Raw genomic sequence first — 45,358 nt, 5'->3', positions numbered from 1 at the left:
AGGAGTTCGAGGGTGTGCCGACGACGGCGTTCGGCTGGCCGATCGTGCCCGGCGGGTTCGCCCGCTCACTCGCCGAGGTGCAGGAACGTTATGGCGATTCGCTGCCGCCGGTCTACATCACGGAGAACGGCGCGAGCTTCGACGACGTGATCGCTGCCGATGGCTCGGTCCCCGATCCCGAACGAGTGGCATTCCTCAGCGATCACCTCGAGGCTGCGCTGGATGCGGTCGCCCCGGGCGGCGTCGCAGACGGACTCGAGCTGCGTGGCTACTTCGTGTGGTCGCTCATGGACAACTGGGAGTGGGCCGCAGGGTTCACGCAACGGTTCGGTCTCGTGCACGTCGACTTCGCCACCGGAACACGCACGCCCAAGACCTCGTACCACTGGCTCCGCAGCATCCTCGCCGCGCGCGTAACGAACGGCCCGGGATCGCCGGGCCGTTCGCATCTCACGCGAGGAAGAAGCGCGTAAGTCAGGGACAGGTCATCGCACCGCGCCGACCACTGAGGCATAGGCCTGGTAGCCCGCGGCATTCGGGTGCAGGAACGTCTCGGGGTTCGCCGGGTCCTGACCCACCCACGGGTCGGGGCCGAACGCGCCGTGGCCGAGGAAGGCCGCGGTCACGTCGGCGAACACCACGTTCACACCCTGCGCCGCCGCGGCGGTCACGGTCGTGGAGAGGATCGTGTTCATGATCGCGACGCCCGTGTTGACGCCATCCGCGATGCCGGGCGCCAGCGGAAGCGGGTACCCGGTGACGACGATGCGCGCGTTCGGGGAAAGGCTGCTGATCGCGGCGAGCGTCTCACCGAGTTCGGGCCCGAGTTCGGACGTGAGGTAGGTGTTCGCCGCGAGGATCGCTGCGGTGCATTGCGGCGTATTCGGATCGGGAACGCACGCCGCGAGCAGGCCGGGCAGGTCGAGCCCGTTCGCGCCGACCGTCATCGTGACGAGCGTCGTTCCACGGTTGATCTCGGAGAGTTGCAGGTCGACGTCGGTGAAGTCGGCGCCGGTGCACGAGGCGTTGCGCAGCAGGTTGGTGCGGGGCTCGGCGTCGAGCAGGGCCGGATACCCGAGCGGGCTTCGCAAGCAGGCGTCGATGTAGACGCCCGTGCCCTGGCCCGCTGCGACGGAATCACCGAGGGCGACGTACTTCGCGACAGGTGGGGGTGGCGCGGCCGCGGCCGGACCGGCGACCCCGACGGGGATTGCGAACAACGCGATGAAGGCCGCGACGACGATCGCGCGACCCTTGCCGATTGAAGTCGTCATGGGCCCACGCTAGACCTGAACGTGAGTGATCCACAGCATCCCCGAACGGGGGTCACTGGGGTCACCGGGGGTCACTGGGGTCACCGGGGTCACATGGGCCACCGGGGGCGCCCGGCACCGCTGAGGCAGCCAATAGGCTGACGGCATGAGCGAATCTCTGCGCTGGGGCATCCTTGCGACCGGCGGCATCGCGCGCCTCTTCACCGACGACCTGAAGGCCAACGGCTTCGACGTGCGGGCCGCCGGCTCGCGATCGCAGGCGAGCGCCGACGCGTTCGCGGCCGAGTTCGACATTCCGACGGCGTACGGCAGTTACGAGGCCCTCGTCGCCGACCCCGATGTCGACGTCGTCTATGTGGCGTCGCCGCATCCGCACCATGCGGCCCACGCGACGCTGGCCCTCGAGGCCGGCAAGCACGTGCTCATCGAGAAGCCGTTCGCCCTGAACCAGGCCGAGGCCCGCCAGGTTGCCGACCTCGCCGCCGCCCGCGGGCTGCTCGCCCTCGAGGCGATGTGGACGCGGTATCTGCCGCACATGGTGCGCATCCGCGAGCTCATCGCGGCGGGCGCGCTCGGCGAGGTGCGCTCGGTGATCGCCGACCACACCCAGAAGCTGCCCGACGACCCCGCCCACCGCATCAACGCGCTCGAACTCGGCGGCGGCGCGCTGCTCGACCTCGGCATCTACCCGGTGTCGTTCGCGTGGGATGTGTTCGGCGCCCCCAAGACCGTGCAGGCCTCGGCCACATTCAAGGCCACCGGGGCCGATGCGCAAGTCGCTGTGATCTTCGGGTACGAGGGCAACCGCATCGCCTCGTCGATCTCGGCGAGCGACACGAAGGGGCCGAACGTCGCCGTCGTGCTCGGCAGCGAGGCCCGCATCGAGATCGACCCGGTCTGGTACACGGCGACGTCGTTCCGTCTCGTCTCGAACGACGGCGACGTGCTCGAGCAGTACGCGTCCGACGTGAACGGGCGTGGCATGCACTACCAGGCGGCCGCACTCGAACGGCTCGTCGCGGCAGGCCGGCTCGACGGCGGCGACGCGCTATCGACGGCCGAGAGCGTCGCCATCATGGGCACGCTCGACGAGATCCGCGCGCAGATCGGCTTGCGCTACCCCGGCGAGTAGGCGTCCGGGCTCCCAGAATCGGGTCAGCACGACCCCGTAAAATGCCCGGGTGCGCGACGAGACGGATGCCCCGGGCGACAGCCCTGCGCTCGCAGACCCCGGTGCCGGCGTGGCCGTGAGCGGCAAGCCCGGCCGCGGGTCATCCGTCGTCGCCTTCGTGCGCCGCCACCGCCTCGGCGTCACCATCACGGCCGCCGCGCTCGTGCTCGCACTCGCCGGCACCGGAGCCGTGCTCGCGGGGGCCGCGACGAACGGCGACGCGAACGCCGCCGTCGTGCCCAGCGAAACCGCAACACCCACGCCCGAGCCGGCGCGCGCGGTGCCCGCCGAGGCGGTCGCCGCCAGTCGCGTGCGCACCTGCTCGGTCGCCGAGGCTGCGGCCGACCCGCGCCTCGCGAACCTGCAGGCGCAGGTCGTCAAGGCGTCGACGGGCGAGGTGCTCTACGACCGGGGCGGCACCACACCGTCACGCACCGCGAGCGTCATGAAGGTGCTCACCTCGGCCGCGGCGCTCTCGGTGCTCGGCCCCGACTACCGGGCCACGACGACCGTCGTGAAGGGCGCCGAGCCCGGCTCGATCGTGCTCGTCGGCGGCGGCGACGTCACGCTGTCGCGCACGCCGAGCGGCGACGAGACCGCCTACCCCGGCGCCGCGCACCTCGACGAGCTCGCCCGCCAGGTGCGTGAGGCATGGGCGGCCGACCCCGCGAACCCGCCGATCACGAAACTCATACTCGACGCGAGCTACTTCGGCGGCGAGGAGTGGCACGCGAGCTGGCTGGCCTCCGAGCGCGAGCTGGGCTACATGTCGAACATCACCGCGCTCATGGTCGACGGCGACCGCGACGACCCCTACACGAACACGTCGTGGCGCAGCGAAGACCCCATCGGCCGTGCCGGCCAGGCGTTCGCCGACGAGCTCGGCGGGGTGGCCGCCATCGAACGCGGCGTGGCCCCAGCGGGAGCCGTGCAACTCGGCGCCGTGGCGTCGCCGACCGTCTCCGAGCTCATCGACAAGGCCCTCGTCGTCAGCGACAACACGGTCGCCGAGATGCTCGCGCGGCTCGTCGCCATCGCGACCGATGCGGGCAACACGTTCGCCTCGCTGAACGCCGGCATTCTCGAGGCACTCGCGGGCTACGGCGTCGACACCACGGGCATCACGATCATCGACGGGTCGGGGCTCTCGCCCGACAACGCCGTGCCGCCGTCGTACCTCACCCGGCTGTTCACGAAGATCAACGCCCGCGAGGCGAGTCTCGGCTACATCCTCGACTCGCTGCCGGTGTCGGGCGAACGCGGCTCGCTCGCGTACGACGACCGGTTCTGGGGCGACAACTCGGTCGCCGACGGCCGGGTCATCGCGAAGACGGGCTGGATCGACACCGGCTACACGCTGAGCGGGGTCATCCGCGCCGCCGACGACACCGAGCTCACGTTCGCCATCTACGCGCTCGGCGACGTCACCGACGAGGCGAAGACGGCGATCGACACGCTCGCGACCGCGTTCTACCGCTGCGGCGACAACCTCTCGAACCTGTGATCGGCGGCGCGGCGATGCGATCAGGCGAGCGGATGCCCCGCGCCGAGGTTGTGGCGCTCACGCGCAGCCTCGTCGCGATCGATGCCACGAACCCGTCGCTCGTTCCGGGCGCAGCGGGCGAACGTGAGCTCGCCGGGGCGATCGGCGCGTGGCTCGGTGAGCGCGGCCTCGATGTGCGCCTCATCGGTGCAGACCCTGCGCGACCGAGCGTGCTCGCGCGCCGACGGGGCACCGGCGGCGGGCGAACACTGCTGCTCGCGGGGCACCTCGACACGGTCGGGGGTGCGGGGTCGTGGCAGGCTTCGGGCTCGTGGCCGGCGTCGGAGGCCGCGGCTGTGGTGGGCGCGCCCCATGCCGATCGCATCGTCGGCCGCGGCGCCTACGACATGGCGGGCGGGCTCGCGGCCGCGATGGTCGCCGCCGCGGCGGCGCCGGCCGACCTGCATGGCGACATCGTGCTCGCGTTCGCCGCCGACGAGGAATTCGGCTCCGTCGGCATGGAGGAGCTGCTCGCCGCGATCGATGCCGAGGCCGAGGCGTCCCACTTCCCGTCGCCGCGCCCCGACGCCGCCGTCGTGCTCGAACCGACCGATCTCGAGGTGACGCTCGCCCACCGTGGTTTCGCCTGGTATCGCGTCGAGTACGAGGGCCGCGCCGCACACGGATCGCAGCCCGAGCTCGGCATCGACGCGATCGACCGGGCGGTCGACGGTCTCGTGGCGCTGCGCGGCCTCGCGGCCGAGCTCGACGCGCGCCCGCGACATCCGCTGCTCGGCTCCGGAAGCATGCGCGTGTCGACGATCGACGGCGGCACCGACGCCGCGACCGTCGCCGACCGGTGCGTGATCGTCGTCGAGCGGCGCAGCCTGCCGGGTGAACCCGACCCGGGCCCAGAACTCGAGCGAGTGCTCGCGCCGTCGCTGCCGGCACGCATCGTGCGGCTGGTGGCGCGGCCCGCGATGGAGGCCGACGCCGGCGCGCCGATCGCCCGAGCGGTGCTCGCTGCCGTCGAGCAGAAGACCGGTGCGCCGGCCGTGCGTCGCGGCGACCCGTGGTGGACCGATGCGGGGCTGGTCGCCGACGCAGGCATTCCGGTGGTGCTCGTCGGGCCGACGGGCGGCGGCGCGCACGCCGACGAGGAATGGGTCTCGATCGCGTCGCTCGAGACACTCGTCGACGTGCTCGAGGGCATCATCCACTCCATCTGCGACGAGAATGGATCATAGGACGGAAGGAGCACTCGTGACCCGAGCTTTGTTCATCATCGACGTGCAGAACGACTTCACCGAGGGCGGAGCGCTCGGCGTCGAAGGGGGAGCGGCCGTCGCCGCCGGCATCACCGAACTGCTGGCGACGCGGCGCGGCGAATACGAACTCGTGTTCGCCTCGCGCGACTGGCACGCAGGCGACCACGACAACGGCGGCCACTTCGCACTCGACTCCGAGCCGGACTTCGTCGACAGCTGGCCGCCGCACTGCGTCGCCGGAACCCCCGGGGCCGAGTACCACCCGGCACTGTCGACCGAAGAGGTCGACGTGCACATCCGCAAGGGCCAGGGGATTCCGGCCTACTCGATCTTCGAGGGCACCGACGACGCCGGTGACACGGTGAGCTCGGTGCTCACGCGCCACGGCATCACCGACATCGACGTCGTCGGCCTCGCCACCGACTACTGCGTGCGGGCGAGCGTGCTCGACGCCCTCGAGCACGGGCAGCACGTGCGTGTGTTCACCGACCTCGTCGCGGGTGTCGCAGACACGTCGTCCGCGGCGGCACTGGCCGAGCTGGGTCACGCGGGTGCGGTGATCGTGGAGTCGAGCTCGCTCGGCGAGGCCGAGGCCGGCGCGTGAGGCCCGCGGCCGCCGCACCGGTTCCCACGCTCTACGCCGAGAGCGCCGACGGCGTGCTCATCGGCTACCGACTGCGGGGTGAACGATCGACGGATGACCCGCTGCCGCCAGTGCTGCTCGTGCACGGATTCGCATCGAACGCGGCAGTCACGTGGGAGAACACCGGCTGGGTTCAGGCGCTCGCCGAGGCCGGTCGTGCGGTGATCACCGTCGACCTGCGCGGGCACGGCGACAGTGACAAGCCCATAGACGGAGGAGCCTACGCGCCCGAGCTGCTCGGTGCCGACCTGCTGGCCGTGCTCGACTCGGCCGGCGCCGGGCAGGTCGACGTCATCGGCTACTCCATGGGCAACCGCGTCACCTCGGCGCTCGCCGAACTCGCCCCCGAACGCATCCGGCGGGTCGTCATCGGCGGAGCAGGGCCCGACGAGCTGTTCGCCTCCTGGGACCTCGACGAGGTGCGGGCCGTGCTGGCGCGCGACGACTGGGCGGGACATCCGCTCATCGAGCAGGTACTGCGGCCCGCGATCGACGCCGGCGCCGACCGTGACGTGCTCTTCGCCGTGATCGAGGGCGTCGCGGGCGCGCCCCTCGCGATCCCCGGCGACATCCCGACCCTGTTCGTCGCCGGCGAGAACGACCCCGTTCCCGCCGGGGTGCAGCAGCTCGCGCTCGACTGGGGCGCCGACCTCGTGACGATCCCGGGCCGCGACCACGTCTCGACGCTGACCGCACGTGCCTTCAAGACCGCCGCGATCGAGTTCCTGGCCTGATCCTGCCCTGAACGGGCTGCGTGTGCGTTGCCCGTTCAGGGGATCTTTCCGACACGCGGTAGTCCGGACGCGACCGCCCGGAGTGTCGACGAAATCCCCTGAACGGGCAGCGCGCGAAGGGTGGGGAGTGGTCCTCAACAGGCGGGCGGCAGGTGCCCCTGCGCACAGAGGGACGGATGCCCCGTCCGCGCGCGCGCCGTCACGCGACGTTTGTCGCATGGAAGCAGCGATCGAGGTCGTGCGAAGGCACGGCGGCACATGTCGAACGAAGGATCTCCGTGCCGTCGGGCATCACCCGCGCAGCATCGCCTCCGCTGTGGCGGCGGGAAGCATCGAGCGGGCACGTATAGGGCACTTCATGTCGCCAGATCTCGCAGGAGACGCCAAGCGGGCGCTCCGCGTCGGGGGTCGTGTTGCGTGCGCGAGTGCTGCGGCGCTGCTCGGACTGCGTGTGCTGAACCCCTCGCTCGTGCTGCACGTCGAGGTCGGCGAGCACGGCTCACGGTTCCGCCGAGCGCGCGACGGCAAGGGACGCATCTTCCCGACGACATCGCGCGACCACCTCGAGTTCCACTGGTCACGTGCGGGATCGCCCCAGGGTGCGCTGCCCGACATCGTCGAAGTAGTCGCCCAGGCGATCGACTGCCTGCCGCCGCTGGATGCCCTGTGCATCCTTGATTCGGCACGAGAGGATCTGCCGTGGCTCGACGTTCCGCCGAAACTCGCTGATGCGGAGTTCGCCCGGTTGCTCGACCGGCTCAGCCAGCGGGGGCGTGACATCGCGAGCCGATCGAGCACCCTCAGCCAAGCGGTGGGCGAGACCGTGGCCCGTGAGCGATTTCGCGAGGCGGGCATTGTCGCCGAGCCGCAGGCCGCACTGCCTGGTGGTTACTTCGCGGACCTGCTGATCGGCGACCGGCTCATCTTCGAGTGCGAGGGCTACTCGGCGCACGGCGGCGACAAAGCATTCGAGAACGATCGGGCGCGCATGGCGTTTCTGCGCGCGTGCGGCTACATCGTGCTCAATTTCAGCCATAAGCAGGTCGTCGACGACTGGGATAGCGTGCTCAGCACCGTGCAACTCGTCATGCGACGTGGTTTGCACCTGAACCACGCCCTCTGACGGAGGGAGCCCGACCCCGAGGCATCCGTTCGCCTTGGGACTGATGCTGCCCGTTCAGGGGATTCTCGCGACACGCGGCCCGGTGAGGCCGCTGACACGGCGTGTCTCAAGAATCCCCTGAACGGGCAACCACCCGCGCGGCAGATCCGCGCCGAGCGCACCTATTCGACCGGCGGAATCCTCACAGCTGGTGGCCGAGCTTGTACTCGCCCTTCTTCCACTCGGGCATCGACTCCTCGCCCTCGTCGGCGCGGGTGTACGAGAAGCCGTCGGCGCCGATCGTCACCGCCATCTCGCTCGCGTCGGTGCGCGCCACGACCTCCTTCGGGTTGCCGTCGAGGTCGAGCACGAGCGACGCCTCGGTGTACCACGAGGGCACGACGGGGTTGCCCCACCAGTCGCGGCGCTGGTTGTCGTGCACGTCCCAGGTGACGACGGGGTTGTCGGGGTCGCCGGTGTAGTAGTCCTGCGTGTAGATCTCGACGCGGTGGCCGTCGGGGTCGCGCAGGTACAGGTAGAACGCGTTCGAGACGCCGTGCCGGCCGGGGCCGCGCTCGATGCGGTCGCTCATGCGCAGCGCTCCGAGCTTGTCGCAGATCGCGAGAATGTTGTGCTTCTCATGCGTCGAGAACGCGACGTGGTGCATGCGCGGGCCGTCGCCGCCCGTCATCGCGGTGTCGTGCACGGTGGGCTTTCGCCGCATCCACGCCGCGTAGACCGTGCCCTCATCGTCCTGGATGTCCTCGGTGACGCGGAACCCGAGCGACTGCATGAAGTTCACCGCGCGGGGCACATCGGGCGTGACCTGGTTGAAGTGGTCGAGGCGTACCAGGGCGCCCGGCGTGTAGAGGTCGTACCGCCACGCGAGACGCTCGACGTGCTCGACGTCGTGGAAGAACTCGTACGGGAAGCCGAGCGGGTCCTCGACGCGCACCGATTCACCGATGCCCTTCGTCCAACCCTCGGCGCGGCGTTCGACGCGGCATCCGAGTTCTTCATAGAACGCAACCGCCCTGTCGAGGTCTTCCGGCGTGCGCACGCGGTACGAGAACGCGGCGACCGCCGCGACGGGGCCCTTGCGCAGCACGAGGTTGTGGTGGATGAACTCCTCGAGGCTGCGCAGATAGACGACGTTCTCGTCTTCCTCGGTCACGGTCAGGCCGAGCACGTCGACGTAGAAGTTCCGCGAACGCTCGAGGTCGGTGACGACGAGCTCCATGTACGCGCAGCGCAGGATGTCGGGCGCCGGGGCCGAGGGCGTCGGGATGGGGTTGTCGGTGTGGATCGGCGCCTCCTGGCTCACGTAGAAGCCCGAGGAGGTGAGGGTCATGTCGTCGCGGTTGGTCATGTCAGCGTCCTTGCCTGAGATCGATGTGAAAGAAGCGGATGTCGCAGCTCAGCGCGGGTCGGGGTCGTCGAGGTCGGTCACGTTGTGGTGCTCGGCCTTGCCGAACGTGGGGTTGTGCACGGCGCCGAGGGTGATGTGCACGGCCTGCTGGTCGGTGTAGAAGTCGATCGAGCGGTAGCCGCCCTCGTGCCCGAGACCCGAGGCCTTGACCCCGCCGAACGGGGTGCGCAGGTCGCGCACGTTGTTCGAGTTGAGCCAGACCATGCCGGCCTCGACCGCTTGCGAGAAGTTGTGCGCGCGCTTGAGGTCGTTGGTCCAGATGTAGGCGGCGAGCCCGTACCTGACGCCGTTGGCGAGTTCGAGCGCCTCCTCGTCGGTGTCGAACGGGGTGATCGCCACGACCGGCCCGAAGATCTCCTCCTGGAAGATGCGGGCGTCGGGCGCGACGTCCGCGAACACCGTCGGGGCGACGTAGTTACCCGTCGGGAAGCCCTCTGGCCGCCCGCCGCCGGCGACCAGGCGACCCTCGGTCTTGCCGATCTCGACGTAGCTCATGACCTTGTCGTAGTGCTCGGGGTGCACGAGTGCGCCCACCTCGGTCTTCGGGTCGTGCGGGTCGCCCACGACGACGCGCTTCGCCTGCGCGGCATAGCGCTCGACGAACTCGTCGTACACCGGGCGCTCGACGAGGATGCGCGAACCGGCCGTGCACCGCTCGCCGTTCAGCGAGAACACCCCGAAGATCGTCGCGTCGATCGCGGCGTCGAGGTCGGCGTCGGCGAACACCACGGCCGGCGACTTGCCGCCGAGCTCCATCGAGAGGCCCTTGAGGTACGGCGCCGCGTTGCCGAAGATCAGCGATCCGGTCGAGCTCTCGCCGGTGAACGAGATGAGGGGCACGTCGGGATGCTTCACGAGCGCATCGCCCGCCTCTTCGCCGAGCCCGTTGACGAGGTTGAACACGCCCTTCGGCAGTCCGGCCTCCTCGAAGATCCCCGCCCACAGCGACGCCGACAGCGGCGTGAACTCGGCGGGCTTCAGCACGACCGTGTTGCCGGTGGCGAGGGCCGGGCCGAGCTTCCACGACTCCAGCATGAACGGTGTGTTCCACGGCGTGATGAGCCCGGCGACGCCGATCGGCTTGCGGTTGACGTAGTTGATCTGACGGCCCGGCACTTTGTAGGTGTCGTCGGCCTGCGCGACGATCAGGTCGGCGAAGAACCGGAAGTTCTCGGCGGCACGCCGCGCCTGGCCGAGCGCCTGCGTGATCGGCAGGCCCGAGTCGAACGACTCCAGCTCGGCCAGCCGCGCGTCGCGGGACTCGACGATGTTCGCGATGTTGTGCAGCACGCGCGAGCGCTCGCGCGGCAGCATGCGCGGCCACGGGCCCTCGGTGAACGCGCGACGGGCGGCGGCGACGGCGCGGTCGATGTCGGCCTTCTGGCCTGCGGCCGCCTGCACGTAGGTCTCGTTCGACACCGGGTCGAGCACGTCGAACGTCTCGCCGCCGACCGAGTCGACGAACTCGCCGTCGATGTAGTGGCGGATGCGGTCGGGCAGTCCCTCGGGGATGTGATGCGTCATGGCGGATGTTCTCCGATCGGTGGGTGGATTCAGGCTGAGATGGCGGATGACCCGGCGTCCGGGACATCCGTCGCGTGTGGCTTGTGCTCGCCCTGGTAGGCGAGCACCGCGTCGAGCGTGGCGGTGCGGTGCCGGCGCGCCGCGAGTTCGATGTCGAGCGGGTCGGCGCCCGTCTCGATGAGGTCGAGGATGCGGTCGTGCTCGTCGACCGACTCGCGCGCGCGGCCGGGCACGAAGCTGAACGACGAGTCGCGCAGCACCTTCATGCGGTTCCAGCCGCGGTGCACGAGGTCGAGGATGTGCGGGTTCGGGCACTCCTCGAACAGCACCGAGTGGAATTCGAGGTTGAGCTCGGTGAACCGGTGCGGCTCGAAGTCGTCGAGCGTGCGGCGCATGCGCTCGTTGACCTCGCGCGCCCGGCGCAGGTGGTCGGGGGTGAGGAGCGCCGCCGACAGCGCGGTGGCCGAACCCTCGACGAGCGCGAGCGTCTGCATCGTGTGCAGGTACTCGGTCTCTTTGATGAGGGCGACCTGGGCGCCGACGTTGCGCTCGAACGTCACGAGCCCCTCGGCCTCGAGCCGGCGGATCGCCTCGCGCACGGGCACGACGCTCACGTCGAGCTCGCGGGCGATCGACCCCAGCACGAGCCGGTAGCCCGGCACGTAGCGGCCGTCATCGATGCGCGCGCGGATGAAGCGGTAGGCCCGCTGCGACTTGCTCTCGGCACTCACCGCGACCCCTCCGTGGGCCGACGAGCGCCCGGCGAAGCCGGACGCGTTTCGCGACCGCTGCGACCGGCCTCGTAACGCGCGAGCCAGTCGGCGTTCATGGGGAACAATCCGTCGACGGATGCCCCTCCGGCGACCTGTTCGGCGACGTAGGCGTCTCGGCGCTCCTGCTCGGCCGCCTCGGCGGCCACCTCGGCGACGAGGTGCGGCGGGATCACGATGACGCCGTCGCCGTCGCCGACGATGACGTCACCCGGCTGCACGGCCGCGCCGCCGCACGCGATCGTGACGTCGACCTCCCACGGCACGTGCTTGCGTCCGAGCACGCTCGGATGCGGGCCCTGCGAGTACACCGGGATCTCGAAGCCGGCGACCGCGTCGAAGTCTCGCACGCCGCCGTCGGTGACGATGCCGGCCGCGCCGCGCACCTGCGCGCGCAACGCGAGCACGTCGCCCACGGTTCCGGTCCCGCGCTCGCCGCGGGCCTCGACCACGAGCACCTCGCCCGGTTCGACGGTGTCGAACGCGAGCTTCTGCGCGTTGAACCCGCCGCCGTGCTGCGTGAACAGGTCGGGACGGAACGGGATGAACCGCAGCGTCTTCGCCGTGCCCAGAATTCGGTCGCCCGGGTGGTTGGGCGTGACGCCCTCGATGAAGATGTCGTGGTAGCCGCGCTTGCGCAGCGCGACGCTGAGGGTCGCGACGGCGGTCGAGCTGATGAGCTCGCGCACCTCGTCGGTGAGCGCCGTCGGTCGAATAGCGCCCGACGAAGTCGGTTCCTCCGTCGGTCGAGTAGCGCCCGACGAAGGAGGACGCGTATCGAGACCAGGTGACGGGGTCTCGATACGCGTCGCATCCGGCGCCGCTACTCGACCGGCGCTCGCCCGCCCGGCGGCGACCGCCGCCGCGAGCTCGGCCTCGCTGCCCCACGCCTCGACCCGCTGCAGGTCGTCGACCGCCGGCTTGGTGCCGAAGTCGCCGAACTCGGCGCTGCCCTGGGTGACGGTGGTCACGAGCCGGCCCGTCGACGGCGCCCCGGGCGCCTCGGGGGCGTCGACCTCGACCTCGACGACATCGCCCGGCACGATGACCGACGATCCTGCCGGCGTGCCGGTGAGGATCACGTCGCCGGTGTCGAGCGTCATGAGCTGCGACAGGTCGGCCACGAGCCGGCCGAAGGGAAAGAGCAGCGTCGACGACGAGTCATCCTGCACCAGTTCGCCGTTGACCCAGGTGCGCACGCGCCATGCGTCTTCGCCGATGCCGTCGGTGGGGATCGTGGCCGGGCCGAGCGGGGTGAACCCGTCGCCGCCCTTCGAGCGCACGTTCGAGCCCTTGTCGGCGGCACGCAGGTCGTAGACGCCGAGATCGTTGGCGGCGGTGACGGATGCCACGTGGCTCCAGCCGCGCTCGGGCGTCACGCGCCGCGCGGGCTCGCCGATGATGAGTGCGATCTCGCCCTCGAAGGCGAGCAGTTCGGTGCCGGCCGGGCGTTCGAGCGTGCCGCCCGATGCCGCGATCGACGAGGAGGGCTTGATGAAGTAGCTCGGCTGGGCGGGGGTTCGACCGCGCTGGGCAGCCCGCGACGGGTAATTGAGGTGCACGGCGATGATCTTGCCCGGCGTCGGGATCGCGCCGGCGCCCGTGGCGGTGAAGTCGTTCGTCATAGACGTCCTCGTCTCTCGATATCTGAAATGATATACGATCTGGCCGACCCTGTCGAGTGGGCGATCTTAGCGCGGCTTCGGGCCGCCGAACCGCCGAGATCGCCCACTCGACTCACCGGCCGTCAGTAGCTTGTGCGGGGGGAGTCGGGGCCCGCGGGAGTGTCGGAGCCCGGGGCATCCGCTCGGATGAAGCGGTCGGCGAGCGCCTCGCTCGCGCGCGCCAGAATGGCCACGTCGGCGCCCACGGCGACGAACGATGCCCCGGCGGCGAGGTATCGCTCGGCGTCTTCGGGCACGAACGCGTTGACGCCGACGGGCTTGCCCGCGGCGCGTCCGGCCTCGATCGACGACAGCACGGCGGCGACGACATCGGGGTGGCTCTGCTGCCCGAGCACGCCCATGGAGGCCGCGAGGTCGGCCGGCCCCACGAAGAGCGCATCGACCCCGTCGACCGCGGCGATCTCGGCAGCCACCGCGACCGCCGTCGCCGACTCGATCTGCACGGTGAGGCTGATCGTGGTCGACGCGTTCTGCAGGTAGTCGTCGACCCGGTTCCACCGCGACGACCGGGCGAGCGATGCCCCCACGCCGCGAACACCGCCGCCCGGATACCGCACCGCCCGCACGAGCTCGGCGGCCTGCTCGGCCGAGTCGACCATGGGCACGAGCAGGTTCTGCACGCCGAGGTCGAGGTACTGCTTGATGACGACGACGTCGCCGATCGGCGGGCGCACGACGGGGGCGACGGGGTAGGCCGACATCGCATAGAGCTGCCCGAGGATCGACTCGAGGCCGTTGGGGGAGTGCTCGGCGTCGATGAGCACCCAGTCGAGCCCGCTACCGGCGGCGATCTCGGCCATGATCGGGCTGCCCGAGCACACCCACATGCCGACCTGCGGCCGGGAGGCTTCGGCGACGCGTGCGGCGAACGTCTCGGGAAGATTCACTCGAACCGGCATGTGACCGCCCCCAACTGTGCGTAATCGGCGTGCACGGTGTCGCCGCGCTCGACCCACATCGGCCGGGTGAACGACCCGGCCAGGATCATCTCGCCCTCGCCGAGCGACTGCCCGTGCTGTGCGAGCTTGTTCGCGAGCCAGGCGACGCCCATGGCGGGGTGGCCGAGCACGGCCGCGGCGACGCCCGACTCCTCGATGGTCTGGTTGCGGTAGAGCAACGCCGACACCCAGCGCAGGTCGACCTCGTCGACCTTCACGGGCCGGCCGCCGACGACCATGGCGCCCATGGCCGCGTTGTCGCTGATCGTGTCGACGATCGTGCGCCCCTGCAGCTCGATGTGCGAGTTCAGGATCTCGAGCGCCGGCACGACATAGGCCGTCGCATCGAGCACGTCGAAGACGGTGACGTGCGGGCCCTCGAGGGGCTTCGAGAGCACGAACGCGAGTTCGACCTCGATGCGCACGTTCGAGAAGCGGTCGAACTCGACGGATGCGCCGGACTCGAGCACCATGTCGTCGAAGATCACGCCGTAGTCGGGCTCGGTGATACCGGTGGCGACCTGCATCACCTTCGAGGTGAGGCCGATCTTGCGGCCGACGAGCCTCGCGCCCGCCTCGCGCCGCGAGTCGGCCCAGCGCTTCTGCACGGCGTACGCGTCGTCGACGGTCATGCCTGGATTGCGCGCCGTGAGCAGCGGCACCGTGGTGCGGTCGCGCTCGGCGGTGGCGAGCTCTTCGGCGATCGCCGAGATACGGGAGGGATCGAGCACGTGGAGCTCCACTTCGTCGTCGAGGTTGCTGGTGCGATCGTATACGATGCTGGCCCGGAAGGGGCATCCGTCTGCAGATCGGTTGCGCTGTATTCGAAATCGTATATCATTCTCGGAAACACGCCACGCTCGGAAAGCCATCCGAGACATTACGGCCAACCCCCGCCCGCGGACCCGACAGAGGAGTCGAACACCGCCATGACCGCGACATCCGGCACTGAGTTCCACCCCAAGACGAGACAGCACGAGCTTCGGCGCGTCGCATTCGCCACCGTCATCGGTACCACCATCGAGTGGTACGACTTCTTCCTGTACGCGAGCGCCGCCGGCCTCGTGTTCGGCTCGTTGTTCTTCGCGCCGGCCGGACCGCAGTTCGCAACGATCCTGGCGTTCGCGACCGTCGGCGTCAGCTTCCTGTTCCGACCGCTCGGCGCGTTCCTCGCCGGGCACTACGGCGACAAGATCGGCCGTAAGGCGATGCTCGTCATCACCCTCATCCTCATGGGTGCGGCGACGACGCTCATCGGCGTGCTGCCGACGTACGAGCAGATCGGCATCGCCGCGCCGATCCTGCTCGTGCTGCTGCGCATCCTGCAGGGTCTCTCGACCGGCGGCGAGTGGGGCGGCGCCGTGCTCATGGCCGTCGAGCACTCGCCCGACGGTCGGCGCGGCCGGTACGGCGCGTTCCCGCAGATCGGGGTGCCGATCGGCCTGCTGCTCGCCTCGGGCGTGCTCGCGATCATGACCGGCTGGATCTCACCCGGCGAGGCCTTCCTCGAGTGGGGCTGGCGCATCCCGTTCCTGCTGAGCTTCGTGCTCATCATCGTCGGCATCGTCGTGCGCCGAGCCGTCGACGAGAGCCCGGTCTTCCAGGAGATCGCCGCGAAGAAGGAGAAGGCGAAGACCCCGATCCTCACACTGTTCAGCAAGCACTGGCTGCTCGTGCTGCTCGCCGCGCTCACGTTCGCGGGCAACAACGCCGCGGGCTACATGACCACCGGCGGATACCTGCAGAACTACGCGACGATGCCCATCGAAGAGGGCGGTCTCGTCGGCATGGAGCGCACGCCCGTGCTGCTGGCCGTGGCCGGGGCATCCGTCGTCTGGCTCATCACGACCTTCGCGGCCGGAATCGTCTCAGACCGCATCGGCCGGCGCAACACCTACATCATCGGCTGGATCGCGTTCCTCGCGACCGTGTTCCTGCTGTTCCCGCTCGCGACGACGGGCAACCCCTGGCTGCTGTTCCTCGGCGTCTCGCTCTTCGCGATCGGCAACGGGTTCACCTACGGCCAGCAGGCGGCCTACTTCACCGAACTCTTCCCGGCGTCGATCCGCTATTCGGGCGTCTCGATCACCTACGCGATCGGTGCCATCATCGGCGGCGCGTTCGCCCCGACGATCGCGGCCTGGCTCGTTGCGACGACCGGCACGGCCAACTCGGTCGCGTTCTACATCGCCGGCGTCATGATCGTCGCATTCGCAGCCACTCTGCTGCTGCGCGACCGCACGGGCATCCCGCTCGGACCCGACGCCGAGGCGGAGCAGTCGCGCCGCCACTTCATCTGGGAGAAGTAGCGCCCCGCGCTCCCCGTTCCGGGGGTGGATTCCCGCCACAAATCGGTGCAAACCGACTCGCAACTGGCGGAAATGCACCCCCGGATGGCTGGAAGCGGGTGAGAAGCGGATGCCCAGTGCCGAATGCTCGGCCGGGGCATCCGCTCGTTCGAGAGACGAGAACGTCAGCTGTTCACGCGGATGATCTCCTGCTGGTACGGCGCGACCACCCGGCCCGAGATGCGGCAGTCGAGCATCAGGAACCGGCGCTCGTCGGCCGGGCGTTCGGCCCAGCGCGCGAGCGCGTCGAGGTCGGCGAGCTCTCGCACGACGACGCCCTCGGCGCCGACCGCCGCGGCGAGACCTGCGAAGTCGGTCTCGGGGATGAGCATGGGCGCCTCGGCGAGGCCCTTCAGGCCGTAGAGGTTCACCTCGGCGCCGTAGGCGGCGTCGTTCCAGACGACCGCAAGCCCCCGGCCGCCGGCGACGCGCACCGCGCTCTCGAGGTCGGCGAGCGCCATGAGCCCGCCGCCGTCGCCGGTCGTGAGCACGATCGTCGACTCGGGCCGGGCGAGCGCTGCGCCCGGAACGCTCGGAAAGCCGAGGCCGATCGACTGGAACGCCGTGCCGACCATGATCATGCGGTCGGGCGAGGCCACGGGCCAGTACATGTTCGCCCAGCCGATGAAGTGGCCGCCGTCGCTGACCACGATCCGATCTTCGGGCAGCAGCTCGCCGATGCGGGCGGCGACGCTGCGCGGGTCGAGCCGACTGTCGGATGCCACGGCGTCGCCCGGGTCGTACGCGCGTGCGGCTCCGACATCGACCGACTCGCGCCAGCCCGACGGCGACGCACCCGTCACGCGCAGCTCGTCGACCAGGGCGCGTGCGATCACCCCGGCGTCGGCGCGGAGGAACGACGACACGTTCGGGTGCGTCGCTGTCGCGGCGACGTCGACCTGCACCACGCGGGTGCCGGGCGCGAAGAGCTCGCCGAAGCGCATCGTGAACTGGTTGAGAGACGCGCCGAACACGATGGCCACGTCGGCCTCGCGCACGAGCTGCATCGCGCCCTCGGCACCGAAGCCGCCGGCCACGCCGAGGTCGTAGCGGTCGTCGGGGAACACGCCGCGCCCGAGCGCGGTCGTCAGGGTGAGGGCACCCGTGGCGTCGGCGAGTGCGCCGAGCGCATCGCCCGCGCCGGCGAGCCACGCCCCGCGCCCGGCGAGCAGCAGCGGGCGCCGCGCCGTGGCGATCGCGGCGACCGCGTCGACGAGCACCCGGGTGGCGAACTCGCCCTTCGGGGTCATCGGCGCGGGCAGGCGCAGCGAGGGCAGGGCGGGAGCGCTCGCGGATGTCGCGACCGCGGCCGATTCGTCGAGGGCCCGAGTCGCGGCATCCGCTCGCTCGTCGGCCTCGCCGACCTCGAGGCCCGCGACGTCATAGGGAATCGCGAGCACGGCCGCCGTGCGATTGGCCAGCGCGTGCTCGATGGCGAGCACGGTCGTGGCCGCGACATCCGTTCGCCCGACCGTGAACGTGCGTGCGCCGACGCCCGAGGCCATCGCGATCTGGTCGACGTCCCACGGCCGCGAGCCGGTGGTGGGCTCGTCGCCGACGACGAGCACGAGCGGGATGCGCGCCTGCGCGGCCTCGGCGAGCGGCGTGAGCGTGTTCGTGAAGCCGGCGCCGTAGGTGGCGGTCGCCGCCGCGAGTCGGCCCGAGGCGCGGAAGTGCGCGTCGGCGGCGACCACCCCGCCCGCCTCGTGGCGCATGGCGGTATAGCTCGTCGACGTGCGGTCGAGTGCGTCGAGGAACAGGGCGTTGCCGTTGCCCATCACGCCGAAGACGTGGTCGATGTGGGCCGAGAGGGTGTGTGCGACGAGCGCCGAGACGGTGGGCATGAGGGTCCTTCGAGACGATGACGGAGGTGAGAGATTCCGTATGTGTCTCGCGCAGGCGCAACCTCGTAGGCGGCTCGCTTCGTGCCCATTTTTCGAGCACCGGCGCGGTCGGATTCGGCGCCGGACACCAGCGACTCTACCCGAACAGGTGACGCGGGCCGCCGCGGCTACTCCGCGCGGGACGGGAGCCGGCCGGCCGCCTTCCATGCGAGCGGCAGGAGGATCGCTGCGATCGCCGTCTTGATCACCCCGCCGATGATGAACGGGGTGAACCCGGCGGCGAGCACCGACGCAAGGTCGTTCGGGGCGCCGACCGAGCCGAGGAATACCGCGAGCCACGGTAGGCCGATCGCGAACGTCGCGAGCGTGCCGGCACCGCAGCAGGCGAGCGCCTTCCACAGCGTGCGGTCCCAGGTGCGCTCGGCGAGCCATCCGGTCAGTGCGGCCGAGACGATGAACCCGATGATGTAACCGCCGGTCGGGCCCGCGAGCACACCCCAGCCGCTCGAAGCCTCGCTGAACCATGGGAGCCCGGCTGCACCGAGGGCGGCGTACGCGGTGAGCGCAAGACCCCCCCGAACGGCGCCGAGCGCAGACCCGACGAGCAGCACTGCGAGCGTCTGACCCGTCACCGGTACCGGCCAGAGCGGGACGTACAGCTGGGCGAAGACGCCGACGAGCGCGGCACCCGCGACGATGAGCACGACATCGACGGCGACGCTGCGCGGCAGCACCCGATCGGCGAGTACGAGTCGACGGGGAACAGGCGGTGCGAGAACGGTCATGTGTCGGCTTTCTGTCTTGCGGATCGATGGATTCGGACGAGGGTCCTTCAGGTCACGGTATGGCTCGGCGGCATGGCGATTCTCGCTCCCGGCTCAAAAGAATCGGCTCCGACTTTGTGCGCCGTCGTGTCGCGATCCACACGGCATGATTGTCGGGTGAAGACGATTCAGTTGCGCCGCTACACCCTTGTCGACGGAACCTACGACGAGTTCGTCGCGTGGTTCCGGTCGACCATGCCCTTCGTGCGCCCCGCCGCCGGGTTCGCGATCGAGTTCGCCCACGGCATCCGCGAGTCGAACGAGTTCGTGTGGGCCGTGAGCGCCGAGGGTGATCGTGAGGCGTTCCTCGCCCTCGAGTCCGCGTACATGGACTCCGACGCTCGCGCCGCCGCCTTCGAGGGCGTTCCGCAGCGGGTCGCCGCGTCCGACATTCGGTTCGTCGACGATGCGCCGCTCGCCTGACGGCCCGCCGAACGAGCGGATGCCCCGCGCCACGGTGGCGGGTCGGGGCATCCGCTCGCGCCAGCGTGTACAGGATTCGCGCAACGATGCGCCGATACAATACGGGCACACCCCAAACTGACTGACGTGGTCGATGCTGCCCACCCGCGCGCACTCGGCCGAGAGGATGAACGTGACTCACGAGTTCGACGCCCGACGTGCCGAGTGGATCGCCAAAGAAGAGCTGGCCGAGCGCATGATCCCGCTCATCGGCGGCCTCTACCGCGACCACGGGGTGGTGACCTCCATCCACGGCCGCCGGCTCATCAACCGTTCGGCCATCGAGCTGCTGAAGGCGCACCGCTTCGCCCGGCAGGCGGGTGATGTCGAACTCGACCTCGCCGACACCATGCGGGTGCTCGAGGCGTTGCGCGAGATCGTTCCGGGCCCCGCGTCGATCGACGTCGCGCGACTCGTCGCCCGCTATGCCGACGCCGTCGGCGAGGGCGACGCCCGCGACCTGGTCGACTTCGTGCGCGCCGAGCTCGAGTCCATCATCGCGGCGAGCGACCCGGCCGGCGAACGGGCCGGGGCCGAGGCATCCGGAACCGATGTCGTGCTCTACGGCTTCGGCCGCATCGGGCGGCTGCTCGCCCGCATCCTGATCGCGCACACGGGCGGCGGCCACGGCCTGCGCCTGCGCGCGATCGTCGTGCGCAAGGGCAGCGAGAACGACCTCGTCAAGCGCGCCAGCCTGCTGCGCCGCGACTCGGTGCACGGTCCGTTCCAGGGCACCATCGAGGTCGACGAGCAGGCGAACACGATCCTCGCGAACGGCACCCTCATCCAGGTCATCTACTCGAACGACCCGGCCACGATCGACTACACCGCCTACGGCATCGACGACGCGATCGTCGTCGACAACACCGGCCGCTGGCGCGACGAAGAGGGCCTGTCGCAGCACCTGCGGTCAGCGGGTGTCTCGCGCGTGCTGCTCACGGCACCGGGCAAGGGCGCGATCAAGAACATCGTGCACGGCATCAACGCCGACGACATCTCGCACGACGATCGCATCCTCTCGGCTGCATCGTGCACGACGAACGCGATCACGCCCGTGCTGAAGGCCGTCAACGACGCCTACGGGGTCGTGCGCGGGCACGTCGAGACGGTGCACTCGTTCACGAACGACCAGAACCTCATCGACAACTTCCACAAGGGCGACCGGCGCGGGCGCTCGGCCGCGCTCAACATGGTCATCACCGAGACCGGCGCCGCCAAGGCCGTCGCGAAGGCGCTGCCCGAACTTGCCGGCAAGCTCACCGGCAGCGCCATCCGCGTGCCGACGCCCGACGTGTCGCTCGCGATCCTGAACCTGCAGCTCGAGCGGCCGGCTTCGAAGGCTGAAATCAACCGGTACCTGCGCCAGGTGTCGCTCACGTCGCCGCTGCGCCAGCAGATCGACTACATCGAGTCGCCCGAGGTGGTCTCGACCGACTTCGTCGGCTCGAACCGTGCCGGCATCGTTGATGGGCTCGCGACCATCGCCGACGGCACCGACGTGGTGCTCTACGTCTGGTATGACAACGAATACGGCTACTCGTGCCAGGTCGTGCGCGTCATCGAGGCGATGGCCGGCACGCACCCGGTGGTGCTGCCCGAGCGGCAGCCTGTGCTGCTGGCGCGCGAGGCCGTAGCCGTCCCGGGCTGAAAGCCGCAACCCCCGCCGGTCTGAAAACAGGAAGACACGCCGCACGAGCAACGAGAACAGGAACCAGCGACCGGTGGCGTCGCGACGTTCCTGTTCCGGGGCGCCGACGGATGCCCCGGGCCGGTGCGCCCGGGCGCAGTGCGACCCCGGGCCATCCGCACCTCGCACCGTCGTAGGCTGAGGGAATGAGCACTGAAGCCGTCATCGTCGATGTCCTCCGCACACCTGTGGGGCGGGGCAAGCCCGGAGGCATCCTCTCGGGTGTGCACCCCGTCGACCTGCTGGCGGGGGTGCTGACGGCGCTCGTCGACCGCAACGACCTCGACCCCGCCCTCATCGACGACGTCATCGGCGGTTGCGTGAGCCAGATCGGCGAGCAGAGCTACAACATCACCCGCAACGCGGTGCTCGCCGCAGGTTTCCCCGAGCATGTTCCTGGCACCACGATCGACCGGCAATGCGGGTCGAGCCAGCAGGCCGCGACGTTCGCCGCGCAGGCGGTGCTCGCCGGCCACGCCGACATCGTGATCGCGTGCGGCGTCGAGTCGATGAGCCGCGTGCCGCTCGGCTCGAGCGCCGCGGGCGCCGACCCCTACGGCACTCGCATCCGTGCGCGCTACCCCGACGGGCTCGTCAACCAGGGCGTCTCGGCCGAGCTCATCGCCGCGAAGTGGGGCTTCAGCCGTGACGAGCTCGACGAGTTCGCCGCCCGCTCGCACCGGCTCGCGGCGGCCGCGGGTCAGACGGGTGCGTTCGCGACCGAGCTCGTTCCCATCGCGGGCGTCGACTCGCTCACCGACGAGACCGTGCGGCCCGCGACATCCGTCGAATCGCTCGCCGGGCTCAATCCGGCGTTCCGCACCGACGCGCTCGCCGAGCGGTTCCCCGAGCTCGAGTGGCGCATCACGCCGGGCAATTCGTCGCCGCTCACCGACGGGGCATCCGCAGCCCTCATCATGAGCGCCGAACGCGCGTCGCAGCTGGGACTCACCCCGAGGGCACGCTTCCGGTCGTTCTCGGTGGTCGGCAGCGACCCGCTGTACATGCTGACGGGGGTGATCCCGGCGACCGCGAAGGTGCTCGACCGTGCCGGCCTCACGCACGACGACATCGACGCGTACGAGGTCAACGAGGCGTTCGCGTCGGTTCCGCTCGCGTGGGCGCGCGAGACCGGGGCCGATGTGGCGAAGCTCAACCCGCGCGGCGGCGCGATCGCACTCGGCCACGCGCTCGGGTCTTCGGGCACGAGGCTGCTCACGACCCTCGTCAACCAGCTCGAGGCGACAGGCGGCCGCTACGGACTGCAGACGATGTGCGAGGGCGGCGGCATGGCGAACGCCACGATCATCGAGCGCCTCTGACCGCAGGCCGGCGGCGCAGCCTCCCACCCCGGCCGGCCGAGCCCCTTCCCACCCCGTCCGGTGATGTCGCGCAAATCGTTCTCATCCACCCGGCTTGCCGACGATTCGCGCGACTTCACTGGGTGAGCACCACGACGAAAGGACATCACATGGAAATCGACGGCGCCTCCGCGATCGTCACGGGCGGGGCCTCGGGCCTCGGGCGCGCCACGGCGCGTGCACTCATCGAAGGCGGGGCATCCGTCGTGCTCGTCGACCTGCCCGGCCCTCGCGGCGACGAGGCCGCCGCCGAGCTCGGCGACCGGGCCCGATTCGTCGCGGCCGACGTGGCGAACGAGGCGGAGGTGCAGGCTGCGGTCGAAGCGGCCTCGGCGCTCGGGCCCTTGCGCGTCGCCGTCAACTGCGCCGGCATCGTCACCGCGAACCGCACGGTCGGCCGCGACGGCCCCGCGCCGCTCGACGCGTTCGAGCGCACTATCAGGGTGAACCTCATCGGCACGTTCAACGTCACGCGCCTCGCCGCAGCGGCGATGGCCGCCACCGAGCCGGTCAGCGCCGCACTGCCCGGCGGGCCCGCGACGGCCGAACGCGGCGTCATCGTGAGCACCGCGTCGGTCGCCGCGTTCGAGGGCCAGATCGGGCAGGCCGCCTACTCGGCGTCGAAGGCAGCCGTCGCCGGGATGACCCTGCCGATCGCACGCGACCTGTCGAAGCTGCTCATCCGCGTCGTGACGATCGCCCCCGGCATCTTCGAGACCCCCATGATGGCAGGCATGACCGACGAGGTGCGCTCGTCGCTCGAGGCGCAGGTGCCGCACCCGTCGCGGCTGGGGCATCCGACCGAGTACGCGGCCCTCGTGCGCTCGATCATCGCGAACCCGATGCTGAACGGTGAGACGATCCGCCTCGACGGCGCGATCCGCATGCAGCCGAAGTGACATGACGGATGTCCCGGGGCCGGCCCCGGGACATCCGCCGTTCAATCCCCGCCAGTCACCTCATACGGTCGCTCGCGAGCGGGGTTCCCGGCCGATCGAGGTGACTCGATCGGAGGCTAGTACCCGCCCAGCGCCGATCCTCCGCGATTGCGTGCCGCCTTGATGAACCCGTCGATGATGTCCCACACGGTGACGCCGATGACGACGACCACGATGACCGCGATCGTCGCGCCGGATGCCTCGCCCCACGGCCAGCCGATCGCCTCGATGAACGCCGGGTCGAGCAACTGGCCGCTCAGGAACAACCACAGTGCGGGCACCGTGAAGGCGATGGTCAGCAGCACGTTGATGCCGGCGAGCACCCACGTCCAGCCGCGCAGGTAGATCACGATCGCGAAGACCACCTCGAGCGCGATCAGGCCGAGGAACCAGGGGATCCAGAACGACCATAGGGCGGGATCGAGCACCGGGATCGGCTGGCGCTCGCCGTCGATCCAGACGGCGCCCGACTGCTGCCAGACGATCGCGACGGCGAAGAGCACGAGGAACACGACCGACGCGACCAGGTCGCCGAGTCGCCCGGCGCGGGCGTCGTCGCGCGGTTGCGGCAGCTGCTCGGGGGTCCATGTCGTGAGGGGCACCGTGCCGGGCGAGCGCTCGAGCACCGCGAAGACGAGGGTGACCCAGAAGCAGAGGTGCACGCCGACCGAGATCGTCGTTCCGATCGTCGTGCCGATCATCTGGCCGACGTCGGCTCCCGCGATCACCTGGCCGAGCAGCACGCCCGCGGCGGCGATCGGAACCACGATGATGAGCAACAGCTTCAGCAGGTGCCACCAGGTCAGAAAGTACTTGGGGCCGATGAGCTGCAGCGGCCGGTCGACGTAGGACGCGGCCAGCCGCAGCGGATCGCCGAGCTCGACGAGAGCGGCGTGCTCGGCGTCAGCAGGGGCGGCGCCCCGCTCGACGCGCGCATCGATCACGTCGCCGATGCGCTCGCGCAGCTCGCGGTCGAACTCGGCGCGCTGCGTCTCGGGCAGGGTGCGGGCGGCGGCCCACACGTAGCGGTCGGTCAGGGTCGTCATCGTGCATCTCCCGTGTCGGAATCGGTCTCGAGTCGTGCGAGGGCGTCGTCGATGCGGCGCCAGTCGGTGGTGAGTGCGGCGGCGAGCTGCTCGCCGGTGGGGCTCGTGCGGTAGAACTTGCGCGGCCTCGCTTCTTCGGTGTTCCACTCGCTCGTGAGCAGCCCCTGCTTCTCGAGGCGGCGCAGCAGCGGGTAGAGCGTGTTCGCGTCGACGAGGATGCCGAGCCCGTTCAGCGATTCGAGCAGCGCGTACCCGTAGTCGGGCGTGCGCAGCCGAATGAGACAGGCGAGCACTACGGTGCCGCGGCGCAGTTCTTGGATGTGCCCGGTCGTGGTCTCATCAGTGCTCATGCCTCACACGATACTGTGCGACATACACTAATGCAACAGTCACTTCGTTGCGTCAGCGGATGCCCGTGCCCGTCTCGAACCCCGTCGGCTGCGATTGGGTGTGCGCAATTCAGGCGCGAAGGTGTGTCGCGAAGCGATCGAGCGGCGTGTCGCGGCGACACGCCGCGGGCTCACCTGAATTGCGCACGGGGGCGTACGCGACCTACGCGCCTGCCTACAGGTCGGCGTGCGACTCGAGGAACTCGTAGACCTCGGCGTCGTCGACGCCCGGGAACGTGCCCGAGGGCAGGGGCGACAGCACATGCGCGTGCAGGCGCGCGCTCGGCCACGCCCGGCCCGACCAGCGCTCGGCGAGGCCATCGTCGGCTCGGCGGCAGCAGTTCTCGTCGGGGCACGTCGACTCGGCTCGCACGGTCGTCTCGCGACCCCGGAACCACTTCGCCTGCGCGAAGGGCACGCCGACCGTGATCGAGAACTCGGCGGCATCGGTTCGCCCGGTCTGCGTCGCGCACCAGAACGTGCCCGCCGGTGTGTCGGTGTACTGGTAGTTCTCGGTCGTGCGGTTCGTGTGCTCGAACGCGGTGCGTGCGCTCCACTTCTTGCAGACCCACTGGCCCTCGATCGATCCGGTGACGTCGGTCGGCAGCGGCAGCCCGTCGTTCTCGTAGCCCTTCTGCAGCGCGCCGTCGCCGGCCACCCGCAGGAAGTGCAGGGTCATGTCGAGGTGCTTGGTCGCGAGGTTCGTGAAGCGCAGCGCCGCTGCTTCGTGCGTGACGCCGAACGCATCGCGGAAGTCCTCGATGGCGAGCCGCTTCTCTTTCTTCGCCTGCGAGAGGAAGGCCACCGACGCGTCTTGCGGCATGAGGCAGGCCGCCGCGAAGTAGTTGATCTCGAGTCGCTGCCAGAGGAACTCGACGTAGCTCGCCGGGGGTGTGTGCCCGAGCAGCCGGTGGGCCATCGCCTGCAGCGCCATCGACCGCAGGCCGTGGCCACCCGGGATCGACGCCGGCGGCAGGTAGATGCGGCCGTTCGCGAGGTCGGTGATCGACCGGGTCGAGTCGGGCAGGTCGTTGACGTAGATGAGCTGGAACCCGAGTCGCTCGGCCATGACACTCACCTCGCGGTGCGTGAGGGCACCCTGGCGGTGACCCGCCGCGGCGACCTGCTCTTCGGCGAGTTGCTCGATGTCGGGAAGGTAGTTGGCGCGGTCTCGCATGCGCTCGCGCAGCTCGGTGTTGGCGCGCCGCGCCTCTTCGGGGGTCGCGATCGCCTCGCTCGCGCGCCGCTGCAACTCATGGTGCAGGCCGACGATCGCGGCGAGCGTGTCGTCGGTGATGCCCCGGCCCGGCCTGATCGCGGGAAGCCCGAGGGTCGCATAGAGCGGGCTCGACTGCGCCCGTCCCAGCTCGAGCTCGAGTGCGGCGCGCCGGCTCGGCGCCTCGCGGGCCAGTAGGTCGGCCAATTCGACGTCGAGCGCGGCCGCGAGGGCGTCGAGCGTCGACAGCTTCGGCTCGCGCTTGCCGTTCTCGATGAGCGACAGCTGGCTGCCGGCCAGGCCGATCGCGTCGCCCAACTGGTCGAGGGTGAACCCGCGTTCGGCGCGGAAGTGACGGATGCGATGCCCCAGCGTCGCGAGGTCGGGTGATCCTGCCTTCATGGATTAAGAATATCGAAAGATCACCCGTTCTTAACAAGCGAATTGCAGTGTCGGATGTCCCGAACTGGCGCATTCTGGAAACACGAACTTCTCCGGCCACCGCTGGAACACACTGGAAAGGCACGAAGATGACCATCTCCGACGTCGCACCCGGCACCGAGGCATCCGACCGCGCTCACCGCCAGCGTGGAACCACCGACCCGGCCCTGCGCGCATGGGTCGACGAGATCGCGGGCCTCACCAAACCCGACGAGATCGTCTGGTGCGACGGCTCGCAGCACGAGGCCGACCTGCTGACGAGGCAGCTCGTCGCCGAGGGCAAGCTCATCAAGCTCAACCCCGAGTGGCGCCCCAACAGCTACCTCGCGCGCACCGACCCCGCCGATGTCGCCCGCGTCGAAGACCGCACGTTCATCTGCTCGACCTACGAAGAAGACGCCGGCCCGACGAACAACTGGCGCGACCCGCGTGAGATGCGCGAAGAGCTCACGCACGTGTTCGACGGCTCGATGAAGGGCCGCACGATGTACGTCGTGCCGTTCTCGATGGGCCCGCTCGGCGGCCCGATCTCGCAGCTCGGAGTCGAGATCACCGACTCGCCCTACGTCGTGCTGTCGATGGGCATCATGACCCGCATGGGCGACGCGGTCTACCGCCTCATCGAGGCCGGAGAACCGTGGGTGCGCACGCTGCACTCGGTGGGCTACCCGCTCGTCGACGGCGTCGGCCACCGTCGCGCCGAGGTCGAATGGCCCAGCAACGACACGAAGTACATCGTGCAGTTCCCCGACTCGCGCGAGATCTGGTCGTACGGCTCGGGCTACGGCGGCAACGCGCTGCTCGCGAAGAAGTGCTTCGCGCTGCGCATCGCGAGCGTCATGGCCCGCGACGAGGGCTGGCTCGCCGAGCACATGCTGCTGATCAAGATCACCTCGCCCGAGGGCAAGTCGTACCACGTGGCGGCGGCGTTCCCGTCGGCATGCGGCAAGACGAACCTCGCGATGCTGCGCCCGACGATCCCCGGCTGGTCGGTCGAGACCATCGGCGACGACATCGCCTGGATGCGCCCCGGCGCCGACGGCCGCCTCTACGCGATCAACCCCGAGGCCGGCTTCTTCGGTGTCGCGCCCGGCACCGGCGAGACGACCAACCCCACGGCCGTGCAGACGCTCTGGGGCAACACGATCTTCACGAACGTCGCACTGCGCCCCGACGGCGACGTCTGGTGGGAGGGCCTGACCGACAAGGTGCCCGCGAACCTCACCGACTGGGAGGGCAACCCGTGGACGCCCGAGTCCGGCCGCCCGGCGGCGCACCCGAACTCGCGGTTCACGGTCGCGGCCGCGCAGTGCCCGCAGATCTCCGACGACTGGGACGCGCACGACGGCGTGCCGATCGACGCGATCCTCTTCGGCGGTCGTCGTGCGACGAACGTGCCGCTCGTGGCCGAGGCCCGCTCGTGGAAGCACGGCGTGTTCATGGGCGCCACGATCTCGAGCGAGAAGACCGCTGCGGCCGAGGGCACCGTCGGCGAACTGCGCCGTGACCCGTTCGCGATGCTGCCGTTCTGCGGCTACAACATGGCCGACTACTGGGGCCACTGGGTCAAGATGGGCCGCGTGCTCGGCGACAAGGCGCCCAAGATCTTCCAGGTCAACTGGTTCCGCAAGGGCGCCGACGGTTCGTTCCTGTGGCCCGGCTTCGGCGAGAACTCGCGCGTGCTCGAGTGGATCGTCGGCCGCGTCGAGGGCACCTCCGACAGCGTCGATTCGCCGATCGGCCTGCTGCCGGCGGCCGAGTCGCTCGACCTCGACGGTCTCGAGATCACGGATGACACGTTGTCGCACCTGTTCGACGTCGATCGCGACTCGTGGCTCGCCGAGTGCGACCTCACCGAAGAGTACTTCGCCCAGTTCGGCGACCGCGTGCCCGCCGCGCTGAAGGCCGAGCTGGCGAGCCTGCGCTACCACCTGCAGCACTCGTAGGCCGCACAGCAGGCACAGACCAGGGCCGGGGCCGCGCACGGGAAGGCGCGCCCCGGTCCTTCTGCATGCGCGGCACGTCGCAGCCGCCCCCGCCGCCGCCGGGTCTAGCGTGTGCGGCAGGGGAGGTGCAACGTGGAGTTCGGCAGCGTGATCTCGATCGTCGGCGAGGTCATCGACATCCTCGGCGTCATCGCGATCGTGGTGGGCGTGCTCTACGCGATCTTCGATGCCGCGCTGCGCGGCCTGCGTCGGGTCAGCCCGGTCTACACGAGATTCAAGCGCGTGCTCGGCCGGGCCATCCTGCTCGGGCTCGAACTGCTCGTCGCGGCCGACATCATCAAGACGGTCGCCGTGACGCCCACGCTCGACTCGGTCGTCGTGCTCGCGATCATCGTGCTCATCAGAACGTTCCTCAGCTGGTCGCTCGAACTCGAGATCTCGGGCCGGTGGCCGTGGCAGAAGCGCGGCGCGTCGGCGGCAAGTGACGCCGACGCCGACGCCTCGCCGCCGATCACGCGCTGAGGGCTCGGCCGGTCACGCGCCGAGGCCCATCGCCGCGACGACCCGTCGGTGGTGCGATCCCTCGGGTGGCCGCATGTCGATCAGGGCGACCATGTCGAGCACGACCAAGTCGCCGGCGTGCAGCCGACCGTGGTGCTTGCGAGTGACGTGCGGGCGGAAGTCGGTGCGCACATGGCCGACGTCGACGCCCGCGCGGCGCAATGCGACGAGGGTTCGCGTGCGAAGCGAGGCGAGTTGGCCGCCGTCGCGCACGAGCGTGACCGGCACGTCGCGGTGGCGGCCGAACATCGCGCCTTCGCCGGCGGTGGCGCGCACGATCGCGGCACCCGTGGTCGCCGTGCGCACCGCGTCGGCGACCAGACCGGCCGGATGCTCGGTTGCGAAGGGCTCGACGAGGGTGACGTGCAGCGGCCAGTCGGCGACCGTGAACTCGTCGCCGGCGGCGAGCGGCACGAGCGGGAGCACGACGACGAAGCGCGCCATCCGGTGATTCTAACCGGGTGGCGCGCTGCATCGACGAGGTCTGGGAAGCGGGATGGGAGACGCCCGCGTCAATGTGCGTCGTCGCCGTGCGGCTCGTCGAGTCGGCCGAGCACGCGCAGCATCGCGGCCGGCGCATAGCGGAACTCGATGGTGCCGCTCGCGCCCGGCTCGGTGGTGCCGATCCACGTGCTCGAACCCTCGTGCACGCGCACCCACCCCTGCTGGAACAGCAGATCGGTGCCGATCACGAACGCCATGGCCGGCGTGTCGCCCTGGCGCACGGCGATCGACCCTTCGAACACCTGCGACGCCGAGGCATCCTGATCTTCGCGGCACTGCACGCCCACCAGCGGGCGCACGATCGGCGTCGCGAAACCGTGCGTCTCGAACGGGCTCGCCTTGGCGGCGTCGGGCACGATGCCGAAGTTCACGCTCGTCGACGCGAGGCTGAGCGAGGCCTGACCGTCGAGTACGAGGCGGCTCGACACCCGGAAGCGATAGTAGAGCCGGCCGGCGTCGCGGGCGGGCGGCAGCACCGCGACGCTCGCCCAGTTGCGTGACCAGCTGAGGGGCGCGCCCTCGCGATTGGGCGGGTCGTAGAGTGCGGCGGTGATGCGCACGGCGCCGTCGGGCTGCGTCGGTGCGGCGCGAAGGGCGCTGCGTCCGCGGTCGCTCGCGGGCATCTCGTCGCGCACGGCGGTGAACGCGGGCAGCCGTTGCGGCTCCCAGTGGCGCAGCCAGCCCTGGATGCCCGCCTGGATGCGGTCGAACGAGTTGCCCAGACCGTTCCGCGGCGTGCCCGCAGCGTTCTCAGCACCGGCTTCGGCGCCCGGCAGGTCGTCGATGAGGTCGACGGGAATTTCATCGAGGCGCGCGATCCTGCGCGCGTCCGTGACCGTGGCGATCGTCATGATGGTCCTCCGTGGGGGAATCAGCTCGTGACATCCGAGCATCGGATGCGATTCCTCCACGCTACGAATGAGTCGCCGTCGAACCATCCGAGCAGGCACTGAGGTTTGTTCGGGATGTCCCTGAGTCAGGCCGCGCGCCGCCGGCCGCGCGCTGCCACACATCGAGTGGGCGCAGAACAACCTTCCCTGCGCCGGGAAGGTTGTTCTTCGCCCACTCGATGGAGCGTCTGCGGTCAGACCAGCAGCTGGTGCGCAGCGAGCTCGCGGTAGAGCGGCACGGCGGCGACGAGCTCGGCGTGGGTGCCCTCGCCGATGACGCGCCCCTCGTCGACCACGATGATGCGGTCGGAGTCGATCACCGTCGACAGCCGGTGGGCGATCACGATGAGGGTGCGGCCGGAAGCCACGGCATCGATCGCCTCGCGCATCATGCGCTCGTTGACGCCGTCGAGCGACGAGGTCGACTCGTCGAGCAGCAGGATCGGGGGAGCGGCGAGCAGTGCGCGGGCGATCGCGAGGCGCTGGCGCTCGCCGCCCGAAAGCATGATGCCGTCTTCGCCGACCGCCGCGTCGAGCCCGGCCGGGTCGCGGTCGAGCACCGAGCCGAGGTTCACGGCGCGCAGCACGTGCTCGCACTCGGCGTCGGTCGCGTCGGGCGTGCCGAGCTTGAGGTTGTCGCGCAGCGAACCGGCCAGCACCGGGGCATCCTGTTCGACGTAGCCGATCTGCGCACGCAACTGGGCACGATCGATCGAGCGCAGGTCGAGCCCGCCCATGCGCACGATGCCCACTGACGGGTCGTAGAACCGCTCGATGAGTGCGAGCATCGTCGACTTGCCGGCGCCCGAGGGGCCGACGAGGGCGATGCGCCGGCCGCGCGGCACCTGGAACGACACCCCTCGCAGCACGGGCTGCCGGTCGGTGACCGACGGCTCGGGCTGGTGCTCGTCGGGCGATTCGTTGGCGGGGTCGGCAGGATCGGACCGGGTCGTGGCATAGGCGAAGTGCACGCCGTCGAACTCGATGGCGGGGGCGTCGGGCAGTACGCCCTCGTTGGCGTCGCCGACCATGAGCGCGAGCGGGGCGAGTTCGCGGTCGTGGGCGTCTTCGTCGGGCAGGTCGAGGATCTCTTGAATGCGGCCGAGCGCGCCGAGCGCCAGGTTCACCGAGGTGATCGCGCCGAAGGCCTGGCCCAGGGGCAGGATCATCATGAACAGGAACAGGATGAACGCGACGAGGTCCGACACCGTGATCGCGCCCGAAGCCACCCGGAATCCGCCGACGCCCAGCACCACGAGGAACGACACCTGCATGGCGATGCCGGCCACCGGCACGATGAGCGCCGAGATCTTCGCGACCTTGACGCCCATGGTCCACGCGCCCTCGGCCTCGGCCTCGACGTCGCGCACCTCGCGCTCGGTCGCGCCCGATGCCCGGATGGTGCGCACCGCGCTGATCGCGCGCTCGACCGATGCGGCCACGTCGCCCACCTTCTCTTGCGCGGCATGCGACGCCTCACGCACGCGGCGCGAGAGCAGGGTCACGGTCGTGATGGCGATCACGACGACGAGCACCGTGAGGCCGAGCAGCACGGGGTCGATGATGAGCATGGCGATGAGCGCGCCGACGAACGTGACGGCGCCGCCGACGGCCTCGACGAGGCCCTGGGTGAGCACCGCCCGCAGCATGGTCGTGTCGCTGCCGACACGCGAGACGAGGTCGCCGGTGCGGCGGGTGTCGAACTCGGCGATCGGCAGGCGCAGCAGCTTGCCGATGAGCCGCTTACGGCTCGAGAGCACCACGCCCTCGCCCGTGCGCTGCAGCAGGTAGTGCTGGTAGCCCGTGATGATGCCGCTCACGATGACGAGCGCGACGAGGCCCCACACGATCCAGCCGAGCGTCTCGCCCGCCTCGACGATGTCGATCACCTGCGCCACGAGCAGCGGCTGGGCGAGGCTCGTGAGTGCGCCGACGACGCTGAGCACGGCGACCCAGATGAGCACCGGGCGATGCTCGAACAGGAACGGCAGCAACTGCCGGAACGTCGCCCGCGGGCCGGTGGGCTCGGCGTCGCCCCGGGCGAACGGCGACCTGCGCGGAGGTCGGGTGGGTCGGCTGGCTCGGGTGCGGTCGGCTCGGGTCGATCGCCGGGTAGGGGTTTCAGTGGCGCTCATCGTCTCTTCCTCGGTGCGCGGCTGGCGGATGCTCCATCCACGAGCGGTCTCATCACCGCAGAGAAGCCTACGTGGCCCACCTGCGTCCGTACTTCTCGTGCACCGCCTGCTTCGACACCTCGAGCGCGAGGGCGATGAGCTGCCGGCTCGAACCGTTCCACGCCGACGACAGTGGGCGGGAGGATACCGAGGGCTGCCGCCCTCCGCCGTTTGTGACGAAGCGTTGCTGCGATTGACCCCGTGTTGCCTTCCTTGCCGTGATGTGACGGCGCGCATTCCGGCCGGGCGCGAGCCCGCATAGCCTCGGTCGAAACCCGCACACCGCGGGTGACCGAGGAGCAGACATGACGCAGGAGACGATCGAGGCGCCGAGCCGCCCCGCCGGCCGTTCCGTCGAGCGTCCGCCGCGTCCGGCGAGCCGCCCGCACGGGCAGTGGAAGGTCGACGGCACGGCCCCGCTCAACGCCAACGAGGTGTGGAAGCAGGAGGACGGCGGCCTCAGCGTGCGCGAGCGCATCGAGACGATCTACGCCAAGGGCGGGTTCTCGTCGATCGACGGCACCGACCTGCACGGACGGTTCCGCTGGTGGGGCCTCTACACGCAGCGCAAGCCCGGCATCGACGGCGGCAAGACGGCGACGCTCGAACCGCATGAGCTCGAAGACGAGTACTTCATGCTCCGCGTGCGCATCGACGGCGGCCAGCTCACGACCGAGCAGCTTCGGGTGATCGGCGGCATCTCGACCGAGTTCGGCCGCGACACCGCCGACCTCACCGACCGCCAGAACGTGCAACTTCACTGGGTGCGCGTCGAGGACGTGCCCGAGATCTGGCGGCGTCTCGAGGCTGTCGGCCTGTCGACGACCGAGGCGTGCGGCGACGTGCCCCGCGTCGTGCTCGGTTCACCCGTCGCGGGCATCGCGGCCGACGAGCTCATCGACCCCACGCCCGCGATCGACGAGATCACCGCCCGCTACATCGGCGACCCCGAGCTGGCGAACCTGCCGCGCAAGTTCAAGACGGCGATCACGGGCCACCCGAGCCAAGACGTCGTGCACGAGATCAACGACGTGGCGTTCGTCGCCGTCGAGCATCCCGAACTCGGCACCGGTTACGATCTCTGGGTCGGCGGCGGCCTGTCGACGGCTGCGCACCTCGCCGTGCGCCTCGGCGCATGGGTCGCGCCCGAGCAGGTCGCCGACGTCTGGCTCGGCGTCACGTCGATCTTCCGCGACTACGGCTACCGGCGCCTGCGCAACAAGGCGCGGCTCAAGTACCTCGTCGCCGACTGGGGTGCCGAGAGGTTCCGCGAGGTGCTCGAGACCGAGTACCTCGGCGCGGCCCTGCCCGACGGCCCGGCCGCGCCGAAGCCGCTCACGCAGGGCGACCACGTGGGCGTGCACCGCCAGAAGGACGGACGCTACTACATCGGCGTCACCCCGTTCGTCGGCCGCGTCTCGGGCACGACCCTCACGGCCGTCGCCGACGTGCTCGAACGGCACGGCTCGACCCGGCTCCGTACCACGCCGCACCAGAAGCTCGTGCTGCTCGACATCCCCGAGCCCGATGTCGAGCAGGTCATCGCCGAGGTCGACGCCATCGGGCTGCAGGCGCGTCCGAGCCTCTTCCGCCGCGGCACGATCGCCTGCACCGGCATCGAGTTCTGCAAGCTCGCCATCGTCGAGACCAAGCAGACCGCGACCGATGCCGTGATCGCCCTCGAGGAGCGACTGGCCGGCATCGAGGTGCCGCACCCGATCAGCCTCCACGTGAACGGATGCCCCAACTCGTGCGCGCGCATCCAGACCGCCGACATCGGACTCAAGGGGCAGCTCCTCCCTGACGGCGACGGCGGCCAGACCCCCGGATTCCAGGTGCACCTCGGCGGCGGACTCGCCTCGGCCACACGCGAGCAGGCGGGCACCGGCCGCACCGTGCGCGGGCTGAAGGTGACAGCCGACGAACTCGCCGACTACGTCGAGCGAGTGGTGCGGCGGTTCCTCGCCTCGCGCGACGCGGCCGCAAACGAGACGTTCGCCGAGTGGGCGCACCGCGCCGACGAGGAGGCGCTGCAATGAGCGCGCGTAACGTCGGTCGAGTAGCGAGCGCCAGCGAGCGTATCGAGACCCGCCCCCGCCGCGCGCCCGACGAGTTGCGCGCACTGGCTGAGGCGGGCAACGCGCTGCTCTCGCCCGAGGGCGGGCCCGAGGCATCCGCTGCAGTGGTCGTCGCCTGGGTCGCCGAGAACTTCGCGACGGATGCCGCAGCGGTCGCCTGCTCGATGGCCGACGCGGTGCTGCCGCACATGGTCGCCGCCCAACTGCCCGGCGCCGACGTGCTGTTCCTCGACACCGGCTACCACTTCACCGAGACGTACGTGACGCGCGATGAGGTCGCCCGCTCGCTCGAGGTGCGCGTCGTCGACGTGCTGCCCGAGCAGACCGTCGCCGAACAGGATGCCGCGTATGGCGCCGAGCTGTTTGCGCGTAACCCCGGCCTCTGCTGCGCGCTCCGCAAGGTCGAGCCGCTGCAGCGCGCGCTCGACGGCTACGAGCTGTGGTTCACGGGCGTGCGCCGCGAGGAGGCGCCCACGCGTGCGAATACGCCACTCGTCGCCTGGGACGAGCGGAACGGACTCGTCAAGGTCAATCCGCTGGCCGCGTGGACCTTCGACGAGCTGCTCGACTACGCCGGCGCGCACGAGGTGACCGTGAACCTGCTGATGTCGAACGGGTATCCCTCGATCGGCTGCGAGCCGTGCACGAAGCCCGTCGCCGCGGGCGAGGACCCGAGGTCGGGCCGGTGGGCCGGCCTCGCCAAGACGGAATGCGGGTTGCACCTATGAGCGAGACGACGACCCTCGGTGGTCGAATAGCGAGCGCCAGCGAGCGTATCGAGACCACTTCACCGGGTCTCGATACGGTCGCAGAGCGACCTACTCGACCAACCGAGATTGCCCCCCGCGAGACTCCTGAAAACAAGGACGGTCGCGCGACCACCGAGAGCGTCCTTGTTTTCAGGAGTCGCCACAGTGACGAGGGTTTCGAGACGCCTCCTTCGTCGGCTCCTCAACCCACGACCGAGACGCCTCCTCAACCCGCGAGGTCTCTCGACACGCTCGACCTGCTCGAGGCCGAGGCCATCCACATCATCCGCGAGGTCGTCGCCGAGTTCGAGCGGCCCGTACTGCTGTTCTCGGGCGGCAAGGACTCCGTGGTCGTGCTGCACCTCGCCGCCAAGGCGTTCTGGCCGGGGCGCGTGCCGTTTCCGGTGCTTCACGTCGATACCGGCCACAACTTTCCCGAGGTCATCGCGTTCCGCGACCAGACCGTCGCGCGGCTCGGCATCCGCCTCGAGGTCGCCGAGGTGCAACGCTATATCGACGATGGCCGGCTGCACGAGCGCGCCGACGGCACCCGCAACCCGCTGCAGACCCAGCCCCTCCTCGACGCGATCGCCGCCGGCCGCCACGACGCCGTCTTCGGCGGCGCCCGCCGAGATGAAGACAAGGCCCGCGCGAAGGAGCGCATCATCTCGTTGCGCGACGAGTTCGGCCAGTGGGACCCGCGCAACCAGCGTCCCGAGCTGTGGAGCCTCTACAACGGCCGGCACACCCCCGGCCAGCACGTGCGCGCGTTCCCGATCTCGAACTGGACCGAGCTCGACATCTGGAACTACATCGAGCGCGAGCACATCGCCCTGCCGCCGTTGTACTACGCCCACGAACGCGACGTGTTCCGCCGCGACGGCATGTGGCGCGCGGTCGGCGAGGTGTCGCCGCCGCGCCCCGACGAGCAGGTCGAACGCCGCACGGTGCGCTACCGCACGGTCGGCGACATGAGCTGCACAGGCGCCGTCGAGTCCGACGCGTTCGACGTCGCCGCGGTGGTGCGCGAGGTCGCGGCATCCACCCTCACCGAACGTGGCGCGACCCGCGCCGACGACCGCATCTCGGAGGCCGCCATGGAGGACCGCAAGAAGGACGGGTACTTCTGATGCCGGGCACCCTGTTCCGCTTCGCCACGGCCGGCTCGGTCGACGACGGCAAATCGACCCTCGTGGGCCGGCTGCTTCACGACTCGAAGGCGATCCTCGCCGACCAGCTCGAGGCCGTCGCCCGCACCTCGGCCGAACGCGGCTTCGGCGCGGGCACCGGGTTCGACTTCGCACTTCTCACCGACGGCCTGCGCGCCGAGCGCGAGCAGGGCATCACGATCGACGTCGCCTACCGCTACTTCTCGACCGGCGCGCGCAGCTTCATCCTCGCCGACTGCCCCGGCCACGTGCAGTACACGCGCAACATGGTCACCGGCGCGACCACGGCCGACGCCGTCGTCGTGCTCATCGACGGCCGCAAGGGCGTGCTCGAGCAGACCCGCCGACACCTGTCGGTCGTGGCGCTGCTGCGGGTGCCGCACGTGATCGTCGCCGTCAACAAGATCGACCTGCTCGGCTACGACGAGCGTTCGTTCACGGATGTCGCTGCCGACGTTCGCCGCGTCGCGTCCGAGCTCGGGCTCGGTGAGGCGCACGTGCTGCCCGTCTCGGCGCTCGAGGGCGACAACGTCGTCGATCGCTCGGCGAACACGCCGTGGTACGACGGACCCGCGCTGCTCGAACTGCTCGAGTCGCTGCCCTCACATGATGAGCTCGACACCGAGTACGACCCGTTCCGCCTGCCGGTTCAGCTCGTGCTGCGCCCCCAGGGCGGGCTCGCGCCCGACGTCGCAGCCGACCCCGAGCTCGCCGAGGCATTCCGTGACTATCGTGCGTTCGCCGGCCGCATCGGCTCGGGCCGGGTTCGCGTGGGCGACCGGGTCACCGTGTTCCCCTCGGGTATCGAGACGACGGTCACGGGCATCGACCTGGCCGGGGCATCCGTCGACGAGGCGGTCGCACCGCAGTCGGTCGCGCTGCGTCTCGCCGACGACGTCGACGCGGCCCGCGGCGCCGTCATCGCGGCGCACGACACCCTTCCGCAGCCTCGCCGCGAGGTCGAGGCCGAGCTGTTCTGGCTCGACCCCCGCCCGCTGCACCCCGGAGCGCGCGTGCTCGTCAAGCACGGCACGGCGACGGTGCAGGGCCTCGTGGCGTCGGTCGACGCGAAACGCGACCTCGACACGCTCGCCAGCGTTCCAGCGATGACACTCGACGCGAACGACATCGGGCGCGCGACCATCAGGCTCGCGGCAGACCTGCCGCTCGAACCCTACGAGGCGAACCGGCACGCCGGCGCGTTCCTCGTCATCGACCCGCAGTCGGGCGCCTCGCTCGCTGCCGGGATCGTCACCGCACCGGTGACGCCGACCGTCGGCACGACCGGCACCATCACCACCGGCACCATCACCACCGGCACCACCGCCACCGACACCGAAGGAGCAGCAGCATGACCGCAACATCACGCGTCACATCCCGCCTCGGACTCGTCGGCGGCATGATGATGGCCGGCGCCATCGTCGCCTCGGCGGCACTCGCCGGATGCGCCGCGCAGTCCGCCGCCGACGAGGCGCCGGCAGCGTCGACCGGGCCCGCCGACGAGCTGCGCCTGGGCTTGTTCGCGAACGTGACCCATGCGCCCGCGCTCGTCGGCCTCGAAGAGGGGCTGCTGAACGACGCCCTCGGCGAGACCGAGCTGACGACGTCGGTGTTCAACGCCGGGCCCGCAGCGATCGAGGCGCTCTCGGCCGGAGCGATCGACGCGACCTACATCGGCCCGAACCCGTCGATCAACACGTTCATCCAGTCGGGCGGACAATCTGCGCGCATCGTGGCCGGCGCGGCCACCGGCGGGGCCGCGCTCGTCGTCGCCGACGGCATCGACACGGTCGACGACCTCGAGGGCACCACGCTCGCGACACCGCAGCTCGGCAACACGCAAGACGTGGCGCTGCGTTCGTGGCTCGCCGACGAGGGCTTCGAGACCGACACGACCGGCGGCGGTGACGTGCACATCACGCCCACCGACAACGCGCAGACCCTGACGCTGTTCCAGCAGGGCGGCCTCGACGGCGCGTGGCTGCCCGAGCCGTGGGTCTCGCGGCTCATCATCGACGCGGGTGCGAAGGTGCTCGTCGACGAGGCCGACCTCTGGGAAGACGGCGCGTTCCCCACGACGGTACTGCTCGTGCGGGCCGAGTTCCTCGCCGAGCACCCCGAGACTGTTCGGGCGCTCATCGAGGGGCACGAGGCATCCGTCGCCTGGCTCGGCGAACACGCCGACGAGGCGGCCGACGTGATCAACGCGGGCATCGAGGCCGAGACGGGCAAACCGCTCGCCGACGCCGTCATCGACCGCGCGCTCGAGCACGTGACATTCTCGGTCGACCCGCACGCCGAGACGTTCGAGACCCTCATCGAGAACGGCCTGGCCGCCGGCACGCAGAAAGAGGGCTCGATCGACGGGGTCTTCGACCTGCGAATCCTGAACGAGCTGCGCGCAGACGCGGGCGACGAGCCCGTCTCGGCCGGCGGCCTCGGCGAGGAGTAGTCGCACATGAGCGGGCAGACGGCCATTCGCATCGAGCACGTGGGCAAGCGCTTCGGCGCGGGGCCGCTCGTGCTCGACGACGTGAACCTCGACATCGCCGAGGGCGAGTTCGTGTGCCTGCTCGGCGCGTCGGGCTGCGGCAAGTCGACACTGCTGAACCTCATCGCCGGGCTCGACCGGCCGACGACCGGCACCATCGACGTGCCCGCCGAAGGCGCCGCCGTGATGTTCCAGGAGTCGGCGCTCATGCCGTGGCTCACCGCGCAGGCCAACGTCGAACTCGCGTTGCGCCTGCGCGGGGTTCCGCGGTCGACGCGCGCGTCGCAGGCGCGCGAACTGCTCGCGACCGTCAATCTTTCGGATGCCGCTGCCAAACGCCCCCACGAACTGTCGGGTGGCATGCGCCAACGCGTCGCGCTGGCGCGCGCGCTCGCTCAAGACCGGCCCGTGCTGCTCATGGACGAGCCCTTCGCGGCGCTCGACGCGATCACCCGCGACCTGCTGCACGACGAACTCGAACGGGTCTGGCGGCGCACTGGCCGCACGATCGTGTTCGTCACCCACAACGTGCGCGAGGCGGCCCGGCTCGGGCAGCGCGTCGTGCTGCTGTCGAGCCGACCCGGCCGGGTCGCGGGCGAGTGGCGCATCGACGCCGCCGAGGGCCGGCGCATCGAATCGCCCGAGGTCGCGGCGCTCTCGATCGAGATCACCGCCGAGCTTCGCAAGGAGATCCGCCGAAATGCCGCGTGAACAAGACCCCGTCGGTCGAGTAACGACGAAGGAGCGTATCGAGACCACTGGCACCACCGTCGGTCGAGTGGCGGCGCCGGAGGCGACCCGTATCGAGACCCCCGACCCCGGGACATCCGCACCAGGTCTCGATGCGCTCGCCGGCGCTCGCCACGCGACCGACGCAGGCGACGACCTGCGCACGCTCGAATCCGGCCTCGACCGCCTGCAGACAGACGCAGAGCACCGGCCCGGCCTCTGGCGCCGGTTCACGACGAGCGTGCTGCCGCCGATCGTCTTCGTCGTGGCGCTGCTCGTCGCCTGGCAGCTCTACGTCGTCATCGCCCAGCCGCGCCCAGACCTCGCACCCGGACCGCTCGACGTGGCCGGCGCGCTCGGCGATGCCTGGCAGAGCGGCCGTCTGCAGCTCGCCGTCGCGACGAGCCTCGAGCGCGGGGTGGTCGGATTCCTCATCGCCGTCATCGTGGGCACGCCGCTCGGGCTGCTGCTCGCCGAGGTGAAGCCGCTGCGTCGCGCGGTCGGCCCGATCATCTCGGGCCTGCAGGTGCTGCCGTCGGTCGCGTGGGTGCCCGCGGCCATCATCTGGTTCGGGCTCAGCGACGCGACCGTCTACTTCGTCGTGCTCATGGGCGCGGTGCCGTCGATCGTGAACGGCCTCATCTCAGGTGTCGACCAGGTGCCGCCACAACTGCGCCGGGTCGGCACGGTGCTCGGCGCCGGGCCCGGCCGGCTCGCCACCCTCGTCGTGCTGCCGGCCGCACTGCCGGGCTATGTCGCCGGACTCAAGCAGGGCTGGGCGTTCTCGTGGCGCTCGCTCATGGCCGCCGAGATCATCGCCACCGGGGGCACGATCGGCTTCGGCCTCGGCTCGATGCTCGACCAGAGCCGCGAGCTCGCCGACCTCGCCGGGGTGCTCGCCACGATCATCACGATCCTCGCGATCGGCATCCTCATCGAACTCGTCGTCTTCGCCCCGCTCGAACGGCGGATGCTGCGCCGCCGGGGCCTGCTCGTGGAGCGGTCGCGATGAGCGCCGGTCGCCGGTCGAGTAGCGCCGCCGGAGGCGACGCGTATCGAGACCAACGCGGCGGGCCTCGATACGGCGCTGACGCGCCTACTCGACCGACGGGGCGCGTCACCCTCGTGGGCGCGGGCCCGGGCGACGCCGGGTTGCTCACGATCCGCGGCCTACGTGCCCTCGAGGCGGCCGACGTCATCGTCGCCGATCGTCTCGGCGCGCGCGGCGTGCTCGACGGCCTCGCCGCGGAGGGCGTGCGCCTGCAGGCCGAGGTGGTCGACGTCGGCAAGCTGCCCGGCCACCACGCGGTGCCGCAGGACGCCATCAACGAACTGCTCGTGACCCTCGCCCGCGATGGGAGGCAGGTGGTGCGCCTGAAGGGCGGCGACCCGTTCATCTTCGGCCGCGGCGGCGAGGAGGTCGCGTACTGCCGCGACCACGGCGTCGACGTCGAGGTGGTGCCCGGAATCACGAGCGCGATCTCGGTGCCGGCGATCGCGGGAATACCGCTCACGCACCGCGGCCTCGCCACGACGTTCACCGTGGTCACCGGGCACGACCAGATCCAGTCGCTCGGCGGCGGTCGCGACCACACCGTGGTGCTGCTCATGGGCATCGGCACGCTCGCGAACTCCGCGATCACACTCGCGCGCGGCGAGCGCGGCGCCGGTTGCCCGGTCGCGATCATCGAGGACGGCTACGGGCCGCGCCAGCGGGTCACCGTCGGCACGCTCGACACGATCGCGCTGCAGGCCGCGCGTCGCGGCATCCGTTCGCCCGCCGTCGTCGTGGTCGGCGATGTGGTGACGCTGAGCCCGTACGCGCCCCTTCCGTGGGTTGAGGAGGCGCCCCGGCGCCGTCTCGAAACCCGTCGATGAGGTTTCGAGACGGTCGCTCCGATCCCTCCTCACCCTGCTCAGCTCCCGACCGAAAGGCCACCCCCTCATGACCCTCTCCCTTCGCATCGCGATCGTCGGCGCCGGCCCCGCCGGCATCTACGCCGGCAACATCCTGAACCGGCAGGTCGCCGAGGCCGGCGGCGAGGTCGCGATCGACCTGTTCGAGTCGCTGCCCGCGCCCTACGGGCTCATCCGCTACGGCGTCGCGCCCGACCACCCGCGTATCAAGGGCATCGTGAACTCGCTGCACGAGATGCTCGACGCCGGCACGATCCGGCTCATCGGCAACGTCGAGGTGGGCCGCGACGTCACGGTCGACGAGTTGCGCGAGCGCTACGACGCCGTGGTCTTCGCCACGGGCGCGCTGAAGGACGCCCCGCTCGACATCCCGGGCATCGACCTGCCGGGCTCCTACGGTGCCGCCGACCTCGTGGCCTGGTACGACGGACACCCCGACGTGCCGCGCGACTGGCCGCTCGAAGCCGAGCGGATCGCGGTGATCGGCAACGGCAACGTCGCGCTCGACGTCGCGCGCGTGCTCGCGAAGCACCCGAAGGACCTGTTGTCGACGGATGTCCCGGCGAACGTCGTGGCGGGCTTCGAGGCGTCACCCGTGACCGACGTTCACGTGTTCGGTCGCCGCGGCCCGGGACACGTGAAGTTCACGCCCATCGAGCTGCGCGAACTCGGCGAAGTGCCCGACGTCGACGTGATCGTCTACGACGACGACTTCGAACGCGCCGCCGGTGACCCCCATGCCGAGCGGCTGCACGCCTCGAACAACCAGGTCAAGGTCATGACCCGCACCCTCAACGGCTGGCGCAAGCCCGCCGACTGGACCCCGACGGCGTCACGTCGACTGCACCTGCACTTCCTGCACGCCCCGGTCGAGGTGCTCGGCGACGGACGCGTCGAGGGTGTGCGCTTCGAGCGCACCCGACCGGTCGGCGACGGCTCGGTCGAGGCAACCGGCGAGTTCGTCGAGTACCCCGTGCAGGCCGTATACCGCGCCGTCGGCTACGCGAGCTCGCCCCTGCCGGGCGTGCCGTTCGACGAGCGAAGGGCCGTGATCCCCAACGACGGCGGACGGGTGACGGATGCCGCGGGCACGCCCATCCAGGGCGTCTACGCAACCGGCTGGATCAAGCGCGGCCCCGTCGGCCTCATCGGCCACACCAAGGGCGACGCGCTCGAGACCGTCACGAACCTGCTCGCGGATGCCGCGGGCGGCGCACTGCTCGCTCCGGTCGTCGACGCGGCGGACGGCGACGAGGTGTTCGAGCTGCTCGAGGCCCGCGAAGTGCGCTACACCACGTGGGCCGGATGGCTCGAGCTCGACGCACACGAGCGCGCCCTCGGCGAGGCATCCGATGCCCCCGTGACGCGCGAGCGCATCAAGGTCGTGCCGCGCGACGAGCAGGTCGAGATCTCGCGCGCCGGCCTGCTGGTCGCCTCATGACCTACGTCATCGCGCTGCCATGTGTCGATGTCAAAGACCGTGCCTGCATCGACGAGTGTCCGGTCGACTGCATCTACGAGGGTGAACGCTCGCTGTACATCCACCCCGACGAGTGCGTCGACTGCGGTGCGTGCGAGCCGGTCTGCCCGGTCGAGGCCATCTACTACGAAGACGACCTTCCCGACGTGTGGGCCGACTACTACAAGGCCAACGTCGAGTTCTTCGAGATCTCGACGGGCTCGATGCAGGCTCTCGGCTCACCCGGCGGTGCGGCGAAGACCGGCGCCCTCGACTTCGACCACCCGCTCGTTGCGGCGCTGCCGCCGCAGGCCGACTGACGTGGCCGCCGTGTCGACGGCGCAGTGCGGCGGCAGACTGTTTCAGCGTGTGACGGCCGGTCGGGACATCCGCCCCGCCCGTGCGTATCGTGGCGGAATCGAACCACGAGGAGCCATCATGTCGCACCGCGAGCCGCACGCCGCCACCGAGCCCCGCACGGGCGCGGTCAAGGGCATGCGCGGCTGCGAGTCGGCGACCGAGTGCTCGAGCGACCGGCCCGGGCACGGACTCCACGCGATGCAGCAACGGCTCGCCGCGACGACCGCGAGCAAGTGGGTCGACGGGTTCGTCGTGTCGACCGACGATGCGGGATTCGCCACGATCGCCGGCTTCGACGGCGGCGCGGTCCAGCGCGTCTGGCACCATGACGCGTTCGCGGGCGCACTGCGGGCCGGCGACCCGGTCGCCGTGCACGCGGTCTACGGCGTGCTCGCCCGGGGCGCCGAGCGCTTCAGCGTCGCGTACGCCTGAACGCCGTCGCGTACGCCTGAGCCCGGGTCGCGATGCGCGTCGCCTGCGGCGGCGCTGCTCGATCAGCGAACGCTCACGCCACCGGCATCGCCTCGCTCATCGAGCCCATCATCTTCTCGAGCGCCATGGCCGCCTGATCGCACGCCATCGCGCACATGCGGCAGTGCTCGCTCATCTCGGCGTGCATCATGCACTCGGCCGAGCACGCGCGGCACATCATGATCGTCGTCTGCATCATCGACGACATCACGGCCATGTCCATGCCGTTCATGCGCAGCATCATGCGCATCATCGTGTCGCACATGTCGGCGCAGTTCGCGCACATGGCGGCGCACCGGCCCATGCCCTCGCCCGCGTCGGCATCGGCGCACATGACGCATGCCTGCGCGCACGCCGAGATCGCCTCGAGACACTCCTGCATCATCGCCGGATCCATGCCCTTCATCGGCATCTCCGACGACGACATGGCACCCTTCATCATGTCCATCGTCATGTTCATCTGCACGCTCCGCCGCCCCGGGCGGCCGAGCGTCGACGGTGCCGGCGGATGACTCGGCAGCCCTGATGCGGCCATGCTACGCCGCGCCGTACGGGCCCAGAAGGGCCCTGTGTGACGTTCTCGTGAAGTTGCGCGCCCAGCAGCTCGCCCGATCCCGTCACGAGAACAGGAAGACACGCCGCGTCGGTCGCGAAAACAGGTAGCCACGCCGACGCCAGACGCCGGGCTTCCTGTTTTCGCACCAGGAGTCCGCGACGGCAAGGCGAAACGAGGGGCCGGATGTCGCGACATCCGGCCCCTCGTCTCGAACGCACTCAGGCGTTCATGTCGACGTCTTTCGTCTCTTTCGAGACGAGCAGCGCGATGAGCGTGAGCACGGCCATGACCGACAGGTAGATGCCGACCCAGAACGGGCTGCCGCCACCGGCCTGCCACAACGCCACCGCGATGAACGGGGCGACCGCGGCGCCGAGGATCGACGACACGTTGTACGAGATGCCCGAGCCGGTGTAGCGCACGTTCGTCGGGAACAGTTCGGGCAGCAGCGCGCCCATGGGGCCGAAGGTCATGCCCATGAGCGCGAAGCCGATGACGAGCCAGAGCATGACGCCCCAGAATCCTGCGCCGAGCAGCGGCACCCAGATGAGGCCGAACACGATGATGCCGAGCGTGACCCAGATGAGCGTCTTGCGACGGCCCCAACGGTCGGCCCACGGGCCCGAGAGCAGGGTGAAGATGCCGAAGAACACGACACCGCCGATGAGCATGAGCACGAACGTGTTGTACGAGTAGCCGAGTCCGGGCAGTGCGCCTTCGGTCGCCT

The 45,358-nt window shown here is 70.3% G+C and carries 42 protein-coding genes (1 of these 42 cut by a window edge); 25 read left to right on the top strand and 17 right to left on the bottom strand.

What is annotated here, in order from left to right; genetic code table 11:
- Positions 1-473 (top strand): family 1 glycosylhydrolase (locus ABD164_RS16595; protein WP_344297569.1); only part of this gene is annotated, 473 nt, incomplete at its 5' end.
- A gap of 12 nt (positions 474-485) precedes the next feature.
- Here the strand turns inward: ABD164_RS16595 and ABD164_RS16590 are convergent.
- A complete protein-coding gene (locus ABD164_RS16590; protein WP_344297567.1) occupies positions 486-1,274 on the bottom strand; it encodes an SGNH/GDSL hydrolase family protein in 789 nt (262 codons plus the stop codon).
- 145 nt (positions 1,275-1,419) lie between these two features.
- Between ABD164_RS16590 and ABD164_RS16585 the strand changes: the two genes are divergently transcribed.
- The 6 genes from ABD164_RS16585 (at position 1,420) to ABD164_RS16560 (ending at position 7,696) form a co-directional block, all read left to right on the top strand.
- Positions 1,420-2,406, top strand: coding sequence for a Gfo/Idh/MocA family protein (locus tag ABD164_RS16585; RefSeq protein ID WP_344297565.1), 987 nt, complete (start codon positions 1,420-1,422; stop codon positions 2,404-2,406).
- A gap of 49 nt (positions 2,407-2,455) precedes the next feature.
- Entirely contained in the window at positions 2,456-3,949 is a 1,494-nt protein-coding gene (locus ABD164_RS16580) for a D-alanyl-D-alanine carboxypeptidase/D-alanyl-D-alanine-endopeptidase (protein WP_344297563.1), read from the top strand.
- A gap of 32 nt (positions 3,950-3,981) precedes the next feature.
- Positions 3,982-5,175 (top strand): M20/M25/M40 family metallo-hydrolase, encoded by a 1,194-nt coding sequence (locus ABD164_RS16575; RefSeq protein ID WP_344297561.1) that lies wholly within the window; start codon positions 3,982-3,984, stop codon positions 5,173-5,175.
- 16 nt (positions 5,176-5,191) lie between these two features.
- Complete coding sequence (locus ABD164_RS16570) at positions 5,192-5,800, top strand: isochorismatase family protein (protein ID WP_344297559.1); 609 nt, start codon at positions 5,192-5,194, stop codon at positions 5,798-5,800.
- The gene (locus ABD164_RS16565) at positions 5,797-6,573 is read left to right on the top strand and encodes an alpha/beta fold hydrolase (RefSeq protein WP_344297557.1); all 777 of its coding nucleotides are present in this window, start codon (positions 5,797-5,799) and stop codon (positions 6,571-6,573) included. Before ABD164_RS16570 ends, ABD164_RS16565 begins: the two co-directional genes overlap by 4 nt.
- A gap of 358 nt (positions 6,574-6,931) precedes the next feature.
- Positions 6,932-7,696, top strand: coding sequence for a DUF559 domain-containing protein (locus ABD164_RS16560; protein WP_344297555.1), 765 nt, complete (start codon positions 6,932-6,934; stop codon positions 7,694-7,696).
- 181 nt (positions 7,697-7,877) lie between these two features.
- Here ABD164_RS16560 and hpaD read toward each other — a convergent pair whose 3' ends face one another.
- The 6 genes from hpaD to hpaH form a co-directional block, all read right to left on the bottom strand.
- Positions 7,878-9,044: a 3,4-dihydroxyphenylacetate 2,3-dioxygenase gene (gene hpaD / locus ABD164_RS16555; protein ID WP_344297553.1), complete on the bottom strand. Its 1,167-nt coding sequence runs from the start codon at positions 9,042-9,044 to the stop codon at positions 7,878-7,880.
- Positions 9,045-9,092: 48 nt separating this feature from the next.
- Positions 9,093-10,628 (bottom strand): 5-carboxymethyl-2-hydroxymuconate semialdehyde dehydrogenase, encoded by a 1,536-nt coding sequence (gene hpaE, locus ABD164_RS16550; RefSeq protein ID WP_344297551.1) that lies wholly within the window; start codon positions 10,626-10,628, stop codon positions 9,093-9,095.
- 29 nt (positions 10,629-10,657) lie between these two features.
- A complete protein-coding gene (locus ABD164_RS16545) occupies positions 10,658-11,359 on the bottom strand; it encodes a GntR family transcriptional regulator (protein ID WP_344297549.1) in 702 nt (233 codons plus the stop codon).
- Positions 11,356-13,023 carry a fumarylacetoacetate hydrolase family protein gene (locus ABD164_RS16540; protein ID WP_344297547.1) on the bottom strand — a complete coding sequence of 556 codons (1,668 nt, stop codon included), beginning with the start codon at positions 13,021-13,023 and terminating at the stop codon, positions 11,356-11,358. The genes ABD164_RS16545 and ABD164_RS16540 overlap by 4 nt, the downstream gene beginning before the upstream one ends.
- Before the next feature lie 122 nt (positions 13,024-13,145).
- Positions 13,146-13,982 carry an aldolase/citrate lyase family protein gene (locus ABD164_RS16535; RefSeq protein ID WP_344297545.1) on the bottom strand — a complete coding sequence of 279 codons (837 nt, stop codon included), beginning with the start codon at positions 13,980-13,982 and terminating at the stop codon, positions 13,146-13,148.
- A complete protein-coding gene (gene hpaH / locus ABD164_RS16530) occupies positions 13,967-14,752 on the bottom strand; it encodes a 2-oxo-hept-4-ene-1,7-dioate hydratase (RefSeq protein ID WP_344297543.1) in 786 nt (261 codons plus the stop codon). Before hpaH ends, ABD164_RS16535 begins: the two co-directional genes overlap by 16 nt.
- A gap of 198 nt (positions 14,753-14,950) precedes the next feature.
- Between hpaH and ABD164_RS16525 the strand changes: the two genes are divergently transcribed.
- Positions 14,951-16,330, top strand: coding sequence for an MFS transporter (locus ABD164_RS16525; RefSeq protein WP_344297541.1), 1,380 nt, complete (start codon positions 14,951-14,953; stop codon positions 16,328-16,330).
- 164 nt (positions 16,331-16,494) lie between these two features.
- On the opposite strand, the gene ABD164_RS16520 is transcribed toward ABD164_RS16525, so the two are convergent.
- Positions 16,495-18,213, bottom strand: a complete 1,719-nt coding sequence (locus ABD164_RS16520; protein ID WP_344297539.1) for a thiamine pyrophosphate-binding protein — start codon at positions 18,211-18,213, stop codon at positions 16,495-16,497.
- A 167-nt stretch (positions 18,214-18,380) separates the two neighbouring features.
- Complete coding sequence (locus tag ABD164_RS16515; RefSeq protein WP_344297537.1) at positions 18,381-18,998, bottom strand: biotin transporter BioY; 618 nt, start codon at positions 18,996-18,998, stop codon at positions 18,381-18,383.
- A 156-nt stretch (positions 18,999-19,154) separates the two neighbouring features.
- Between ABD164_RS16515 and ABD164_RS16510 the strand changes: the two genes are divergently transcribed.
- The 4 genes from ABD164_RS16510 to ABD164_RS16495 all read left to right on the top strand — a co-directional run bounded on the left by ABD164_RS16510 (position 19,155) and on the right by ABD164_RS16495 (position 23,446).
- Complete coding sequence (locus ABD164_RS16510) at positions 19,155-19,460, top strand: hypothetical protein (RefSeq protein WP_344297535.1); 306 nt, start codon at positions 19,155-19,157, stop codon at positions 19,458-19,460.
- Positions 19,461-19,632: 172 nt separating this feature from the next.
- Entirely contained in the window at positions 19,633-21,147 is a 1,515-nt protein-coding gene (locus tag ABD164_RS16505; RefSeq protein ID WP_344297533.1) for a glyceraldehyde-3-phosphate dehydrogenase, read from the top strand.
- Positions 21,148-21,332: 185 nt separating this feature from the next.
- Positions 21,333-22,508, top strand: coding sequence for a thiolase family protein (locus ABD164_RS16500; RefSeq protein ID WP_344297531.1), 1,176 nt, complete (start codon positions 21,333-21,335; stop codon positions 22,506-22,508).
- 149 nt (positions 22,509-22,657) lie between these two features.
- Positions 22,658-23,446, top strand: coding sequence for an SDR family NAD(P)-dependent oxidoreductase (locus ABD164_RS16495; RefSeq protein WP_344297529.1), 789 nt, complete (start codon positions 22,658-22,660; stop codon positions 23,444-23,446).
- A 116-nt stretch (positions 23,447-23,562) separates the two neighbouring features.
- On the opposite strand, the gene ABD164_RS16490 is transcribed toward ABD164_RS16495, so the two are convergent.
- From ABD164_RS16490 to ABD164_RS16480, 3 genes are all read right to left on the bottom strand, one after another.
- Entirely contained in the window at positions 23,563-24,531 is a 969-nt protein-coding gene (locus ABD164_RS16490) for a permease prefix domain 1-containing protein (protein ID WP_344297527.1), read from the bottom strand.
- Complete coding sequence (locus ABD164_RS16485; protein WP_344297526.1) at positions 24,528-24,881, bottom strand: PadR family transcriptional regulator; 354 nt, start codon at positions 24,879-24,881, stop codon at positions 24,528-24,530. Before ABD164_RS16485 ends, ABD164_RS16490 begins: the two co-directional genes overlap by 4 nt.
- Before the next feature lie 214 nt (positions 24,882-25,095).
- Entirely contained in the window at positions 25,096-26,538 is a 1,443-nt protein-coding gene (locus ABD164_RS16480) for a helix-turn-helix domain-containing protein (protein WP_344297524.1), read from the bottom strand.
- Positions 26,539-26,666: 128 nt separating this feature from the next.
- On the opposite strand from ABD164_RS16480, the gene ABD164_RS16475 reads away from it, so the two are divergent.
- Complete coding sequence (locus ABD164_RS16475) at positions 26,667-28,523, top strand: phosphoenolpyruvate carboxykinase (GTP) (protein WP_344297522.1); 1,857 nt, start codon at positions 26,667-26,669, stop codon at positions 28,521-28,523.
- 132 nt (positions 28,524-28,655) lie between these two features.
- Complete coding sequence (locus tag ABD164_RS16470; protein WP_344297520.1) at positions 28,656-29,045, top strand: DUF1622 domain-containing protein; 390 nt, start codon at positions 28,656-28,658, stop codon at positions 29,043-29,045.
- 12 nt (positions 29,046-29,057) lie between these two features.
- On the opposite strand, the gene ABD164_RS16465 is transcribed toward ABD164_RS16470, so the two are convergent.
- The 3 genes from ABD164_RS16465 to ABD164_RS16455 form a co-directional block, all read right to left on the bottom strand.
- The gene (locus tag ABD164_RS16465; RefSeq protein WP_344297518.1) at positions 29,058-29,528 is read right to left on the bottom strand and encodes a 2'-5' RNA ligase family protein; all 471 of its coding nucleotides are present in this window, start codon (positions 29,526-29,528) and stop codon (positions 29,058-29,060) included.
- Between the two features lie 68 nt (positions 29,529-29,596).
- Positions 29,597-30,439: a hypothetical protein gene (locus ABD164_RS16460; protein ID WP_344297516.1), complete on the bottom strand. Its 843-nt coding sequence runs from the start codon at positions 30,437-30,439 to the stop codon at positions 29,597-29,599.
- 233 nt (positions 30,440-30,672) lie between these two features.
- On the bottom strand, positions 30,673-32,613 hold the full coding sequence (locus ABD164_RS16455) for an ABC transporter ATP-binding protein (RefSeq protein WP_344297514.1): 1,941 nt from the start codon (positions 32,611-32,613) through the stop codon (positions 30,673-30,675).
- 344 nt (positions 32,614-32,957) lie between these two features.
- Here ABD164_RS16455 and ABD164_RS16450 point away from each other — a divergent pair, with 344 nt between their 5' ends.
- From ABD164_RS16450 to ABD164_RS16400, 11 genes are all read left to right on the top strand, one after another.
- Positions 32,958-34,691: a nitrite/sulfite reductase gene (locus tag ABD164_RS16450; protein ID WP_344297512.1), complete on the top strand. Its 1,734-nt coding sequence runs from the start codon at positions 32,958-32,960 to the stop codon at positions 34,689-34,691.
- Positions 34,688-35,458: a phosphoadenylyl-sulfate reductase gene (locus ABD164_RS16445; protein ID WP_344297510.1), complete on the top strand. Its 771-nt coding sequence runs from the start codon at positions 34,688-34,690 to the stop codon at positions 35,456-35,458. The genes ABD164_RS16450 and ABD164_RS16445 overlap by 4 nt, the downstream gene beginning before the upstream one ends.
- The gene (gene cysD, locus ABD164_RS16440) at positions 35,455-36,609 is read left to right on the top strand and encodes a sulfate adenylyltransferase subunit CysD (protein ID WP_344297508.1); all 1,155 of its coding nucleotides are present in this window, start codon (positions 35,455-35,457) and stop codon (positions 36,607-36,609) included. Before ABD164_RS16445 ends, cysD begins: the two co-directional genes overlap by 4 nt.
- Positions 36,609-38,003 (top strand): sulfate adenylyltransferase subunit 1, encoded by a 1,395-nt coding sequence (locus ABD164_RS16435; protein ID WP_344297506.1) that lies wholly within the window; start codon positions 36,609-36,611, stop codon positions 38,001-38,003. The genes cysD and ABD164_RS16435 overlap by 1 nt, the downstream gene beginning before the upstream one ends.
- Entirely contained in the window at positions 38,000-39,100 is a 1,101-nt protein-coding gene (locus ABD164_RS16430; RefSeq protein WP_344297504.1) for an ABC transporter substrate-binding protein, read from the top strand. Before ABD164_RS16435 ends, ABD164_RS16430 begins: the two co-directional genes overlap by 4 nt.
- Positions 39,101-39,106: 6 nt before the next feature.
- Positions 39,107-39,850 (top strand): ABC transporter ATP-binding protein, encoded by a 744-nt coding sequence (locus tag ABD164_RS16425; RefSeq protein WP_344297502.1) that lies wholly within the window; start codon positions 39,107-39,109, stop codon positions 39,848-39,850.
- Positions 39,840-40,880 (top strand): ABC transporter permease, encoded by a 1,041-nt coding sequence (locus ABD164_RS16420; protein ID WP_344297500.1) that lies wholly within the window; start codon positions 39,840-39,842, stop codon positions 40,878-40,880. The genes ABD164_RS16425 and ABD164_RS16420 overlap by 11 nt, the downstream gene beginning before the upstream one ends.
- Entirely contained in the window at positions 40,877-41,746 is an 870-nt protein-coding gene (gene cobA / locus ABD164_RS16415; RefSeq protein ID WP_344297498.1) for a uroporphyrinogen-III C-methyltransferase, read from the top strand. Before ABD164_RS16420 ends, cobA begins: the two co-directional genes overlap by 4 nt.
- A gap of 67 nt (positions 41,747-41,813) precedes the next feature.
- On the top strand, positions 41,814-43,226 hold the full coding sequence (locus ABD164_RS16410; protein ID WP_344297496.1) for an FAD-dependent oxidoreductase: 1,413 nt from the start codon (positions 41,814-41,816) through the stop codon (positions 43,224-43,226).
- Positions 43,223-43,564, top strand: coding sequence for a ferredoxin (gene fdxA / locus ABD164_RS16405; RefSeq protein ID WP_344297494.1), 342 nt, complete (start codon positions 43,223-43,225; stop codon positions 43,562-43,564). The genes ABD164_RS16410 and fdxA overlap by 4 nt, the downstream gene beginning before the upstream one ends.
- 118 nt (positions 43,565-43,682) lie before the next feature.
- Positions 43,683-44,036 (top strand): hypothetical protein, encoded by a 354-nt coding sequence (locus ABD164_RS16400; RefSeq protein WP_344297492.1) that lies wholly within the window; start codon positions 43,683-43,685, stop codon positions 44,034-44,036.
- A 73-nt stretch (positions 44,037-44,109) separates the two neighbouring features.
- Here the strand turns inward: ABD164_RS16400 and ABD164_RS16395 are convergent, their stop codons facing one another.
- Together ABD164_RS16395 and ABD164_RS16390 are read right to left on the bottom strand one after the other, a co-directional pair.
- Entirely contained in the window at positions 44,110-44,826 is a 717-nt protein-coding gene (locus tag ABD164_RS16395) for a four-helix bundle copper-binding protein (protein WP_344297490.1), read from the bottom strand.
- A 23-nt stretch (positions 44,827-44,849) separates the two neighbouring features.
- On the bottom strand, positions 44,850-45,358 hold the 3' end of the coding sequence (locus ABD164_RS16390; RefSeq protein WP_344297488.1) for an MFS transporter. Its footprint extends 865 nt past the window's final position; 509 of the gene's 1,374 nt are visible here — the last part of the coding sequence; its start codon lies off the right edge, out of view; its stop codon occupies positions 44,850-44,852.

Source organism: Agromyces neolithicus (genome assembly GCF_039529735.1).
GTDB classification, from domain to species: domain Bacteria; phylum Actinomycetota; class Actinomycetes; order Actinomycetales; family Microbacteriaceae; genus Agromyces; species Agromyces neolithicus.
The sequence above is the reverse complement of the archived record's forward strand: the minus strand, read 5'-3'. Positions and strand labels throughout refer to the sequence as shown.

Coding starts and splice junctions, on each gene's coding strand:
- ABD164_RS16590 (WP_344297567.1), bottom strand. CDS start 1,274: ATGACGACTTCAATCGGCAAGGGTCGCGCGATCGTCGTCGCGGCCTTC.
- ABD164_RS16585 (WP_344297565.1), top strand. CDS start 1,420: ATGAGCGAATCTCTGCGCTGGGGCATCCTTGCGACCGGCGGCATCGCG.
- ABD164_RS16575 (WP_344297561.1), top strand. CDS start 3,982: ATGCCCCGCGCCGAGGTTGTGGCGCTCACGCGCAGCCTCGTCGCGATC.
- ABD164_RS16560 (WP_344297555.1), top strand. CDS start 6,932: ATGTCGCCAGATCTCGCAGGAGACGCCAAGCGGGCGCTCCGCGTCGGG.
- hpaD (WP_344297553.1), bottom strand. CDS start 9,044: ATGACCAACCGCGACGACATGACCCTCACCTCCTCGGGCTTCTACGTG.
- hpaE (WP_344297551.1), bottom strand. CDS start 10,628: ATGACGCATCACATCCCCGAGGGACTGCCCGACCGCATCCGCCACTAC.
- ABD164_RS16540 (WP_344297547.1), bottom strand. CDS start 13,023: ATGACGAACGACTTCACCGCCACGGGCGCCGGCGCGATCCCGACGCCG.
- ABD164_RS16535 (WP_344297545.1), bottom strand. CDS start 13,982: ATGCCGGTTCGAGTGAATCTTCCCGAGACGTTCGCCGCACGCGTCGCC.
- ABD164_RS16525 (WP_344297541.1), top strand. CDS start 14,951: ATGACCGCGACATCCGGCACTGAGTTCCACCCCAAGACGAGACAGCAC.
- ABD164_RS16520 (WP_344297539.1), bottom strand. CDS start 18,213: ATGCCCACCGTCTCGGCGCTCGTCGCACACACCCTCTCGGCCCACATC.
- ABD164_RS16515 (WP_344297537.1), bottom strand. CDS start 18,998: ATGACCGTTCTCGCACCGCCTGTTCCCCGTCGACTCGTACTCGCCGAT.
- ABD164_RS16500 (WP_344297531.1), top strand. CDS start 21,333: ATGAGCACTGAAGCCGTCATCGTCGATGTCCTCCGCACACCTGTGGGG.
- ABD164_RS16495 (WP_344297529.1), top strand. CDS start 22,658: ATGGAAATCGACGGCGCCTCCGCGATCGTCACGGGCGGGGCCTCGGGC.
- ABD164_RS16490 (WP_344297527.1), bottom strand. CDS start 24,531: ATGACGACCCTGACCGACCGCTACGTGTGGGCCGCCGCCCGCACCCTG.
- ABD164_RS16485 (WP_344297526.1), bottom strand. CDS start 24,881: ATGAGCACTGATGAGACCACGACCGGGCACATCCAAGAACTGCGCCGC.
- ABD164_RS16480 (WP_344297524.1), bottom strand. CDS start 26,538: ATGAAGGCAGGATCACCCGACCTCGCGACGCTGGGGCATCGCATCCGT.
- ABD164_RS16475 (WP_344297522.1), top strand. CDS start 26,667: ATGACCATCTCCGACGTCGCACCCGGCACCGAGGCATCCGACCGCGCT.
- ABD164_RS16465 (WP_344297518.1), bottom strand. CDS start 29,528: ATGGCGCGCTTCGTCGTCGTGCTCCCGCTCGTGCCGCTCGCCGCCGGC.
- ABD164_RS16460 (WP_344297516.1), bottom strand. CDS start 30,439: ATGACGATCGCCACGGTCACGGACGCGCGCAGGATCGCGCGCCTCGAT.
- ABD164_RS16455 (WP_344297514.1), bottom strand. CDS start 32,613: ATGAGCGCCACTGAAACCCCTACCCGGCGATCGACCCGAGCCGACCGC.
- ABD164_RS16450 (WP_344297512.1), top strand. CDS start 32,958: ATGACGCAGGAGACGATCGAGGCGCCGAGCCGCCCCGCCGGCCGTTCC.
- ABD164_RS16445 (WP_344297510.1), top strand. CDS start 34,688: ATGAGCGCGCGTAACGTCGGTCGAGTAGCGAGCGCCAGCGAGCGTATC.
- cysD (WP_344297508.1), top strand. CDS start 35,455: ATGAGCGAGACGACGACCCTCGGTGGTCGAATAGCGAGCGCCAGCGAG.
- ABD164_RS16435 (WP_344297506.1), top strand. CDS start 36,609: ATGCCGGGCACCCTGTTCCGCTTCGCCACGGCCGGCTCGGTCGACGAC.
- ABD164_RS16430 (WP_344297504.1), top strand. CDS start 38,000: ATGACCGCAACATCACGCGTCACATCCCGCCTCGGACTCGTCGGCGGC.
- ABD164_RS16425 (WP_344297502.1), top strand. CDS start 39,107: ATGAGCGGGCAGACGGCCATTCGCATCGAGCACGTGGGCAAGCGCTTC.
- ABD164_RS16420 (WP_344297500.1), top strand. CDS start 39,840: ATGCCGCGTGAACAAGACCCCGTCGGTCGAGTAACGACGAAGGAGCGT.
- cobA (WP_344297498.1), top strand. CDS start 40,877: ATGAGCGCCGGTCGCCGGTCGAGTAGCGCCGCCGGAGGCGACGCGTAT.
- ABD164_RS16410 (WP_344297496.1), top strand. CDS start 41,814: ATGACCCTCTCCCTTCGCATCGCGATCGTCGGCGCCGGCCCCGCCGGC.
- fdxA (WP_344297494.1), top strand. CDS start 43,223: ATGACCTACGTCATCGCGCTGCCATGTGTCGATGTCAAAGACCGTGCC.
- ABD164_RS16400 (WP_344297492.1), top strand. CDS start 43,683: ATGTCGCACCGCGAGCCGCACGCCGCCACCGAGCCCCGCACGGGCGCG.
- ABD164_RS16395 (WP_344297490.1), bottom strand. CDS start 44,826: ATGTCGCGACATCCGGCCCCTCGTTTCGCCTTGCCGTCGCGGACTCCT.